This window comes from Vibrio sp. ECSMB14106 (assembly GCF_000972265.1).
Classification (GTDB): domain Bacteria; phylum Pseudomonadota; class Gammaproteobacteria; order Enterobacterales; family Vibrionaceae; genus Vibrio; species Vibrio kanaloae.
In genome coordinates, this window is record NZ_LAUM01000030.1 from 1 (window position 1) to 57671 (window position 57671).

The 57671-nt window shown below is 45.4% G+C and carries 59 protein-coding genes (1 of these 59 running past the window's edge); 23 read left to right on the forward strand and 36 right to left on the reverse strand.

Annotated elements, in window-relative coordinates; genetic code table 11:
- The first annotated feature begins 195 nt into the window (after positions 1 to 195).
- On the forward strand, positions 196 to 741 hold the full coding sequence (locus WR49_RS17170; RefSeq protein ID WP_046224826.1) for a gamma carbonic anhydrase family protein: 546 nt from the start codon (positions 196 to 198) through the stop codon (positions 739 to 741).
- On the opposite strand, the gene WR49_RS17175 is transcribed toward WR49_RS17170, so the two are convergent.
- The 4 genes from WR49_RS17175 to WR49_RS17190 all read right to left on the reverse strand — a co-directional run bounded on the left by WR49_RS17175 (position 738) and on the right by WR49_RS17190 (position 3424).
- Positions 738 to 1007, reverse strand: coding sequence for a DUF1488 domain-containing protein (locus WR49_RS17175; protein WP_046224827.1), 270 nt, complete (start codon positions 1005 to 1007; stop codon positions 738 to 740). The genes WR49_RS17170 and WR49_RS17175 overlap by 4 nt on opposite strands.
- Before the next feature lie 17 nt (positions 1008 to 1024).
- Positions 1025 to 1855 carry a shikimate dehydrogenase gene (aroE, locus tag WR49_RS17180; RefSeq protein WP_046224828.1) on the reverse strand — a complete coding sequence of 277 codons (831 nt, stop codon included), beginning with the start codon at positions 1853 to 1855 and terminating at the stop codon, positions 1025 to 1027.
- A gap of 74 nt (positions 1856 to 1929) precedes the next feature.
- A complete protein-coding gene (gene hemF, locus WR49_RS17185; RefSeq protein WP_046224829.1) occupies positions 1930 to 2847 on the reverse strand; it encodes an oxygen-dependent coproporphyrinogen oxidase in 918 nt (305 codons plus the stop codon).
- A gap of 19 nt (positions 2848 to 2866) precedes the next feature.
- Complete coding sequence (locus tag WR49_RS17190; protein ID WP_046224830.1) at positions 2867 to 3424, reverse strand: L-threonylcarbamoyladenylate synthase; 558 nt, start codon at positions 3422 to 3424, stop codon at positions 2867 to 2869.
- Between the two features lie 197 nt (positions 3425 to 3621).
- On the opposite strand from WR49_RS17190, the gene purE reads away from it, so the two are divergent.
- Both purE and WR49_RS17200 read left to right on the forward strand, forming a co-directional pair.
- Positions 3622 to 4107: a 5-(carboxyamino)imidazole ribonucleotide mutase gene (gene purE / locus WR49_RS17195; protein ID WP_004735777.1), complete on the forward strand. Its 486-nt coding sequence runs from the start codon at positions 3622 to 3624 to the stop codon at positions 4105 to 4107.
- Positions 4108 to 4112: 5 nt separating this feature from the next.
- A complete protein-coding gene (locus WR49_RS17200; RefSeq protein ID WP_046224831.1) occupies positions 4113 to 5243 on the forward strand; it encodes a 5-(carboxyamino)imidazole ribonucleotide synthase in 1131 nt (376 codons plus the stop codon).
- A 104-nt stretch (positions 5244 to 5347) separates the two neighbouring features.
- On the opposite strand, the gene WR49_RS17205 is transcribed toward WR49_RS17200, so the two are convergent.
- From WR49_RS17205 to WR49_RS17220, 4 genes are read right to left on the reverse strand one after another with little or no spacing between them, the layout of a single operon-like run.
- A complete protein-coding gene (locus WR49_RS17205; RefSeq protein ID WP_017080840.1) occupies positions 5348 to 5917 on the reverse strand; it encodes a DNA topoisomerase family protein in 570 nt (189 codons plus the stop codon).
- Positions 5918 to 5929: 12 nt separating this feature from the next.
- Positions 5930 to 6406, reverse strand: a complete 477-nt coding sequence (locus tag WR49_RS17210; protein ID WP_046224832.1) for a DUF494 family protein — start codon at positions 6404 to 6406, stop codon at positions 5930 to 5932.
- Between the two features lie 3 nt (positions 6407 to 6409).
- Entirely contained in the window at positions 6410 to 7522 is a 1113-nt protein-coding gene (dprA, locus tag WR49_RS17215; protein ID WP_046224833.1) for a DNA-processing protein DprA, read from the reverse strand.
- Positions 7519 to 8625 (reverse strand): LysM peptidoglycan-binding domain-containing protein, encoded by a 1107-nt coding sequence (locus WR49_RS17220; protein ID WP_046224834.1) that lies wholly within the window; start codon positions 8623 to 8625, stop codon positions 7519 to 7521. The genes dprA and WR49_RS17220 overlap by 4 nt, the downstream gene beginning before the upstream one ends.
- Before the next feature lie 140 nt (positions 8626 to 8765).
- Between WR49_RS17220 and def the strand changes: the two genes are divergently transcribed.
- The 6 genes from def (at position 8766) to WR49_RS17250 (ending at position 15280) form a co-directional block, all read left to right on the forward strand.
- Positions 8766 to 9278: a peptide deformylase gene (gene def, locus WR49_RS17225; RefSeq protein WP_004735769.1), complete on the forward strand. Its 513-nt coding sequence runs from the start codon at positions 8766 to 8768 to the stop codon at positions 9276 to 9278.
- 37 nt (positions 9279 to 9315) lie between these two features.
- Complete coding sequence (gene fmt / locus WR49_RS17230; RefSeq protein WP_046224835.1) at positions 9316 to 10263, forward strand: methionyl-tRNA formyltransferase; 948 nt, start codon at positions 9316 to 9318, stop codon at positions 10261 to 10263.
- A gap of 92 nt (positions 10264 to 10355) precedes the next feature.
- Entirely contained in the window at positions 10356 to 11636 is a 1281-nt protein-coding gene (rsmB, locus tag WR49_RS17235; RefSeq protein WP_046224836.1) for a 16S rRNA (cytosine(967)-C(5))-methyltransferase RsmB, read from the forward strand.
- A 109-nt stretch (positions 11637 to 11745) separates the two neighbouring features.
- Positions 11746 to 13122: a Trk system potassium transporter TrkA gene (trkA, locus tag WR49_RS17240; protein WP_046224837.1), complete on the forward strand. Its 1377-nt coding sequence runs from the start codon at positions 11746 to 11748 to the stop codon at positions 13120 to 13122.
- A gap of 80 nt (positions 13123 to 13202) precedes the next feature.
- On the forward strand, positions 13203 to 14648 hold the full coding sequence (locus tag WR49_RS17245) for a TrkH family potassium uptake protein (protein ID WP_046224838.1): 1446 nt from the start codon (positions 13203 to 13205) through the stop codon (positions 14646 to 14648).
- Between the two features lie 26 nt (positions 14649 to 14674).
- Positions 14675 to 15280 carry a DUF3157 family protein gene (locus WR49_RS17250; protein ID WP_046224839.1) on the forward strand — a complete coding sequence of 202 codons (606 nt, stop codon included), beginning with the start codon at positions 14675 to 14677 and terminating at the stop codon, positions 15278 to 15280.
- Here the strand turns inward: WR49_RS17250 and trhA are convergent.
- Entirely contained in the window at positions 15277 to 15930 is a 654-nt protein-coding gene (gene trhA / locus WR49_RS17255; RefSeq protein ID WP_046224840.1) for a PAQR family membrane homeostasis protein TrhA, read from the reverse strand. The two genes, WR49_RS17250 and trhA, sit on opposite strands and share 4 nt — an antisense overlap.
- Positions 15931 to 16086: 156 nt before the next feature.
- Positions 16087 to 16878, reverse strand: coding sequence for a sporulation protein (locus WR49_RS17260; RefSeq protein ID WP_046224841.1), 792 nt, complete (start codon positions 16876 to 16878; stop codon positions 16087 to 16089).
- A 283-nt stretch (positions 16879 to 17161) separates the two neighbouring features.
- Between WR49_RS17260 and WR49_RS21530 the strand changes: the two genes are divergently transcribed.
- The 6 genes from WR49_RS21530 to WR49_RS17285 all read left to right on the forward strand — a co-directional run bounded on the left by WR49_RS21530 (position 17162) and on the right by WR49_RS17285 (position 22266).
- Positions 17162 to 17329: a hypothetical protein gene (locus tag WR49_RS21530; RefSeq protein WP_017055434.1), complete on the forward strand. Its 168-nt coding sequence runs from the start codon at positions 17162 to 17164 to the stop codon at positions 17327 to 17329.
- A gap of 131 nt (positions 17330 to 17460) precedes the next feature.
- Complete coding sequence (locus WR49_RS17265) at positions 17461 to 17724, forward strand: YihD family protein (RefSeq protein ID WP_017055435.1); 264 nt, start codon at positions 17461 to 17463, stop codon at positions 17722 to 17724.
- A 328-nt stretch (positions 17725 to 18052) separates the two neighbouring features.
- The gene (ccoG, locus tag WR49_RS17270) at positions 18053 to 19471 is read left to right on the forward strand and encodes a cytochrome c oxidase accessory protein CcoG (RefSeq protein WP_046224842.1); all 1419 of its coding nucleotides are present in this window, start codon (positions 18053 to 18055) and stop codon (positions 19469 to 19471) included.
- 73 nt (positions 19472 to 19544) lie between these two features.
- Positions 19545 to 20531, forward strand: a complete 987-nt coding sequence (locus tag WR49_RS17275) for a serine/threonine protein kinase (protein ID WP_046224843.1) — start codon at positions 19545 to 19547, stop codon at positions 20529 to 20531.
- A gap of 55 nt (positions 20532 to 20586) precedes the next feature.
- Complete coding sequence (locus WR49_RS17280; RefSeq protein ID WP_017055438.1) at positions 20587 to 21186, forward strand: thiol:disulfide interchange protein DsbA/DsbL; 600 nt, start codon at positions 20587 to 20589, stop codon at positions 21184 to 21186.
- Between the two features lie 123 nt (positions 21187 to 21309).
- Positions 21310 to 22266, forward strand: coding sequence for a DUF2860 domain-containing protein (locus WR49_RS17285; RefSeq protein ID WP_046224844.1), 957 nt, complete (start codon positions 21310 to 21312; stop codon positions 22264 to 22266).
- Between the two features lie 69 nt (positions 22267 to 22335).
- Here the strand turns inward: WR49_RS17285 and WR49_RS17290 are convergent, their stop codons facing one another.
- A complete protein-coding gene (locus WR49_RS17290) occupies positions 22336 to 23859 on the reverse strand; it encodes a YifB family Mg chelatase-like AAA ATPase (RefSeq protein WP_046224845.1) in 1524 nt (507 codons plus the stop codon).
- A 471-nt stretch (positions 23860 to 24330) separates the two neighbouring features.
- On the opposite strand from WR49_RS17290, the gene ilvG reads away from it, so the two are divergent.
- From ilvG to ilvA, 5 genes are read left to right on the forward strand one after another with little or no spacing between them, the layout of a single operon-like run.
- The gene (gene ilvG / locus WR49_RS17295) at positions 24331 to 25977 is read left to right on the forward strand and encodes an acetolactate synthase 2 catalytic subunit (protein WP_046224846.1); all 1647 of its coding nucleotides are present in this window, start codon (positions 24331 to 24333) and stop codon (positions 25975 to 25977) included.
- A 1-nt stretch (position 25978) separates the two neighbouring features.
- Positions 25979 to 26263 (forward strand): acetolactate synthase 2 small subunit, encoded by a 285-nt coding sequence (ilvM, locus tag WR49_RS17300; RefSeq protein WP_017055442.1) that lies wholly within the window; start codon positions 25979 to 25981, stop codon positions 26261 to 26263.
- Positions 26264 to 26275: 12 nt separating this feature from the next.
- Positions 26276 to 27244, forward strand: coding sequence for a branched-chain amino acid transaminase (locus WR49_RS17305; RefSeq protein WP_046224847.1), 969 nt, complete (start codon positions 26276 to 26278; stop codon positions 27242 to 27244).
- 33 nt (positions 27245 to 27277) lie between these two features.
- The gene (ilvD, locus tag WR49_RS17310) at positions 27278 to 29119 is read left to right on the forward strand and encodes a dihydroxy-acid dehydratase (RefSeq protein WP_046224848.1); all 1842 of its coding nucleotides are present in this window, start codon (positions 27278 to 27280) and stop codon (positions 29117 to 29119) included.
- A gap of 3 nt (positions 29120 to 29122) precedes the next feature.
- Positions 29123 to 30667 carry a threonine ammonia-lyase, biosynthetic gene (gene ilvA / locus WR49_RS17315; protein ID WP_046224849.1) on the forward strand — a complete coding sequence of 515 codons (1545 nt, stop codon included), beginning with the start codon at positions 29123 to 29125 and terminating at the stop codon, positions 30665 to 30667.
- Positions 30668 to 30767: 100 nt separating this feature from the next.
- Here the strand turns inward: ilvA and punR are convergent, their stop codons facing one another.
- Positions 30768 to 31682: a DNA-binding transcriptional activator PunR gene (gene punR, locus WR49_RS17320; RefSeq protein ID WP_017055446.1), complete on the reverse strand. Its 915-nt coding sequence runs from the start codon at positions 31680 to 31682 to the stop codon at positions 30768 to 30770.
- A gap of 163 nt (positions 31683 to 31845) precedes the next feature.
- Between punR and punC the strand changes: the two genes are divergently transcribed.
- Positions 31846 to 33057, forward strand: a complete 1212-nt coding sequence (gene punC / locus WR49_RS17325) for a purine nucleoside transporter PunC (RefSeq protein ID WP_046224850.1) — start codon at positions 31846 to 31848, stop codon at positions 33055 to 33057.
- Positions 33058 to 33127: 70 nt separating this feature from the next.
- On the opposite strand, the gene WR49_RS17330 is transcribed toward punC, so the two are convergent.
- From WR49_RS17330 to WR49_RS17440, 24 genes are all read right to left on the reverse strand, one after another.
- Entirely contained in the window at positions 33128 to 34762 is a 1635-nt protein-coding gene (locus tag WR49_RS17330) for a sensor domain-containing diguanylate cyclase (protein ID WP_046224851.1), read from the reverse strand.
- A gap of 222 nt (positions 34763 to 34984) precedes the next feature.
- Positions 34985 to 36346, reverse strand: coding sequence for a bifunctional UDP-N-acetylglucosamine diphosphorylase/glucosamine-1-phosphate N-acetyltransferase GlmU (gene glmU / locus WR49_RS17335; RefSeq protein WP_046224852.1), 1362 nt, complete (start codon positions 36344 to 36346; stop codon positions 34985 to 34987).
- Between the two features lie 183 nt (positions 36347 to 36529).
- Positions 36530 to 36952: a F0F1 ATP synthase subunit epsilon gene (locus tag WR49_RS17340; protein ID WP_017055450.1), complete on the reverse strand. Its 423-nt coding sequence runs from the start codon at positions 36950 to 36952 to the stop codon at positions 36530 to 36532.
- An 18-nt stretch (positions 36953 to 36970) separates the two neighbouring features.
- Positions 36971 to 38374 carry a F0F1 ATP synthase subunit beta gene (gene atpD, locus WR49_RS17345; RefSeq protein ID WP_009848119.1) on the reverse strand — a complete coding sequence of 468 codons (1404 nt, stop codon included), beginning with the start codon at positions 38372 to 38374 and terminating at the stop codon, positions 36971 to 36973.
- Between the two features lie 51 nt (positions 38375 to 38425).
- Positions 38426 to 39292, reverse strand: a complete 867-nt coding sequence (gene atpG, locus WR49_RS17350; RefSeq protein ID WP_046224853.1) for a F0F1 ATP synthase subunit gamma — start codon at positions 39290 to 39292, stop codon at positions 38426 to 38428.
- Positions 39293 to 39340: 48 nt separating this feature from the next.
- Complete coding sequence (gene atpA, locus WR49_RS17355; RefSeq protein ID WP_046224854.1) at positions 39341 to 40882, reverse strand: F0F1 ATP synthase subunit alpha; 1542 nt, start codon at positions 40880 to 40882, stop codon at positions 39341 to 39343.
- A 13-nt stretch (positions 40883 to 40895) separates the two neighbouring features.
- Complete coding sequence (atpH, locus tag WR49_RS17360; RefSeq protein WP_046224855.1) at positions 40896 to 41429, reverse strand: F0F1 ATP synthase subunit delta; 534 nt, start codon at positions 41427 to 41429, stop codon at positions 40896 to 40898.
- A gap of 15 nt (positions 41430 to 41444) precedes the next feature.
- Positions 41445 to 41915 carry a F0F1 ATP synthase subunit B gene (gene atpF, locus WR49_RS17365; protein WP_032547868.1) on the reverse strand — a complete coding sequence of 157 codons (471 nt, stop codon included), beginning with the start codon at positions 41913 to 41915 and terminating at the stop codon, positions 41445 to 41447.
- 58 nt (positions 41916 to 41973) lie between these two features.
- Positions 41974 to 42231 (reverse strand): F0F1 ATP synthase subunit C, encoded by a 258-nt coding sequence (atpE, locus tag WR49_RS17370; RefSeq protein WP_004411110.1) that lies wholly within the window; start codon positions 42229 to 42231, stop codon positions 41974 to 41976.
- Between the two features lie 49 nt (positions 42232 to 42280).
- A complete protein-coding gene (gene atpB, locus WR49_RS17375) occupies positions 42281 to 43078 on the reverse strand; it encodes a F0F1 ATP synthase subunit A (RefSeq protein ID WP_009848124.1) in 798 nt (265 codons plus the stop codon).
- 8 nt (positions 43079 to 43086) lie between these two features.
- Positions 43087 to 43476, reverse strand: coding sequence for a F0F1 ATP synthase subunit I (locus WR49_RS17380; protein ID WP_010433210.1), 390 nt, complete (start codon positions 43474 to 43476; stop codon positions 43087 to 43089).
- 192 nt (positions 43477 to 43668) lie between these two features.
- On the reverse strand, positions 43669 to 44550 hold the full coding sequence (locus WR49_RS17385) for a ParB/RepB/Spo0J family partition protein (protein ID WP_017055454.1): 882 nt from the start codon (positions 44548 to 44550) through the stop codon (positions 43669 to 43671).
- A gap of 23 nt (positions 44551 to 44573) precedes the next feature.
- Entirely contained in the window at positions 44574 to 45347 is a 774-nt protein-coding gene (locus WR49_RS17390) for a ParA family protein (protein WP_029626854.1), read from the reverse strand.
- A 14-nt stretch (positions 45348 to 45361) separates the two neighbouring features.
- Positions 45362 to 45994: a 16S rRNA (guanine(527)-N(7))-methyltransferase RsmG gene (rsmG, locus tag WR49_RS17395; protein ID WP_046224856.1), complete on the reverse strand. Its 633-nt coding sequence runs from the start codon at positions 45992 to 45994 to the stop codon at positions 45362 to 45364.
- The gene (gene mnmG, locus WR49_RS17400) at positions 45994 to 47889 is read right to left on the reverse strand and encodes a tRNA uridine-5-carboxymethylaminomethyl(34) synthesis enzyme MnmG (RefSeq protein ID WP_046224857.1); all 1896 of its coding nucleotides are present in this window, start codon (positions 47887 to 47889) and stop codon (positions 45994 to 45996) included. Before mnmG ends, rsmG begins: the two co-directional genes overlap by 1 nt.
- A 482-nt stretch (positions 47890 to 48371) precedes the next feature.
- Positions 48372 to 48806, reverse strand: coding sequence for an FMN-binding protein MioC (gene mioC, locus WR49_RS17405; protein WP_046224858.1), 435 nt, complete (start codon positions 48804 to 48806; stop codon positions 48372 to 48374).
- A 51-nt stretch (positions 48807 to 48857) separates the two neighbouring features.
- Complete coding sequence (mnmE, locus tag WR49_RS17410; protein ID WP_046224859.1) at positions 48858 to 50219, reverse strand: tRNA uridine-5-carboxymethylaminomethyl(34) synthesis GTPase MnmE; 1362 nt, start codon at positions 50217 to 50219, stop codon at positions 48858 to 48860.
- Between the two features lie 130 nt (positions 50220 to 50349).
- The gene (gene yidC / locus WR49_RS17415) at positions 50350 to 51969 is read right to left on the reverse strand and encodes a membrane protein insertase YidC (protein WP_017055477.1); all 1620 of its coding nucleotides are present in this window, start codon (positions 51967 to 51969) and stop codon (positions 50350 to 50352) included.
- A 2-nt stretch (positions 51970 to 51971) separates the two neighbouring features.
- Positions 51972 to 52229 (reverse strand): membrane protein insertion efficiency factor YidD, encoded by a 258-nt coding sequence (gene yidD, locus WR49_RS21165; RefSeq protein ID WP_077681038.1) that lies wholly within the window; start codon positions 52227 to 52229, stop codon positions 51972 to 51974.
- Positions 52196 to 52519, reverse strand: coding sequence for a ribonuclease P protein component (gene rnpA / locus WR49_RS17420; RefSeq protein WP_017055478.1), 324 nt, complete (start codon positions 52517 to 52519; stop codon positions 52196 to 52198). Before rnpA ends, yidD begins: the two co-directional genes overlap by 34 nt.
- 45 nt (positions 52520 to 52564) lie before the next feature.
- Complete coding sequence (gene rpmH, locus WR49_RS17425) at positions 52565 to 52699, reverse strand: 50S ribosomal protein L34 (RefSeq protein WP_004735800.1); 135 nt, start codon at positions 52697 to 52699, stop codon at positions 52565 to 52567.
- A gap of 206 nt (positions 52700 to 52905) precedes the next feature.
- Positions 52906 to 53643 (reverse strand): amino acid ABC transporter ATP-binding protein, encoded by a 738-nt coding sequence (locus WR49_RS17430; RefSeq protein WP_046224860.1) that lies wholly within the window; start codon positions 53641 to 53643, stop codon positions 52906 to 52908.
- Positions 53640 to 54311: an amino acid ABC transporter permease gene (locus WR49_RS17435; protein ID WP_017055480.1), complete on the reverse strand. Its 672-nt coding sequence runs from the start codon at positions 54309 to 54311 to the stop codon at positions 53640 to 53642. The genes WR49_RS17430 and WR49_RS17435 overlap by 4 nt, the downstream gene beginning before the upstream one ends.
- Positions 54312 to 54446: 135 nt before the next feature.
- A complete protein-coding gene (locus tag WR49_RS17440) occupies positions 54447 to 55196 on the reverse strand; it encodes an amino acid ABC transporter substrate-binding protein (protein ID WP_017055481.1) in 750 nt (249 codons plus the stop codon).
- A gap of 308 nt (positions 55197 to 55504) precedes the next feature.
- On the opposite strand from WR49_RS17440, the gene dnaA reads away from it, so the two are divergent.
- The gene (gene dnaA, locus WR49_RS17445) at positions 55505 to 56926 is read left to right on the forward strand and encodes a chromosomal replication initiator protein DnaA (protein WP_046224861.1); all 1422 of its coding nucleotides are present in this window, start codon (positions 55505 to 55507) and stop codon (positions 56924 to 56926) included.
- 81 nt (positions 56927 to 57007) lie between these two features.
- Positions 57008 to 57671 carry the 5' portion of a DNA polymerase III subunit beta gene (gene dnaN / locus WR49_RS17450; RefSeq protein ID WP_046224862.1) on the forward strand. Its footprint extends 437 nt past the window's final position, so 664 of the gene's 1101 nt are visible here — the first part of the coding sequence; its start codon is at positions 57008 to 57010; the stop codon falls past the right edge of the window.

Here is a 57671-nt window from a genome sequence, read left to right on the forward strand (position 1 = left end):
AATTTGCTTTGGTTTCTATTGAAGCCATCCCGTGTCAGCGAGGTGGCATTATAGGGATTTCGATCACACTGGCAAGCCCTTTTTGAAGTTTTTCTTACTTTTTTGATTGTTCGAGCGTTTTTTGTTCAAAACACTCCATTTTCACTAGTATTCCCCTTAATTAAGGGCTTAAGGTGCATATATAAAGGAGGATTTATGAGTTCAATACGCAGTTATAAAGGAATATCCCCTCAGATTGGACAAGGTGTCTATATAGATACAAGTTCGGTACTGGTTGGTGATATCAAAATCGGTAACGACTCTAGCGTGTGGCCTTTGGTTGCTGCTCGAGGGGATGTGAACCACATTCATATTGGAGAGAGAACGAACATCCAAGATGGTAGTATCTTGCACGTCACCCATAAGAATGCAGAAAACCCTGAGGGTTATCCTCTACTAATAGGTAATGATGTCACTATCGGGCATAAAGTAATGCTGCATGGCTGCACCATTGAAGATCGCGTACTTGTTGGTATGGGTGCTATCGTGCTCGATGGCGTGGTTATTAAAGAAGATGTGATGATTGGTGCTGGTAGCTTGGTTCCGCCTAGTAAGGTACTTGAAAGCGGTTATCTCTATGTAGGAAGCCCAGTAAAACAAGCACGCCCATTAAATGATAAAGAGCGTGCCTTTTTACAGAAGTCAGCTGACAACTATGTTCAGAATAAAAACGACTACCTAGACTCTGTATTGCCAGTCTAAAGCACTTTGATCTGAATCCGATTAGAGGAGTCATACTCCTCTTCTTCTATTAACTCTTCAGCTAGCTCTTCAATATCAAAACGTAACTCTGAAAAGATAACTAAAGCTTGATCGCCCTCTTCTATCACTTTACCTGCCAATCGTGATAATTCTTCAATAGATAAGACACATTCGATCAATGCACCCGACTGTTGTGCTGGGAAGGTGATAGATTGACTTGCTTCATCCCAATCTTGGATATCCGGAAATAGAATTGATTGATTCATTTTTTATAATTACCTTGTTACATCTCTAGGTTTTTACGTAGTTCTCTTAAAATCTGTTTTGTTCCCGGACGAAGACCACGCCAAAGCATAAAGCTCTCTGCTGCCTGCCCCACTAACATACCCAGGCCATCATAAGCAGCATGAACACCATTATCTAATGCCCATTGATTAAATACTGTGGTTCCAGATCCGTAAACCATGTCATAAACGGCGCTATTAGAATTGAAAATAGCATCAGACACTTCAGGAATCTGTCCGCTTAGACCAGACGAAGTAGAGTTAATAATGACATCAAAGCCTTCATTAACATCACTTAGCCCCATCCCCTTGATATTGCCATGCGAAGAAAACATCTCAGCCAGAAGTTCAGCCTTGGAGCTGGTTCGATTAGCGACCACCAGCTGTTGTGGCTTTTGGTCGAGAAGAGGTTGAATAACTCCTCTCGCAGCACCACCAGCGCCAAGAAGAAGAACGCGAGTTCCTTTTAACGCAACTTGATGTTGAAGCAGGTCTTGAACTAAACCCTCGCCATCGGTGTTATCACCAATGATTTCTCCATCATCGAGCTTCTTAAGTGTGTTTACGGCACCTGCTAGTTCAGCTCTCTCAGTTAGGCGATTGGCAAACTGATACGCATCTTCTTTAAAAGGTGCTGTGACATTACACCCTCTACCACCTTCGCTGAAAAAGGCTTTGGCAGCAGTGATAAATTCACCATGATCTGGTTGTAATGCTGTATAGGTAAGTTGTTGGCTGGTTTGGCGAGCAAATAATGTGTGAATGAATGGCGATTTGCTTTGCCCAATAGGGTTACCGAAAACGGCATAACGATCTACTTGCTGTGTCATATCCTTACCTAACAGAAATAAAAAAGGTCATCTATATAGATGACCCTATCACTATCCCTATAAGGAAGGAAGAACTACCAAACTCGAGGCTTTAGGTAGCCGCTATAAAGCAGAGCTTCTGGTGAACCCGCTTGAGGTTCGTAGCGATATTCCCAACGAGCCAATGGCGGCATCGACATTAATATTGATTCTGTGCGACCACCACTTTGCAGGCCAAATAAGGTGCCACGGTCATACACAAGGTTAAATTCAACATAGCGACCACGACGATAAAGCTGGAAGTCACGCTCACGTTCACCATAAGGTGTCTCTTTGCGTCGTTCTACAATTGGTAAATACGCGGCTGCAAAACCTTCACCGACCGCCTGCATATAAGCGAAGCTCTTTTCAAAGCCCCACTCGTTAAGATCATCAAAGAACAGCCCACCCACACCACGTGTTTCGTCTCGGTGAGGCAGATAGAAGTACTTATCACACCATTCTTTGTGCTCTTGATAAACATCATCACCAAATGGCGCACAAAGATCTTTAGCGGTTTGATGCCAAGATTGGCAATCTTCATCGACAGGATAAAATGGCGTTAAGTCAAAACCACCACCAAACCACCAAATCGGTTCTTCCCCTTCTTTTTCCGCAATAAAGAATCGAACGTTGGCGTGTGAGGTTGGGATGTATGGGTTTTTAGGGTGGATAACTAATGAGACACCCATCGCCTCAAACTTACGTCCAGCTAATTCAGGGCGGTGAGCTGTGGCTGAGGCAGGCATCGCCTTACCCGCTACGTGAGAGAAGTTAACCCCACCTTGCTCAAATACCGCACCGTTGGTCATCACACGAGTTCGCCCACCGCCACCAAGGCGTTCGCCAGGTTCACGCTGCCATGCATCTTCTTCAAACAGTGCAGTACCATCAGCTTGCTCAAGCTGCTGGCAAATAGAATCTTGTAGGCTCAGTAAAAACTGCTTTACTGCTTCTTTATCAATTGCTGACATCTTTCTTCCTCTGCAGGGTTTAACCCTGTCTTAATATTGTCGACGTTTTTGCATCTCTAATTTCGCTTGGCTTGTCACGACCACCCGTTTGACCTTCGAGAATAGCCACCAAATGTTGACCCAGTTGCTGTTGAACTTCTTCAGTCGTCATACAAGGCGGTTCACCTGTCAGGTTAGCACTGGTCGAGGTTAACGGCTTACCGAATTCATTACACATTCTTTGAACTAAAGGGTGATCAGTTACTCGCACCGCGATGGATTCAAATTGGCCACTGACCCAGTCCGTTACTTTACTGCTGGTTGGCATTATCCAAGTCACAGGTCCTGGCCATGTTGCTTTTACGGTCGCTAACTGCGCTTCCGTCAACTGGCTTTCGTCAATATAGGGCAGCAACTGCTCGTAACTCGCAGCAATTAGGATCAACCCTTTCTCCATCGGCCGCTGTTTTAAATCGAGCAATTTCTTAATGGCTTGTGGATTATCGGGATCACAACCGACCCCAAAAACGCCTTCGGTCGGGTAAGCAATGACTTCACCTTGTTGTAATGCCTGCAAAGTATGTTGAAAGTTATCCAAGGGTTGCCTCATTAATTCTGTTATCGAACTCGCTAAGTGTACAAATTATCATTCACTGTGACTAAAGCTATTTGTTTATAAAATGTATCAATTAACAACTTAGACTTACGCAAACGTTTTCCTTAAGCAATTTTCCCCGTATAATGCGCGCAAAATATCTAATCACTAATATTAAATCGTACCTGAAGGAGTTTGAGATGACTGTCGGTATTATCATGGGTTCTAAATCTGATTGGCCAACAATGAAGTTAGCTGCAGAAATGTTGGATCAGTTTGGCGTGGCGTACGAAACAAAAGTGGTTTCTGCTCACCGCACACCTCAGTTGCTTGCAGACTACGCAACCAGTGCGAAAGAGCGCGGTATTAAAGTGATTATTGCAGGTGCTGGCGGCGCTGCACACCTTCCAGGTATGGCTGCTGCTTTCACAAGCGTACCTGTTTTGGGTGTTCCCGTTCAGTCTAAAGCACTGAAGGGCATGGACTCGCTGCTTTCTATCGTGCAGATGCCAAAAGGTATCGCAGTAGGTACTTTGGCTATCGGTGAAGCTGGCGCTGCCAATGCAGGTATACTAGCAGCTCAAATCATTGGTACACACAATGAAGAAGTGATGGCGAAAGTCGAAGCGTTCCGCTCTGAGCAAACAGAAACGGTTCTGGCTAATCCAAACCCTGCAGAGGACTAATTCCCATGCATGTTCTTGTGTTAGGCGCGGGCCAACTTGCTCGCATGATGTCCCTAGCGGGGGCACCGCTGAATATTGAAATTTCTGCTTTTGATGTTGGCAGCAAAAATATTGTTCACCCATTAACGCAAGCGATTCTAGGCAACGGCTTAGACACCGCGATTGAGCGTGCGGACGTCATTACTGCAGAATTCGAACATATCCCTCACGATGTACTTGAGGTGTGTGAGCGCAGTGGTAAGTTCTTACCGACAACAGAAGCAATCAAAGCTGGCGGTGATCGTCGCCTTGAAAAAGCACTGTTAGACGAAGCAAATGTGAAAAATGCCAAATACTACGTGATTAACTCTCGCGAAGACTTTGACGCTGCGATTGCTCACGTAGGCTTGCCAATGGTCTTGAAGAGCACACTTGGCGGCTACGATGGCAAAGGTCAATGGCGCTTAAAGACATTAGACAATGTTGACGCGACTTGGACAGAAATGGCCGAGTGCATTGCCGCAACCAACAACCAAGCCATTGTGGCTGAAGAGTTTGTTCCGTTTGACCGCGAAGTATCACTGGTTGGTGCTCGTGGTACCAATGGCGAGATTCAAGTATATCCACTGGCTGAGAATGTTCACACCGATGGCGTGTTGAGCTTATCAACAGCCATTGATGACATTGAACTGCAAGAGCAAGCGAAAACCATGTTCACCGCAGTTGCAGAACGTTTGGACTACATTGGCGTGCTTGCACTTGAGTTCTTTGATGTTCAAGGTTCACTGCTGGTTAATGAGATTGCACCACGTGTTCATAACTCTGGCCACTGGACGCAACAAGGCGCAGAGACTTGTCAGTTTGAGAACCACCTACGTGCCGTATGTGGTATGCCACTAGGCAGCACCAAACTGATTCGCCCAACCGCAATGATCAACATTCTTGGTGAAGATACCCTACCTGAAGCTATTCTGGCTCAAGATGGCTGTCATGTTCATTGGTATGGCAAAGAGAAGCGTGCGGGTCGAAAGATGGGCCACATTAACGTGAGCGCTGACTACAACGCAGAGCTGCAAAGAGCGTTGTGCTCACTGGCAGACATTCTTGATAAGCAAGCTTACCCTGCCGTGCATGAGTTTGCTGAGCAGATGAAATAAGCCTACATTGGCTTATTGATATAAAAAGTTCATTGGATGTAGAAACGGCGCTCATTGAGCGCCGTTTTTTATTTCTGATCATTCACTTACTGTGATTAGCATTACTACTGAGATTGAATGTGATGACACTTGCGATCAGCACATTGCTTCTTAGTGCCACTGGCCGTTTTCTTCTCCAGTAACAGCGGGAACTGGCACTGTTCACAACGACCTATAACAGGTGGCTGATTAACGGCAAACTTACACTTAGGGTAGTTATCGCACGCATAGAAGGTTTTGCCGTAGCGAGATTTACGCTCAACCAAATGGCCTCGACCACACTCAGGGCAGGCTACAAGTGGCTGCTCTTCAGGTTGTTCTTTTGGTTGGTCCAAAGATTCGATGTGATTACACGTTGGGTAACTACTACAACCAATGAACATCCCAAAGCGACCTTGCCTTAATACCAATTCGTTTTGGCATTTAGGACACGGCACGCCCAGCTCTTTCACCACATGACCATCATTTTGATGAAGAGGCTTGATGTAATCACAGCTCGGATACTGCTTACAGCCTAAAAATGGGCCGTGCTTACCATGGCGAAGCTGAAGCTCCCCACCACACTGTGGACATGGTTCATGCTCTAACGCATGTTCATGTGCTGAAAAAAGCTGATTATCAATCTTACTACTCATGACAAGCCTGTATTAATGCAAGATACCTTGCTCTTTGGTGTACAACAGCTCTTCCATTTGCGTGTAAGCACTTTCATTACCCGGCACATTAAATAGCACCATTAAGATAATCCATTTCAGATCATCCAATTCAAATTCGTTGGTCTCAAGCCCCATCACACGATCAATCACCATTTCACGAATTTCTGTCGTGAGCACGTTGATCTGTTCAAGGAACAGTAAGAAACCTCGACACTCCATATTAATACGTGAAATCTCTCGACTGGTATAAATACGCATCGAGGTATTGGAGCACACACTAATCGCCGATTGGTTCTCGGTATCTTGCAATGCCGCAAGATCTTCTAACCAATGGAGGGCCTTATAAATATCATCTTGGCGAAACCCTGCTCGAATAAGCTCATCTTCCAGCTCATCTTGATCCACCTGCAATTCAGAATCGCTATGGATGTAGGTTTCAAACAAGTACATCAGTATGTCCATCATCATAGCTTAGCCTCTCCCCTTTCGAATATAGCCACCGGAAACTGCAACAACATGCCCTGAGAGCTCAAGCTCCAAAAGCTGCATCATGACCTCATGCACAGGTATATGGGTTCTCTGTGCCAAAATATCAACGGGTGTCGCTTCTAACCCTACGTTAGCTAACAGCTGTGGAAATGGCAATTGTTCATTTTCATCCTCATTCGGCGTAGGTTCGAATAAGCTGGGCTGCTGCTCTATAGACCAGTCTAACAGACTCTTTATTTCAATCAGAACATCTTGAGCGCTCTGTACCAAACATGCGCCAGTTTTGATTAAGCTATTGCCTCCGCGGCTGGTTGGGCTATGAATTGAGCCAGGAAGCGCAAACACTTCTCGGCCTTGCTCCATAGCATAGCGAGCTGTAATCAAAGAACCGCTTTTCTCAGCAGCCTCAACAACGAGAGTCCCCAAAGACAACCCACTTATAATACGGTTACGCCGAGGGAAATGTTCAGGTCGAGGTTTAGCGCTTGGGCGGAATTCTGAGATCAGCGCGCCATTCTCACAAATTCTATCCGCTAGATTTTGGTGACGTGCAGGGTAAATGGAGCCCAAGCCTGAGCCCAACACAGCAAAAGTTTCCCCTCCTTTATCTAAAGCACCATCATGAGCATAACCATCAATACCAAGCGCTAAGCCACTGGTAACAATCAAACCATTTTGCACAAACTCTTTAGCAAAGGACTTCGCGGTTTGCAGCCCTTCGATGCTGGCATTGCGACTGCCGACCATAGCGATTTGAGGCTCAATCAGTTTTTCAACGTGACCTTTAACGAAAAGCACGCTTGGCGCAGAGGCGGTCTCATTCAGCAGTTTAGGATAATGAGGGCAATTTGGGGTAATGATGTGATGATTAGGCTGCCTTGCTTGCCATACTAAGCAAGCCTCCACTTCTCTTGGGGCTTGCTCTCTTAAATAGGAGGTTTGCTTAGCTGACAACCCAATAGCTTGTAGCTGCTGATTTGAGTAGCCAACAATATTGGAAGGAGAGTCAATACTCAGCAGGCGAGAAAGGCGCTTGCCTCCCAGTTGCGGAACAAAACTCAGAGTTAGCCAAGCGCTCAGTTGTTGCTCATTCACTCGGCAATATTAACCTCTTGAGAATAACCCTCTTCAGCCACAGCAAGATCCAAAGGGGATACCGCTAGAATCTCATTGCTAACTGGTTTAGTGCTCTGAGTGATCAAGGCTAGACTAAAATACTCATAAGGGCGAATGACCATCAAATTACCGAGCGAGGTACTTGGCAACTGCACTTTGTTACTTGCAACAGACTCCTTATAGCTGTATTCACCTTGCTTACCAAACACCATAGCTCCGCTTTCGCTGAGGGTAAACATAGTTCCCTGACGAAGGTTATCCTTTGAGCCTTTATTAATAACGACAACCTGATTCTTAGCGCTGTATTGATTACCCTCTAACGAGCCTAAAATATTGGCAAACTGACCCGCAGAACTAGGCGCAGGATAAAACGTAGTTGAAAGCTTCATTTGATCAACACCAAGCTCAGGCAGAACAAGATCATTAAGCAACACCTCTTGTAGCTGCGTCTCTATCTGCAAGCTACTATATTCAGCATCCACCTCTTTCAAACGCGCCGTGGCGACCAAACGCAAAGAGGTCATACTCGCTTGAGGTTTTTGTCGTTGGTACGTTTCGACAGAACGGTAGATACCCCATTTTTGATGTTGCTGGTTCCCCGAGATGAACAACCTATCTTCGCCAGACAGGAATCGCTTGCCATCACTGGTCCCTAGAACTCGTTGAGCCGATTCGATATCTTGCTGATCTACCAAGCGATCAGACTGTAAATACGGCAGAACCAGTCCCTCATTGACGGTAGGCACCGCTTTCTTCTCAGAGACGCGAATCTTAGGACTCAACTTGATAACAGGTTTAAGACTCAATACCGGTTCACCATTAATCCAAACCAAAGACAATTTATCTCCTGGATAAATAAGGTGAGGGTTTTCTATTTCAGGGTTTACCTGCCATAGCCTTGGCCACAACCAAGGGCTATCGAGATACATCGCGGAGATATCCCATAAGGTATCCCCCTTAACCACCACATACGCCTCGGGTGCGCCTTGTTTAATGGTTAAAGGTCGCTCACTATTTTCAGCCGTAGCGGCGAACGAAAACGAAGCACAAATAAGAGAAAAAGTGGGTAAAAAATGACGCATGACCTAGGTTCCTCGGTCTCAATATATGACATCTGACTAGAGAATTACCTTCAGGATGCTGTCATTTGGCCTCTAAAATGTCTAGAATTGAGCCAACAAGGTTTAAGCTGTTTCGGCACAGTTCAATATTTCGAGTGTATATGTCTGTATTACAAGTATTAACATTACCAGATGATCGTCTACGTACCGTGGCGAAACCGGTAAAAGAAGTTACCCCAGAGATTCAAAAGTTCGTTGATGACATGATTGAAACCATGTACGACGAAGAAGGTATCGGCCTTGCTGCAACGCAAGTAGATTTCCACCAGCGCATCGTTGTTATCGATATTTCAGAAACACGTGACGAGCCTATGGTTCTGATCAACCCTGAAATTACCGACAAACGTGGCGAAGACGGCATCGAAGAAGGCTGCCTATCTGTACCTGGCGCTCGAGCTCTAGTACCTCGCGCAGCAGAAGTAACAGTTAAAGCATTAGACCGTGAAGGCAACGAATTCACATTCGACGCTGATGACCTTCTGGCTATTTGTGTTCAACACGAGCTTGACCACCTAGAAGGCAAGTTGTTTGTTGATTACCTATCGCCACTAAAGCGTAAACGTATCCAAGATAAGCTAGCGAAAATTAAGCGTTTCAACGAGAAACAAGGTTAATAACCGCTGCTATTACTAAATTAGAAGGAAGCCTACCTTGAGTCAGTCTTTAAGAATTGTCTTTGCAGGTACTCCGGATTTCGCCGCCCGTCACTTGGCGGCGTTGTTGTCTTCGGAGCATGAAGTTGTTGCTGTTTACACACAGCCAGATCGCCCAGCAGGCCGCGGTAAAAAACTCACTGCGAGCCCAGTAAAAAACATCGCACTTGAAAATAACATTCCGGTTTACCAACCAGAAAACTTCAAGTCAGATGAGGCTAAGCAAGAGCTAGCTGAATTGAACGCTGACATCATGGTTGTTGTCGCTTACGGCTTATTGCTTCCGCAGGTTGTATTAGATACGCCTCGCTTAGGTTGTATCAACGTACATGGCTCTATCCTACCGCGCTGGCGTGGTGCTGCTCCGATTCAACGCTCTATTTGGGCGGGTGATAAAGAGACAGGCGTGACGATCATGCAGATGGATATCGGCCTAGATACTGGCGACATGCTAAGTATCGCGACGCTGCCTATCGAAGCGACAGATACCAGCGCATCAATGTACGAGAAGTTAGCGGGTCTTGGCCCTGACGCTCTTGTTAAGTGTTTAGCTGACATCGCTTCTAGCAAAGCGGTTGCAGAGAAGCAAGACGATGAGCTTGCTAACTACGCGAAGAAGCTAAGCAAAGAAGAAGCTCGTATCAACTGGAGTGATGAAGCTGCGCATATTGAGCGCTGCGTTCGTGCCTTCAACCCATGGCCAATGAGCCACTTTGAAGCTGCTGAGAACAGCATTAAAGTATGGCAAAGCCGTGTGGCAGAGCAAACTTCTGATAAGCCTGCAGGTACCATTCTGCAAGCGGATAAAACTGGTATCTATGTAGCGACAGGGCAAGGCGTACTTGTTCTTGAACAACTGCAAGTTCCAGGTAAAAAAGCCATGTCAGTTCAGGATATCTTGAACTCACGTGCAAGCTGGTTTGAAGTTGGTACACAACTTTCTTAATCCGCTTTTAAAGCTGTTAATTACGCAGCTTAGAAAACCTTTACGAGGGCAGAGATGTCCTCATGTATTCAAATAAATATTCGGTACCCCCCATGAATGTTCGCGCTGCTGCTGCAAATGTCCTATTCCAAGTTGTCGATAAAGGCCACTCTCTTTCACACGCTCTCCCTGCGGCTCAAAAAACGATCCGTCCACGAGACCATGCTCTACTGCAAGAGATTTGCTACGGCGCACTTCGTTACCTGCCTCGTTTAGAGTCAATCGCTAACGAACTGATGGAAAACTCGCTTAAAGGTAAAAAGCGCGTATTCCACCACCTGATCTTAGTAGGCATTTACCAGTTGAGCTTTATGCGCATTCCTTCGCATGCTGCCGTTGCTGAAACAGTTGAAGCAACCAAAACACTGCGCGGCCCAAGCCTCAGTGGTTTGATCAACGCAGTGCTTCGCAGCTACCAACGCGATCAAGAAGAGCTAGATGAGAAAGCCGTTAGCCACAATGCGGGCAAATACAGCCATCCAAGCTGGATCCTAAAAATGCTTCAAGAAAGCTACCCAGATCAGTGGGAGCAATTAGTTGAAGCAAACAACAGCAAGGCACCAATGTGGCTGCGCGTAAACCGCCAACACCACACTCGTGACGAGTATGTTGAACTGCTTAAAAACGAAAACATTGAATACACACTGCACCCTGAAGCGGCTGATGCCATAAAATTAGCGTCACCTTGTGATGTTACTTTGCTTCCTGGTTTCGACCGAGGCTGGGTATCAGTACAAGATGCTGCAGCTCAACTTTCTGTTGATTACCTAACACCAAAAGATGGTGAGCTAATCCTTGATTGCTGTGCTGCTCCTGGCGGTAAAACTGCACACATTCTTGAACATACTCAAGACACTGAAGTGGTTGCGATTGACAGTGATATTAAACGCCTAGACCGTGTTTACGATAACCTTGAACGCCTACAACTGCGTGCCGACGTGATCTGTGGTGATGCTCGCTATCCTGAAGAGTGGTGGACAGGCAGCCAGTTCGACCGCATCCTACTTGATGCTCCATGTTCAGCGACGGGTGTAATCCGCCGTCACCCTGACATCAAGTGGCTACGTCGTGCATCTGATATTGATGCGCTAGCGGAACTGCAAAGTGAGATTTTGGATGCAATGTGGCGCCAGCTAAAAGAAGGCGGCACCATGGTTTATGCGACATGTTCTATCACGCCGCAAGAAAACGTGCTGCAAGTGAAAGCATTCCTAGCACGTACTGAGAACGCAACGCTGGTTGGGTCTGATATCGAAAATCCGGGTCGTCAAATACTACCTGGAGAAGAAGATATGGATGGCTTCTACTACGCAGTTCTAGTAAAACAGGCATAACAACTAACAGCGGCTAAGAATTTATTTCTTAGCCGCTGTTTCTTTCTAGTGCATTATCAAAACAAAGTTAGATAACTAGAATTACCACGGTAAAGAAAAGAGAAAGGCTATGAAGATCATTATCCTAGGTGCTGGACAAGTTGGCGGTACCCTTGCTGAAAACCTGGTTGGTGAAAACAACGACATCACCATTGTCGACCGTAATGCTGACCGACTTCGTGAACTTCAGGATAAATACGACCTTCGGGTTGTAAACGGTTATGCCAGCCACCCAAGAACATTACGTGAAGCGGGTGCGCAAGATGCCGACATGTTGGTTGCGGTAACCAACATGGATGAAACCAACATGGCGGCATGTCAGGTTGCCTTCTCTCTGTTTAATACGCCAAACCGAATTGCCCGTATCCGTTCTCCTCAATATCTAGAAGAGAAAGAAGCACTCTTCAAATCAGGAGCGATTCCGGTCGATCATTTGATTGCACCAGAAGAACTCGTCACCAGTTACATCGAGCGCCTGATTCAATATCCAGGTGCATTGCAGGTTGTGAGCTTTGCTGAACAGAAAGTTAGCCTAGTCGCAGTAAAAGCCTACTACGGTGGTCCACTGGTTGGTAACGCACTGTCTGCTTTGCGTGAGCACATGCCGCACATTGATACCCGTGTTGCCGCTATTTTCCGTCAAGGTCGCCCTATTCGTCCACAAGGCACCACCATCATCGAAGCCGATGATGAGGTTTTCTTCGTCGCGGCAAGTAATCATATTCGCTCAGTAATGAGTGAACTACAGCGCCTAGAAAAGCCTTACCGCCGCATCATGATTGTCGGTGGTGGTAACATTGGCGCAAGTTTGGCAAAACGCCTTGAGCAAAGCTACAGCATCAAGCTGATAGAACGCAGTCCCACACGAGCGGAGAAGCTATCTGAAGAGTTAGAAAACACCATTGTATTCTGTGGCGATGCAGCAGACCAAGAGCTGCTAACAGAAGAGAACATCGATCAGGTGGACGTGTTCATTGCCCTAACCAATGAAGATGAAACCAACATCATGTCAGCAATGCTGGCTAAGCGAATGGGTGCCAAGAAAGTAATGGTACTGATTCAGCGTGGTGCTTACGTAGACCTTGTTCAGGGTGGTGTGATTGATATTGCTATCTCTCCACAACAAGCGACCATTTCTGCGCTGCTTACTCACGTTCGTCGTGCTGATATTGTCAACGTATCCTCTCTACGTCGCGGCGCTGCTGAAGCGATCGAAGCCATTGCTCACGGCGACGAAACCACATCTAAAGTGGTTGGCCGAGCGATTGGCGACATTAAACTACCACCGGGCACCACTATTGGTGCGATTGTTCGCGGAGAAGAAGTACTTATCGCGCACGATAGAACCGTAATCGAACAGGATGACCACGTAGTGATGTTCCTAGTGGACAAGAAATACGTACCAGATGTTGAGTCTCTATTCCAACCGAGCCCGTTCTTCTTATAGCCTTGTTCTCGTAAGCTTGTTCTCGCAACTTTCTTCTTGTGAGAACGACGCTCCGGCTCAAAGCGATGGTCTATTAAGCTATGGTCAACTTTCGTCCGATATTATTAGTGATAGGGTTAGTGTTATCAAAACTCGCCCTTTTCATGTACATCCCTACATTGGTTGCCTTTTTCACAGGCACCGGTGGCTTCCTCGAATTTGGTCAGTCGGTAGTGATCACGCACATAGTCGCGTTCATCTGCTTGAGTTTGGGCCGTTCAGCTAAGTTCCGACTTGGGGTGCGGGACATGTTTTTGATCACCTCTATGGTATGGACGATAGCCAGTGCCTTTGCTGCACTGCCGTTTGTCTTCATCAACCACATCAGCTTCACTGACGCCTACTTCGAAACCATGTCGGGTATCACCACGACAGGCTCAACCGTATTAAGCGGCTTAGACAGCATGGCACCAAGCATTCTGTTGTGGCGTTCTATACTGCAATGGTTAGGTGGTATCGGCTTCATCGTTATGGCGGTAGCGGTTCTACCAATGCTCAACGTCGGTGGTATGCGCCTGTTCCAAACCGAATCATCCGATTGGTCAGATAAAAGTAGCCCACGAGCAAAAACGGTCGCGAAGAACATCGTGGCGGTTTATCTGGTACTGACAGGCTTGTGCTTAGTGAGTTACTTGTTTGCTGGCATGAGCGTCTTTGATGCCATCAATCACGCATTCACAACACTCTCGACTGGCGGTTACTCGACTTCCGATGGCTCAATGAACCACTTCTCTAACAGCGCCCATTGGGTAGGAACGGCGTTCATGTTCCTGGGTGGTCTGCCTTTCCTACTCTTTGTCAGTGCGCTGCGCGGTAGAAAACTCGCACCGATCTATAAAGATGCTCAAGTAAGAGGTTTCGCTTACCTATTCTTGGTTGCCAGTACCGTAATCTCCACATGGTTGGTCATGAGAGATGGCTACACGGTATTGGATGCAATGCGTGTCTCAATGTTCAATATTGTATCAGTCGTCACCACAACCGGTTTTGGCTTAGAGGACTTCACTGCTTGGGGGGCACTGCCAACCACACTGTTTGCCTTCCTAATGATGGCGGGAGCCTGCTCGGGATCGACCTCAGGTGGTATTAAAATCTTCCGCTTCCAGATCGCGATGACTATGCTTCACAAACAAATGATGAAGCTGATCCACCCATCGGGGGTATTTGTTCAACGCTACAACCAACGCCCAGTCAGTGACGACATCGTTCGTTCTTTAGTGGCATTTGGTTTGATGTTCTTTATTACAATTATCTTAATCGCTGGTGGTTTGAGTGCGATGGGATTAGACCCAATAACAAGCATCTCGGGTGCTATTACAGCCGTAGCCAACGTTGGCCCAGGCATGGGCAGCGTGATCGGTCCAACCGGGAACTTTGCTCCGCTGCCCGACGCCGCTAAATGGTTGCTAAGCTTAGGAATGCTAATGGGACGACTTGAGATACTGACACTCATTGTTCTATTTTTCCCAGCCTTTTGGCGACGTTAACCAAGCACAAAATCAAGGAAACACAGATGAAATCATACGTACTTCTCGCTGGCGCATTGTTCGCAAACTCAGTATTCATAAGTTCTGCCTTTGCTGAGCAAATGGTCACACTGCCAGATGGCAAACAAGTGTTACTCAAAGATGATTTTACTTGGCAATACGTGACACCACAGAAAACGGAAGCAGCAGCGTCAACATCAGAGATCGCAGTGCCTGTTTCAGCAGCGCCTATTACAGCAACCCCTGTCGTAGCCGTACCTGTTGCAACGAACACGCGTGGCACTACGATTGTGGTTAATAGTAAGAAGCCAAGCTTACAGCTGTCTCAATCCGGAGTGGATGTTGTACTGGGTGCCAGTCGCTATGAAGATGGTGAGCTTATCATTCCGACAGCCATCACTAACCAAGGTACTCAAGCGGTCATTTTGGTATCACTTAACATCAGCGTGTTTACTGCAGAAGGTGAGTTATTGGCAGAAGAAGAAGTTGCAGTGTGGAAATCAATCAAACGAATGGCCGACACATACCTGCGACCAAAGACGGGGGAAGAAGGTAAGCTAATCAAGCTCGACCTAGAACAACACCCTGAATATCAGATCAAAGCTGAGATTACCGAGGTACTGGCTCGCTAAACCGGAGTCACGTACAGATAGATAGCGAAGAAATGGCAAGCGCAGCCCGCCAAAACAAACAAGTGCCAGATGGCGTGGTTGTAAGGGATGCGTTTGGCCACATAGAAAATAACACCCAACGAGTAGATCACGCCGCCGAGCGCCAATAACACCAAACCACCCATCTCGATATTCATCGCCAGTTGATAGACCACAACCAACGACAACCAACCCATCGCTAAGTAAATGAACAGCGATAGACGCTTAAATCGGTAGACGAAAGCAATCTTCATGATGATACCCACCAGCGCAATTCCCCAGATAACCGCCATCAAGCCCATCGCTAATGGGGTTCTTAAGCCAACCAATAAAAACGGGGTGTAACTACCTGCGATGAGTAAGTAAATTGCACAGTGATCGAGGGTTTTTAATAAACGCTTGGTTTTTTCTGTGGTGATCGAGTGATAAAGCGTGGAAGCAAGAAATAGCAGGATAATGCTGCTGCCATAGATTGCCATACTGGCAACCGTCAACATGTCGGCTTGGTAATCAAACGCACGAATCAGGAGCAAGATCAGACCAACCACGCCAAGCACAACCCCCAGACCATGAGTTATTGCATTGGCACGTTCTTCGATGTCACAGTATTCGCTCACCGATGATGCAGACATGACTATCCTACTAGAGTAAATGTTCGATTTGCCTAGTATTGCACATTAAGCTTACACGTGTAAGCTTAAATTTTTATGACATCTTTTATGACATTAATAACGCCTAAACTGTGTGATGAGGGTTGGCTCTCTATAGCTAAAGAACCAAAGAGCTGACTAAGAGGCGCTATCTAAATACTCAAGCACCATCTTGCCGGCTTCTTCCGGTGAGGTATCCAATGGCACACTCAATTGACGCTGTAGCTGGCCCACTCCTAATAAACTCGCCAGCATGCCTTTGGCACCGTCGCGATTGCGGTCTATCTCAAACCACAACTTAAGCTCAGTTTCATCACGATGGGCAACAACCTCAAGTTCACGCCAGCGACCATGATAAGGCCCCGTCGTCGGAACAAACTCGAACTCTTGTACAAACGGCAATTCAAAGCCTTCTACCGCTTCACACTCCACTTGGCGAATGCGCAGCCCATGAGCTTCAAGTTCGTTAAAAATGCCATCAAGGAGTGCATCTGGGCGAACCGTTAAGGTGTCTTTATCCGATGGGTCAATTGCCATCGCAATATCGAGCCCGGTTTCCAGCCACACCTTTGAATCACCAATCGTGACCGGTGTATTAAGCGGTACATCAAACTCACATTCAAAGTCACGGGTTTCACCCGGCTGAATAACAAAGGCATACGGCAGGCTCCATTTGGCCAACGAGTACGTCTGGTGCATTCGGCGTTTATGACCACCTTCTTGCTTTTGCGAGTTCATGGTGACCTCTTTAACGTAACGGCAGCATAAGCTAAGATCAATATTGTCTATCTCCTGTGGCTGCGCGCCACCATACACATGCACAATAATGCTCGCCTTTTGCCCTGGATAAAGCACTTCCTGCTGCAATACAGAATCCACCTTGGCAGACCCAATACCAAAACTTGCTAACGTTTTCTTTAAGAACGACATATGCACCTCCTTTAAAACATCATCTTAAGCCTGAAAGAGGTTCAAACTCAAATATACTGCTCACACTATTTTAGCTCTAATATTGTCTATTTATCACACAGGCGTCGATCGATAACTTAGATAGTGATAGTCTAGGCTCTGATATGCATGCATATCATTATCCTGATTTATTATTCGGATTGGCGAAAGCCAGACGAGTGACTCTTCAAGCAATTGAGGCGGATCTCATGGTAAATCAGGCCATTAGATTGGCAATGGATATGCCTGACCGTTAGGTAACTTAATGCGCCCAACAGCTGTCAGGTTCTCGCAGACCAACCGCAGTGCGATGCGTCGTCGTAGTGGCTTTGCTGCTGCTCCAACGGCAAAAAAAATGGCTCCAACAATGACTCTAGTTGAGAAGACTGCTTTATTAGCACCGACTACAACAAAAGTGATTAAAGCCGCTTAACAAAAAGCGCAGTTTTTACTGCGCTTTTTTATTATCCAGTCCCATCTTGAAATGTGTTTACACATTGGTATTCCCGATTCAATTTGATACTTTACCCATAAATCATTATAAAATTTGTGGAGAAATAAAGTATGAAGTGTCACCGCATTGAAGAACTGCTTGAACTGATGGAGCCTGAGTGGCAGAAAGATCAAGAGCTTAACCTATTAGAGTTCATCATTAAGCTATCAAAAGAAGCGGGCTATCAAGGCAAGCTTGAAGAACTGACTGACGATGTTCTTATCTACCATCTAAAAATGCGCAACAGCGGAAAAGATGAAATGATCCCAGGCCTAAAAAAAGACCAAGAAGATGATTTCAAAACCGCCATTCTAAAAGCACGCGGCCTCCTTTAATTATCTCTATTGCTTTAGTGTTATAACTACCTTACAGATAAAAAACTCAATGAAAAAAGCGATCACTTGGCCGCTTTTTTATTTCTGTTCGCTATTTTTTCGTCACAACTGTTATGACTTTTGTTGTTAAAGGTTGATAGCGTTAAAGAAATGAGAACAAGATTGTCGCTATAATCGCCCCCATAAGAATCTTCTAAAATAATAAGAGTGAGTGTGATAACAACAAATGCACCAAACTCAATTTCTACAGGTTCTCTAAACCATACTTTAAAGTAATGTCGTCAATACCCTATTTAACCGGGTATACATGCCACAAAAAGGATATTCCATGAGTCAGGATAAAATCGATATCAAAGATGTGACTCCTAAAACCTTTAATCCAAAAACACATAAAGGTAATGGAGATCGATTTAACCCAAGTAACCGAATCTATGTGCGAGAAAGCAAAGGTAAATTCCAACAGTTGCGTCGTTACGGCGGTTGGTTCTTACTTTTACTTTTTACGCTTATCCCATGGATTTCATTTGGTGAGCGACAAGCGATCTTGCTCGATATCGGCAGCCAACAGTTCAACTTCTTTGGCACCACGCTATACCCACAAGATCTCACCCTGCTGGCGATCCTCTTCATGATTGCTGCATTTGGTCTGTTCTTTATCACCACCTTTTTAGGCCGGGTTTGGTGTGGCTACCTTTGCCCTCAAACCGTCTGGACCTTTATGTATATCTGGTTTGAAGAGAAACTGGAAGGTGCTGCCAATAAGCGGAGAAAACAAGACTCGGGTAAACTGACGAGCAACTTAATCCTCAGAAAAACCCTCAAACACATTGCATGGTGGGCGATTGCCATTGCGACGGGCTTAACCTTTGTTGGTTACTTCATCCCAATCAAAGAGCTAGTGGTTGGCTTCTTTACCTTTAACTCGTCTTTCTGGCCGGTGTTTTGGGTACTGTTCTTTGCTGGGTGTACTTATGCCAATGCAGGTTGGATGCGTTCAATTGTTTGTCTGCACATGTGTCCTTACGCGCGTTTCCAATCGGCAATGTTCGATAAAGACACCTTCATCGTTGGTTACAACACCGAGCGCGGTGAAAGCCGTGGCCCTCGCTCTCGTAAAGCCGATCCAAAAGAGCTTGGTCTAGGCGACTGTATTGACTGTAACCTGTGTGTTCAAGTGTGCCCGACGGGTATCGATATCCGTGATGGCCTGCAATACGAATGTATTAACTGCGGCGCGTGTATTGATGCCTGTGACAACACCATGGAGCGTATGGGTTACGAGAAAGGCCTGATCAGCTACACCACAGAACACAGGTTGGAAGGACACTCAACCAAAGTCATGCGTCCTAAGCTGCTAGGCTACGGAGCCATATTGATACTTATGCTGGGTTTGTTCTTTGCACAGATAGCGAGTGTTGACCCTGCAGGCTTAAGCGTTCTGCGAGATAGAAACCAGCTATTTAAAATCAATAGCCAAGGGCTTGTCGAAAATACTTACAACTTGAAAGTAATCAACAAAACTCAGCAAAAGCAAGAATACAAGCTCGATGTTAGTGGGCTACCAGACTCTATCTGGTACGGTAAACAAACCATTACCGTAGAGCCAGGTGAAGTTTTAAACCTTCCTATCAGCTTAGGCGTCGATCCAGAAAAACTGAGCTCACCAGTTTCGACAATTCAGTTTATACTCTCGGATAATGAAGAGTTTACGATGGAAGTCGAAAGCCGCTTTATCAAGAAGCTCTGATACCAGCCACCTAGTGCTTGGTATAACACCCCAATAAATGGAAAAAGGCTCAGTAATGAGCCTTTTTTATTCTATGACGATGCAAGCCTTTAACTTTGATAACCTGACTCCTGACTTCATGTGGTACGCACTGGAGAGCATCGGAGTTCGCACTGAATCCGGGCTTCTCGCTCTCAACAGTTACGAAAACCGGGTATATCAATTCATCGATGAAGACCGTAAACGCTACGTGGTTAAATTTTATCGCCCGCAGCGCTGGAACACAGCGCAGATCCAAGAAGAGCACGATTTCGCGTTAGAGCTGATCGAACAAGAGTTACCGGTTGCTCCACCTATGCGAATCAACGGCGCAACCTTACATGAATATCAAGGCTATCTATTCGCACTATTTGAAAGTGTCGGTGGCAGACAGTATGAAGTCGACAATCTAGATCAATTAGAAGGCGTAGGACGTTTTCTTGGTCGTATTCATAAAGCGAGTGCCGGAAGAGCATTCCAGCATCGTCCGACCATCAGCTTAGATGAGTATCTTTATCAGCCTCGTAAGATTCTAGAGAACTCTCAGTTTATCCCGACACACCTGGAGAACGCGTTCTTCAATGACGTCGATCTTCTAATTAAAGAGTTGGAGAGCCAATGGCCGAGCAATATTGAGAATATCCGCCTACATGGTGACTGCCACCCAGGTAATATTCTGTGGCGTGACGGGCCAATGTTCGTCGATCTTGATGACGCACGAAACGGCCCTGCGATACAAGATCTGTGGATGCTGCTTAATGGTGAACGCCAAGATAAGCTAATGCAACTGGATATTCTGCTAGAGAGTTATCAAGAATTTTGCGATTTTAATACCGCGCAACTGAAACTAATCGAACCACTACGTGGTCTACGTATGGTGCATTACATGGCATGGTTGGCAAAACGATGGCACGATCCGGCGTTTCCTCTGGCCTTCCCGTGGTTTAATGACCCGAAATATTGGGAGCAACAAGTACTTGCTTGTAAAGAGCAAATTGCTACCCTGCAAGAGCCACCACTTTCGTTAATGCCTCAGTGGTAACCGCAATCGCAACATACAACTAGATAAAAATTCAAACATAATGGAGATTGGATAAATGAAAAAGCTATTCGCATTTTTCTCATTGATCATGTTGAGCCTTTCCGCTCACGCGGCGAAATTTAACGAAGGTGAACACTACAAAGTTCTCGATCTAGAAGCATCAAAAAAACCAATGGTGACAGAGTTCTTCTCTTTTTACTGCCCACACTGTAATAGCTTTGAGCCTATCATCCAGCAGCTAAAACAACAGCTACCTGCAAACGCTAAACTGCAGAAGAACCATGTTTCATTCATGGGTGGCAACATGGGTATGCCAATGAGTAAAGCTTACGCGACGATGATTGCACTGAAAGTGGAAGACAAAATGGTACCCGTGATGTTTAACCGCATCCACAACATGAACAAGCCACCACGCGATGAAGCGGAACTGCGTCAAATCTTTTTAGATGAAGGTATCAACGCGAAGAAATTTGACGCGGCGTACAACGGCTTTGCAGTTGATTCAATGGTTCGCCGTTTCGATAAAGCATTCAAAGATAGCGGCCTTTCAGGCGTACCAGCAGTCGTGGTTAACAACCGTTACCTAATAGACGCTCAAGGTATCAGTTCTCTCGATGAGTACTTCGAGCTGGTGAACTTCTTATTGAAGAAATAAGGTTTAATAAAGGAAGCTTCGGCTTCCTTTTTTTGCTTGTTCAAAAATCATCATTGATAAATAATTAACCTGGAAATTTAAAGCTATACTGCTATTAAGAACCGGTTGGCAAGGAGCCCTTGAATGAAAATAAAAATAACTCTCTTGGCATTGAGTATTGCGGCTTCTCCCGCTTTTGCCAAGCTTGCAGACCAACAAGGTTTCAGTGGTGAAATCTCTATCAATACCGGGGTTGCCTCTTCCACCTCAAACTTTAATACCGATGCTGATAGCAATCTTTCATCCATAGATCAGAAGGCTTCTTCGGAAAGCTCATTTCTGATTGCTCCTTTAGGTAACCTTGCTTACACCTTTGGTGAAAAGTTGAACCATCAAGTTTACACGGGTACGGCACGTGATGACGTAGCAACAGGTACCGTGGTGCTTGAAGTGGGTTATAAATACCAACTTGAATCTGGCATGGTGATCGATGCTTCTATTCTGCCAACCATTATGTCTGATGAGACTTGGGCTAACCCATACAAAGTTGGAGAAGCTCGTGGCAAAACAGACGAAACCGGTAATGCGTTCCGTCTAAAGCTGGATAGTATTGCTGGCTCTGCGTTCTCTGTCGATATGGCTTTCGGGACCAGAGATGTGGATAACGACCTAGTTGAATACGAAGAACTAAAGCGTGATGCAGATACCTTCTACCTAAAAGGTCAGTACCGCCAACCGATTAACCGCACCATGATGCTGGTTCCGTCTTTGATTTATCAATCAACAGACGCTGAAGGCGGTGCAGACTCATTCGAGCAATTCGGGGGAGAAGTCAGTTTATTTGGTGGCACGGGCCGTCACCAGTACGCGCTAACAGCGGGTTACAGCCAACGCTCTTACGATGCAAGCAACCCGATCTACGACAAGAAGCGTAACGACGACAACATCAATCTATTCGCCACGTATGAATATGAACAGTTCATGGACTGGGAAAACTGGTCGTTTGTTGCTCTTGCAGGTTACGGTACTAGCGACTCGAACATTACCTTCTACGATGAGTCACAATACATCGCTTCAGTTGGTTTGAACTACAAGTTCTAATCACTGCTAACTCATAGCAACCAGCCTGAATAACCAAAGCCTGCACACAAGCAGGCTTTCTATTTACTACTACACAGCTTGAGCCGTGAGTTGCTTCAACAATCGGTCCATCGCTCGATAGCCCAGCGCCTCAGATAAATGCTTCTTTTCGATCTGCTCGTTACCGTCAAGGTCGGCAATGGTTCGTGCCACCTTAATGATTCGGTGATAAGCACGAATCGATAAACCCAACCGATGCAGCGCGGTTTCCAGAAACTCCGCATCTTCACGTCGCAGTGGGCAATACTTTTCAATTTCTCGACTGCCGAGCAAAGCATTCGATTTATGATTTCTAGATAGCATCAACTGACGAGCTTGTTTAACTCGGAGTTTAACCACTTGGGTCGTTTCTCCACGCTCCCCTCCTTCAGCAAGCATTCCTTTAGGTAACAAAGGGATCTCTAATGACATATCAAATCGATCAAGTAATGGTCCCGACAAGCGATTGAGATAACGCAGGATGAGCTGTGGGTTAGCCCGCGCTTGATTTCCCTCGTAGTAACCCGTAGGGCTTGGGTTGAGTGCACCGACTAATTGAAAGCGCGCAGGAAAACGAGTCTTACCCGCCGCGCGCGAAATGATTATCTCGCCCGACTCTAGTGGCTCTCGCAATGAATCAAGCACTTTGCGCTCAAACTCCGGCATCTCATCCAAGAACAATAAACCGTTATGCGCCAAAGAAATCTCTCCGGGGCGAGGCACTGAGCCACCACCCACCAATGCCGCCATTGAGCTTGAATGGTGAGGAGATCGAAAAGGTCGTTGCTTCCAGTTGTATTGATTAATCTCTTGTTGCGTTAACGAGGCCACCGAAGCGGTTTCCATTGCCTCGTCATCACTCATTTCAGGTAGCAAGTCACGCAGTCGAGAAGCGAGCATGGTTTTCCCCGTCCCAGGAGGACCAAGGAAAAGCAAGTTATGGTTTCCAGCTGCTGCTATCTCTAAGGCGCGCTTGCCTTGTTGTTGGCCAATAATATCTTGTAAATCACGATTATCAGACACGTCAACGTGATGATGCTCCGTTCGATACAAGCCAAGCTGAGCCTGCCCACACATATCGGCACAAACCTCCAATAACGTTTGTGCCGATTTATGTGCCCCTTTTCCAACCAAGGCCGCCTGGTCACCGTTGTGGTGTGGAACCACCAAACATCGCTCAACACTGTCGGCCGCCAATGTGGCTGGCAACACTCCTTTGACTGAACGTAACTCTCCAGACAACGCCAACTCACCGATAAATTCATGTTGCGCTATTTTTGACGTAGGCAGCTGATCGGACGCCACTAAGATACCGAGCGCGATTGGCAGGTCGAAACGGCCCCCTTCTTTAGGTAAATCGGCGGGAGCGAGGTTGACCGTGATTCTTTTTGATGGGAATTCAAAACGAGAATTGATGATGGCGCTTCTGACTCGGTCTTTGGATTCCTTGACCGTTGTTTCAGGCAGACCCACCAACGTAAAACCGGGCATTCCATTGCTTATATGGACCTCAACGGTCACCTCTGGCGCTTCTACACCCACACTAGCTCGGCTATGAATTATCGCGAGTCCCATAACTTTCCTTTGTCTTTGATTTAAAAGTATTCGCTCTGGATATTCGTTGTACACCAAAGCTATCAAGTTGTTATATAGCTTGGTGGAATGGTGTTTTAATGTGAAAAAAGAATGACATTTTCCTTGTCATACAACAGATTTGTGTGATAACACTAGAGATGTAGACATTTACTGAAGACAATAAACGAGAAAACTCGAATTTTATGATTTTTAACGCTCGCATTTACGCACTGATTAACCTGATTATCGTAGTCATTATTGAGACTGCGCGGGGGCGAGTGGGAAAAAAGTAACCACGAATTAGAAAAAACCCCCGCACTGAAAAGTTCGGGGGTTTTTTCTAATTTAACGGCTCAATTTTTATAATTTTATTATTTTCGGCTTTGCCGATTTACAGGAAGAATGGGAGCACAAGATGTGCAGAGACAATGGAAACAGTTACCAAAATAAAGGTAATACGGAGGAACTACGATGAAAGGCGCAGAACTAGTCGTATCCGCACTCAAGCAACAAGGCATTGAGACCGTATTTGGTTACCCAGGTGGTGCCATCATGCCAATCTACGATGCACTCTATGACGGCGGGGTTGAACATATCCTATGTCGCCATGAGCAAGGCGCTGCTATGGCCGCGATCGGCATGGCTCGAGCAACACAAGACGTCGCGGTTTGCATGGCAACCTCAGGCCCAGGCGCAACTAACTTAGTTACTGGCCTTGCTGACGCCTTTATGGATTCCATCCCACTCGTTGCTATCACAGGCCAAGTTGCTAGCTCCCACATAGGCACCGATGCATTCCAAGAAATGGATGTGATTGGTATGTCTTTGTCATGCACTAAACACAGCTACCTCGTTACCGACATTGAAGATCTTGCGCCAACATTAACTGAAGCATTCATCGTTGCAAAAGCAGGACGTCCCGGTCCGGTTATTGTCGATATCGCTAAAGATGTTCAATTGGCAGAAGCACCTGTTAACACTCTCCCTGAATTTACTCCACCAGCCATTCCTGTTGCGACAACCGATGCCATTGAGCAGGCACAATACTTTTTGTCTCAAGCGACCCGTCCTGTTTTATATGTAGGTGGTGGTGTTCAACTGGCTAAAGCGACGGACTCTGTTCGTGAGTTCTTACGCCTTAACCCAATGCCAGCAGTAAGCACACTGAAAGGCTTGGGTACCATCGAACGTGACGACCCACACTATCTTGGTATGCTAGGTATGCACGGCACCAAAGCTGCTAACCTAGTGGTTCAAGAGAGCGATCTGCTGATTGTTGTTGGCGCTCGTTTCGATGATCGGGTAACCGGAAAACTTGATACCTTTGCACCGCACGCGAAGGTTATTCATATCGATATCGATGCGGCAGAGTTCAGTAAACTGCGTCTGGCCGATGCACCAATTCGTGGTGACATCAACAAAATCATGCCTCAGTTGGAACTAAGCCAAGACATCTCATCTTGGGTCCACCACTCTGAAGGGCTACGCAGTTCATTCAAGTGGCGCTACGATCACCCAGGCGATCTGATATTTGCTCCACTACTGTTAAAACAACTGTCAGACATGATGCCAGCAAGCTCTATCGTTTCAACCGATGTGGGCCAACACCAAATGTGGGCAGCTCAACACATTCAGCCTCGCGATCCACAAAACTTCATCACCTCTGCCGGTTTAGGCACCATGGGCTTTGGCTTGCCCGCTGCAATGGGTGCATCGGTTGGCCGTCCTGATGACCAATCAATTCTTATCTCTGGTGATGGCTCGTTCATGATGAACGTGCAAGAGCTTGGCACGCTGAAACGCCGTCAGATCCCAGTAAAGATGGTGCTTCTAAATAACTCTCGCTTGGGCATGGTTCGCCAATGGCAATCACTGTTCTTTGATGGCCGCCACAGTGAAACCATCTTGGATGACAACCCAGATTTCGTAATGCTCGCAAAAGCATTCGATATCCCAGGCAAAACCATCACGCGTAAAGAAGAAGTAGGGCCAGCACTGAAAGAGATGCTAGAGAGCAAAACCGCTTACCTACTTCATGTTCTTATCGATGAAGAAGAAAACGTATGGCCACTAGTACCGCCAGGTGCTTCGAACAGTGAGATGTTGGAGAACACATAACATGAAAAGATACCTATTAGACATCAAAGCCGATGATAAGCCTGTACTACTAGAGCGTGTTCTTCGTGTTATCCGCCACCGTGGCTTTATAGTTAAGCAAGTCGCGGGCACTCAAAACCACGAAAGCAAAGTGGCAAGTGTTGAGATCATTGTCGACAGTGACCGTCCGATATCTTTCTTAGTCAATCAAATCGAAAAGCTGTGGGATGTGCGTACCGTTGACGTTATCTCAATCAGCCGTAATGAATTGCCAAACAACAACTTACAACAAAAGATAAACGCATAAGGAACCGCAAACATGACAGCTAAAACGGCAGACTATATTTGGTTTAACGGTGAAATGGTTCCTTGGGCAGAGGCGAACGTTCACGTCCTGACTCACGCAATGCACTACGGTACTTCTGTGTTTGAAGGTGTTCGTTGTTACAACACGCCAAAGGGGCCGGTTATCTTCCGTCACCCAGAGCATGCAAGACGACTAAAAGACTCAGCGAAAATCTACCGCTTCCCTATTCCTTTTACTGAGGAAGAAATTATGGAAGCGACTCGCGAAACGCTACGTCAAAATAAACTAGAGTCAGCGTACATCCGCCCTCTCGGTTTTGTCGGTAACGTGGGCTTGGGCGTATGCCCACCAGAAAACACTGAGATGGAACTGATCATCGCTGCTTTCCCTTGGGGTTCTTATCTAGGCGAAGAAGCGCTAGAAAATGGCGTTGATGCGATGATTTCTAGCTGGAACCGTGCAGCGCCAAACACCATCCCAACCGCAGCAAAAGCCGGTGGTAACTACCTATCTTCACTACTGGTTGGTGGTGAAGCGCGTCGTCATGGTTACGATGAAGGTATCGCGCTAAGTGTCGATGGTTATCTTTCTGAAGGCGCAGGTGAGAATATCTTTGTGGTACGTAACGGCGTGCTATCAACGCCACCAGCAACCAGCGCGATTCTACCAGGTATCACTCGTGACTCTATCATGACGCTAGCAAAAGACATGGGGTATGAAATCCGTGAAGAGAACATTGCTCGTGAAGCGCTATACCTTGCCGATGAAGTATTCATGACAGGTACAGCAGCAGAAATCGTTCCGGTTCGCAGCGTAGACAAAATTACAGTAGGTGAAGGCAAACGCGGTCCTATCACTGAAAAAGTTCAAGCGGCTTACTTTGGTCTATTCAATGGAACCACTGAAGATAAGTGGGGCTGGTTAGATTATGTTTACCCAGCAGACCACACTTCAGAAAACCAAACGCAAACAGCTAAGTAAGCAACAGCCAAATATTTTATAAGGATTTAAGCAATGCCAATCTATCGTTCAGCAACGACTACCCACGGACGCAACATGGCTGGTGCGCGCGCTTTATGGCGTGCAACTGGCGTTAAAGATGATGACTTCGGTAAGCCAATCATCGCAGTTGTAAACTCTTTCACTCAATTTGTACCAGGCCACGTTCACCTTAAAGACATGGGTCAACTGGTTGCGGGTGAAATCGAAAAAGCAGGCGGTATCGCTAAAGAATTCAACACCATCGCAGTTGATGATGGTATCGCAATGGGCCATGGCGGCATGCTGTACTCACTACCATCACGTGAGCTTATCGCGGATTCAGTAGAGTACATGGTCAATGCACACTGTGCAGATGCGATGGTGTGTATCTCGAACTGTGACAAAATTACTCCGGGAATGATGATGGCCGCAATGCGTCTTAACATCCCAGTGATCTTTGTATCTGGCGGCCCAATGGAAGCAGGTAAAACCAAGCTTTCAGATCAAATCATCAAGCTAGACCTTGTGGATGCCATGATTCAAGGTGCCGATCCAACGATTTCAGATGAGCAAAGTGAACAAGTAGAACGCTCTGCGTGTCCAACCTGTGGCTCTTGTTCAGGCATGTTCACGGCAAACTCAATGAACTGTCTAACCGAAGCACTTGGCCTATCTCAACCTGGTAACGGTTCTATGCTAGCAACGCACGCCGATCGTGAAGCGCTATTCATCAATGCAGGTAAGCGCATAGTTGAGCTAACTAAGCGTTATTACGAGCAAGATGACGAATCAGCACTGCCGCGCAATATTGCTAACCGCGCAGCATTTGAAAACGCGATGGCACTGGATATCGCAATGGGCGGTTCTAGTAACACCGTTCTTCACCTATTGGCTTCAGCTCAAGAAGGTGAGATTGATTTTGATATGGGTGATATCGACGAGATGTCTCGCCGCGTTCCACACCTATGTAAGGTTGCGCCTTCAACACCTAAATACCACATGGAAGACGTTCACCGTGCTGGTGGCGTAATGGCTATCTTAGGTGAGCTTGATCGTGCCGGTCTATTGAACAACCAAACTCGCACCGTTCTTGGTCTAAGCATGCAAGAGCAACTTGCTCAATACGACATCATGCAGACAGAAGACGAAGCCGTGCTTAAGTTCTTCCGCGCTGGCCCTGCTGGTATCCGTACTACCAAGGCATTCTCACAAGATTGCCGTTGGGATCGCCTTGATGATGACCGCGTCGATGGTTGTATTCGTACCAAAGAGAACGCATTCAGCCAAGAAGGTGGTCTAGCGGTACTTTCAGGTAACATCGCCGTTGATGGTTGTATCATTAAAACTGCGGGTGTTGATGAAGAAAACCTTAAATTCCAAGGCCCTGCTATCGTATTTGAAAGCCAAGACAGTGCCGTTGATGGCATCTTAGGCGGCAAAGTAAAAGCGGGCGAAGTGGTTGTTATTCGTTACGAAGGTCCTAAAGGTGGTCCGGGCATGCAAGAAATGCTTTACCCAACCACTTACCTAAAATCGATGGGCCTAGGCAAGTCTTGTGCACTGCTAACAGATGGTCGTTTCTCTGGTGGTACATCGGGTCTGTCTATCGGTCACGCTTCTCCAGAAGCAGCCAGTGGCGGTGTAATTGGCCTAGTGAATACTGGCGACATCATCACTATCGACATCCCAAGCCGTTCAATCACACTTGATGTACCTGAAGCTGAACTTGAAGCGCGTCGTGTTAAACAAGACGAACTAGGCTGGAAACCAGAAAACCGTCAGCGTGAAGTGTCTTTCGCACTGAAGGCTTACGCAAGCATGGCGACCAGTGCTGACAAAGGCGCTGTTCGTGATAAGTCTAAGCTTGAGGGCTAATCTATGAGTGATGACTCGGTCAGCCCCCAACAACAAACTGGCGCAGATTACCTGCGTCAGATCTTGAGAGCCCCCGTTTACGAAGCGGCAATCGTAACACCTCTACAAGATATGCCACGTCTAAGCGCTCGTATCGGTAATCAGGTTCAGCTAAAGCGAGAAGACCGTCAACCAGTCCACTCGTTCAAGCTGCGTGGTGCCTACAACATGGTATCAAGTCTTTCAGATCAACAAAAAGCTGCTGGAGTAATTGCTGCATCAGCGGGTAATCACGCTCAAGGTATGGCGCTGTCTGGTTCTAAACTGGGCATTCAGACCACGATTGTGATGCCAAAAACCACGCCAGATATCAAGGTTGATGCGGTACGTGGCTTTGGCGGTAACGTGGTTCTGCACGGCAGCAACTTTGATGAAGCCAAGGCAGAAGCCGAGCGTCTTTCTGCTGAACATGGCTTTACCTTTGTACCTCCTTTCGATCACCCGCTGGTGATTGCAGGCCAAGGCACCATGGGCATGGAAATGCTTCAACAGAATGGTCACATGGATTACATCTTTGTGCCGGTTGGTGGTGGTGGCTTAGCTGCGGGTGTTGCTGTATTGGTAAAACAGCTAATGCCAGAGATTAAAGTCATTGCAGTAGAACCAGAAGATTCGGCTTGCTTGAAAGCGGCTCTCGATGCTGGTGAACCTGTAGTACTGGATCAGGTCAGCATGTTTGCCGATGGCGTTGCGGTTAAACGCATTGGTGAAGAGACCTTCCGCCTATGTCAGCAGTACATCGATGGCCACATTGCCGTCTCTAGTGATGAGATCTGCTCTGCGGTGAAAGATATCTTTGAAGACACGCGTGCGATTGCTGAACCTTCAGGAGCGCTTGCTCTGGCTGGCTTGAAGAAGTTTGCTGAGCAGAACCAACTGCAAGACAAGCAATTGGCAACGGTACTGTCTGGTGCTAACACCAACTTCCACGGTCTGCGTTATGTCTCTGAACGTTGTGAGCTGGGTGAGAAGCGAGAAGGTCTACTTGCTGTGACGATTCCAGAGCGACAAGGGGCATTCCTAGAGTTCTGTAATATTATTGGTGGTCGAGCGGTGACTGAGTTTAACTACCGCCACAACGACGAAAGCCTCGCGAATATCTTCGTTGGTGTACGTCTGCAAGGTGGCCAAGAAGAACTCGAACACATCATCAATGACCTACGAGAAGGTGGCTACCCAGTTGTCGATCTATCTGATGATGAGATGGCAAAACTGCACATTCGTTATATGATTGGCGGTAAACCATCAAAACCATTGAAAGAGCGCCTATACAGTTTTGAGTTCCCGGAATACCCAGGTGCCTTAATTAAGTTCCTTGATACCTTAGGTACCCACTGGAACATCAGCTTGTTCAACTATCGTAACCACGGTGCCGATTACGGTCGTGTATTGTGTGGCTTTGAACTAGGTGATAATGATTTAGCTCAGTTCTCGACACACCTCCGAGAGCTTGGTTATCAGTGTAAAGATGAAACCGATAACCCTTCCTACAAGTTCTTCTTGTCTTAAGAGTTAACGACCGAATCAAAAAAGAGCGAGTATTTACTCGCTCTTTTTATTGGTGCTGACTCAGCTCAAGCTTGAAAAGGATCTTCTTGTAAACAGATCATTAGATCGCCTTACGATGATCCAACCAATCTTGGTGAAGCTGTTCACTTGATCCTAGATATTTGACCATCCATTCGATCAATTTATGGTTGTCGTCTTTTCGCCAAACCAAACAGCAATGGCTCTGTGGGCTTGGTTCTGGCAAGATCTTCTCCACCAGCAAACCCTGCTCAATAATAGGCGCAGCGATATGTCTTGGCATGTAGCCCACTCCAACACCGTTCTTAAGACACTCAATCGCACTGTACCAATTAGGTAATAGAAGACGTCTCTGACTCGCATAGTGCCCGGTGTGTCGCTTAGGTAACACACTAGAGGTATCATCCAAACATATTGCTGGATACTGGCTAACGAATTCTTCATTGAGGTTTTGCTCTCTGACACACGGGTGACTTGGTGACATCACAAATGCCCAGTCTAATCTCCCCATATCTTTGACCTCAAAGTCACCACCGACAGGAATCGCGGAAGTGGCACCAATCACGATATCTGCCCTGCCCTGTGCTATCGCTTCCCAAGAGCCATTGAATACCTCCATGTTGATCTGAAGTTCGGCAAACTCAAACGTTTGATAAAACGCTTCAATCATCGGCTTCATTTTGTCGAGCTTAACCACATTATCAAGCGTTAGGCGCAGGGTCTTCTTCCAGCCACGAGCAGCTCGTCGAGTTTGAGCACTAATCTCTTCCATCTGCCTCAGCAACGCACGAGCCTCTTCAATGAACAGTTCACCAGCAGGCGTCAGTTCAACCTTTCTCGGTAAGCGTCTGAAAAGTAAAACATCCAATTCTTGTTCGACCTGTCTAACCCCATAACTGATCGCTGATGGCACTTTGTGCAGTTGCTGTGCCGCAGCAGTAAAACTGCCTAAGCGGGCAACCGTATCGAGCATTTCTAAAGAGGATTTAGAGAACATAAGCCTTCAAATTTTTTGATTGATAACTACATATTTTAGCGTTTTATTTTATCAGTTTTGAAAAATAGAATGTAATGATTAATAAACAGGGGCTTTCAGTCCTTTATATCAAACAATTTTTTTGATGATAAAAACACCACTACTTTTAGTTTAATGGCATTTTATGAATATTTCTAAATTTCAATTGGTCTACCTTGCAGTTCTCTCAATGCTTGGTTTTATTGCGACCGATATGTACCTTCCTGCATTTAAGGCGATGGAGATCGATTTCGCAACAGGCCCCGAACAAATCGCATTGTCGTTAACCGTGTTTCTTGGCGGTATGGCAATGGGTCAGCTTCTTTGGGGACTCGCGAGTGACAAGTACGGTCACCGCAATACGTTAGCCGTTGGCTTAATGCTATTCACTATTGCCTCATTCGGCTTAGCGTTCAGTACTGAGGTCTGGCACTTACTGACACTGCGCTTCATTCAAGCGATCGGGGTGTGCGCTCCCGCTGTAATTTGGCAAGCAATGGTTATCAAGCGCTACTCCCAGAGCAGTAGCCAACAAATTTTTGCGACCATCATGCCTTTAGTGGCGCTATCTCCAGCATTAGCACCTCAATTAGGTGTATTACTCGCGAACAACTTTGGTTGGCACAGTATCTTCATCACATTAACCTTGATGGGTGCATTGTTAGCAGTAACGACAATGGCTCAACCAAAAGAAGCACCTGAGGTCAAACAAACATCGATCAAAACAGACATCAAGATGTTGCTTAAATCAAAGCCTTACATGGGTAATGTGCTGATGTTTGCTTCGGCTTCGGCGGCGTTCTTCGCTTATCTAACTGGTATGCCAGAGATCATGGCTCAACTAGGTTATGAAGCAAAAGACATCGGTCTTAGCTTTATTCCACAGACAATCGCATTCATGGCGGGTGGTTATTTCGGCAAACAAGCTGTGAAGAAATACGGCGATGGTTTGGTACTAAGAAACCTTATTGGCTTGTTCAGTGTTGCTGCGATGCTAATCTTTATCGCATCACAGTGGGAACTGACATCAATCTGGCCTCTATTAGCACCTTTCTGTTTGATTGCTGTAGCGAATGGTGCACTTTACCCAATCGTAGTAAACCGTGCGCTATCAAGTGCTAAGCAAAGCCCGGCAACAGCGGCAGGTCTACAAAACAGCCTGCAAATTACAATTAGTGGCCTCTCAAGCGCACTAGTTGCAGCAATGGCTAGCCAAGCGTTAAGCGCAACAGGTATCGCAGTTGTGATCTGTTTGGGTGCACTGTGGATTGGCTATATTGTTTCGAACAAAGAGCTATCAGAACACTTTGCAACGCCGGATAACTCTCGCGTCGTCACAGAAGAGAAGCAAGACTAGCTTCTAGCTTAATAAAAACCAAAAAGAGCGAGATGACTCGCTCTTTTTTATACCTACACTTAATATCAACTTACTGTTTTGGTAACGACGTCGAAACCTCTTCACCATCGGCAACTTCTAGTGCTGGCGCTTTATGACGACTGTATTCATCATAGTTAACCACTCGGCTACGTCCCATATCTTTCGCCATGTAGAGCGCTTTATCTGCCATCTTCACCAAAGACTCGGTATTAGATGCAGGCTTAGGGTACATAGCGACACCAATTGAAACACCTAACTGACCTAGTGAAAGCCCTTTATGTTCAAGGTGCATAGAACGCACGGCATCACACAGTGTCTGACCAAATTCCGTCGCTTGTTGCATTGAATAGTGCGGAAGCAATACTGCGAGCTCCTCACCCCCCAACCTGCAGGCTATCTCATCGTCACTCACACTTTGTTTGAGCAGCGTGCTGATCTCTTTTAAGACGAAATCACCCGCATCATGACCAAAATTATCATTGAAACGTTTGAAGTGATCTAAATCGAGCATCAATAGCGACAAAGGTTGATCGCTGGTGGCTGAATTCATTGAGTGCTCTTCTAACTTCTGATCAAAGAAACGACGATTGAATAAGCCGGTTAATGGGTCGCTTAAGGCTTGTGAACGCAACTTCTCTTGCAGGCTCAGATTAGCCAACGCTAAACCGAGATGTTCTGAAACACTAAAAGCTAACTGTTCGGTAATCGGGTCAATTTTGATGTCGCCCTGACCAAAGTAAAGATGCATTATACCAATAGTATTACCGTGTGCAGTCAACGGGATACAGAGGGTTTGGTTGTTGTCCATTTCATGCATATGGCCACAGCTCAATGAGTGGAAATCATTATTAGACAAGTGAGCCCGTCCTTTACGTAACGACCAGCATTCTTCAGGGGCAAAGCTTGCGCTTCCTGGCCATATATCTCCCCAATCAAGTTGCGTAATCAGTTGATTTCGAGATGCCCTCATCAAAGAAACACTGCCGTTCACGTTACCTAAAATTCTCGGCAAAATATCAGAGACAATCTGCTGGGCTTCCACCATGTTATTACACGCTGCAAGCATATTCGCTAGACGGTGCATCAGTTCGATTTCATAGGTTCTTTGGCGAATACGCTCGTCTTGTTTCTTTTGCTCTTCTTCCACTTTATGAACGATTTGACAGTTGCTCACATAAGACGTACCAATCAAAAAACTCAAGCTCAGCAATACCATACCAATTAGAATTCCCATTAATTGGAAATTCATCTGCTTAAGTTGGTGCATTGGCAAAGAAATTATCACAACGAAATCTTGCCCGTTAACGCTCTCTTTCATTGAATAATAAATTCGGTCTACTGAGGTTACGGTACTAAAGCGCACATCACTGCCCGTGCCTTGTTGAAGTGCTTGCTTGAATTCAGGACGGTTACCATGATTTTCAACTCTAGCCAATGCATGGTCAGACAGATCCGTATCACCAATCACGACACCATCAAGATTAATAACCTGAATTCTTAATCGTGTATTGGCTTGAGTCAGGTTGCCAATGTAATCATCGACATCCATATCAGACGTAAATAGCTCGCTGTCTTCGCGAATTTCATAAATAACATCTGACATTAAAGAAACCAAATGGTCACGCTCATTCTCAACCACCAGCTTTTCCAAGGTTATATAAAAACCATACAGGCCTATTAACATTGAAAAAGATAAAATAATTATCGGCAACGTTTGCCATTTCTTTTCAACCAGCCTCACAAAAAACCAACCTTAAACACACCGAGTAATATTCGAAGATTAACAACCAGTTTAAAAAACACAATCATCAAATAGATTGTTTCATTAACTATGAGTACCTAGTACAAAAAAGCCAGTAGCTAAGCTACTGGCTCTCATTACTTCACTAATAACAAAACTGAGCGACTATTTTTTCTTAACCGGACGCTGCCAGTTAGCTATCTTACGTTCTTTAGCGCGGCTGATAACAAGTTCATTTTCAGAAACATCACGTGTTACCGTCGAGCCTGCACCAACAGTGGCGCCGTTTCCAATAATCACAGGTGCGATCAACTGACTATCAGAACCAACAAACACGTCATCGCCAATGATGGTCTTAAACTTATTTGCACCATCATAATTACAAGTGATAGCGCCCGCACCAACATTGACACGTTGACCGATTTCCGCATCACCTAGGTAAGTAAGGTGATTAGCTTTAGAACCCTCACCAAGACGAGTGTTCTTCACTTCAACAAAGTTACCTACATGCGAATCGTTACGCATGTCAGCACCAGGACGCAGACGAGTGAAAGGACCAACTGTGCAGTCTTCACCAACGGTCGCACCTTCAATTACGCTGTATGGACGAATTACGGTGTTGTCATCAATTTCACAGTCTTTCAATACACAGCCCGTACCAATAATCACGTTGTCGCCAATGCTTACGCTGCCTTCAATAATAACGTTGGTGTCGATCTCAACATCCATACCGCACTGCAGTTCACCACGTAGGTCAAAGCGGCTTGGATCGCGTAACATAACACCTTGTTTCAATAGTTTATCAGCCTGATCAGCTTGATAAGCTCGCTCTAGACGAGCCAATTGAGAACGGTCGTTAACGCCTTCAACTTCAATTGGACTTATCGGATGCACGGCTTCAACCGCACGACCTTCATCGTGAGCTGCTGCGATAACGTCAGTCAGGTAGTATTCACCTTGGGCGTTGTCGTTGCTTAGGCCAGACAACCAACGCTTCAGGTCACCACCAGTCGCCACCATAACGCCAGTGTTGATCTCTTTGATAAGCTTCTGCTCATCGGTTGCGTCTTTTTGTTCAACGATAGCGACAACAGGGCCATTACGACGAATAATGCGACCGTAGCCCATTGGGTTGTCTAACACGACCGTAAGTAGCGCGATGCCACCGTTTGGTTGAGCGTCTAATAGGTTTTCAATAGTTTCAGGCGAGATGAGTGGCACATCTCCGTACAGCACTAGTACCTTTTCATCATCAGCAAAGTGCGCAGATGCTTGATCCACCGCGTGACCTGTACCCAACTGATCGGCTTGCAGAGCCCAATTCACAGACTCTTCAGCTAGAGTCGCTTGCATCTGCTCACCACCATGACCGTAGACCAAATGGATGTTTTGAGCACCTAAACCATTACAGGTATCGATAACATGTTTCACCATTGGCTTGCCCGCAAGTGTATGCAGAACCTTTGGTGTATTTGAATACATGCGAGTACCTTTGCCCGCTGCGAGAATGACTGCGCTAAACTTCATTGTAAACCTATCCAACATTTTTTTTATTAAGCCGATATTGTAACCGTTTTTGGCTTACGAATTAAATCGCAATAGCAATTTAACCAGTACTTATACGTAAACGGAGCATTTTTGATATATCCAAAATACAAAAAGGCGACCCTTAGGTCGCCTTTATCTCAGAATCGATAATCTTATAAAAGATTAACGACGCCTTTTTGTCAGTTCGATAACTCGTAACTGAGCAATGGCTTTAGCCAGTTCACCGGCCGCTTGTGCGAAGTCTATGTCGCCATGCTGATTTTGGATATTCTCCACAGCCTTGCGTTTAGCTTCTTCCGCCTTTGCTGCGTCTAGCTCTTCACCACGGATAGCTGTATCAGCTAGTACAGTCGCTGTACCAGGCTGAACTTCTACCATACCACCAGAAACATAAATAATTTCTTCGTGGCCGTGTTGCTTAACAATACGCACCATACCAGGCTTGATAGCGGTCAGCAGTGGAGTATGACCATGGAAAATACCAAGTTCACCCTCACTACCGGTCACCTGAAACGTCTCAACAAGACCAGAGAAAATTTGCTTCTCGGCACTTACAACGTCTAGGTGAAAGGTTATTGCTGCCATATCGCCTCCTAGTTAGCCTTATAGCTTCTTAGCATTCTCGATAGCTTCGTCAATTGCACCACAGTACATGAACGCTTGCTCTGGAATGTCATCGTATTCACCAGATAGAAGACCTTGGAAGCCACGTAGAGTCTCTTTAAGAGGTACGTAAACACCTGGGTCACCTGTAAATACTTCCGCTACGTGGTAAGGCTGAGTTAGGAACTTCTCAATCTTACGAGCACGAGATACAACTTGCTTATCTTCTTCAGATAGCTCATCCATACCTAGGATAGCAATGATATCTTTCAGCTCTTTGTAGCGCTGAAGAGTAGACTGAACGCCACGAGCGATGTCGTAGTGTTCTTGTCCAACTACCAATGGATCCAGTTGACGTGAAGTAGAATCTAGCGGGTCGATCGCTGGGTAGAGACCCATAGATGCGATGTTACGGTTAAGTACAACCGTTGCATCCAAGTGAGCGAACGTTGTTGCTGGAGACGGGTCAGTCAAGTCATCCGCAGGTACATATACCGCCTGTACAGACGTGATAGAACCAGCTTTAGTTGACGTGATACGCTCTTGTAGAACACCCATTTCTTCAGCTAGTGTAGGTTGGTAACCTACCGCAGAAGGCATACGGCCTAGAAGTGCTGATACTTCAGTACCTGCTAGTGTATAACGGTAGATGTTATCAACGAACAGTAGAACGTCACGACCTTCGTCACGGAAGCGCTCAGCCATTGTTAGACCAGTCAGTGCAACACGTAGACGGTTACCTGGTGGCTCGTTCATCTGACCGTAAACCATCGCTACTTTTGACTCTTCAGGTTTTTCGATGTTTACAACACCGGCTTCCTGCATTTCAAAGTAGAAATCGTTACCTTCACGAGTACGCTCACCTACACCTGCAAATACAGATAGGCCTGAGTGTTGAAGTGCGATGTTGTTGATAAGTTCCATCATGTTAACGGTCTTACCTACACCAGCACCACCGAATAGACCGATTTTACCACCCTTAGCGAATGGACAAATCAAGTCGATTACTTTAACACCAGTTTCTAGAAGAGCTGTCTCGTTAGACTGCTCTTCGTAGCTTGGAGCTTCACGGTGAATGGCGTAATGCTCTTCAGCACCAATTTCACCACACTCATCAATCGCGTCCCCTAGGACATTCATGATACGACCCAATGTCTTAGTACCTACTGGTACTGAGATTGGAGCGCCAGTATTTTCAACTGTCAAACCACGACGTAAACCATCAGAGCTACCCATTACGATTGCGCGAACTACGCCACCGCCAAGTTGTTGCTGAACTTCAAGAACTAGACGCTCTTTCACTTCATTAACATTCAGAGCATCGTATACACGAGGTACTTCGCCCTGTGGGAACTCTACGTCGACTACCGCACCGATGATCTGTACGATCTTACCTGTAGCCATCGTTAATCCTCTAACTATTTAGTTTTACCTAAGCTTAAACCGAATAAGCGATTAAACTGCTGATGCGCCTGAAACGATCTCAGAAAGTTCTTGTGTGATTGCCGCTTGACGCGCTTTGTTATACACAAGTTCTAAGTCATCAATAATGTCACCAGCGTTATCTGTTGCTGATTTCATTGCAATCATTCGAGCCGCTTGCTCACAAGCAAGATTCTCTACCACACCTTGATACACTTGAGATTCGACATAGCGAACTAATAATGCATCTAGTAGTGGTTTTGGCTCAGGCTCATAAATATAGTCCCAAGCATGATCGCGTTTCATTTCTTCGCTATTTGATTTAGGCAAAGGAAGTAATTGATCGATCGTTGGTTCTTGTACCATAGTGTTTTCAAACTTATTGAACACTACGAACAGGCGGTCTAACTCGCCTTCATCATATTTCTTCAGCATAACGCTTACAGAGCCAATCAAATCTTCAAGGCTTGGGCGATCACCCAGACCAGAAACTTGAGCTGCTACTTTCGCGCCGCTGTTATTGAAAAATGCTGTCGCTTTTGAACCTACAATTGCAAGCTCAACGTCAGCACCTTTCTCAGACCAATTTTTCATGTCATTCATGGCTTTCTTGAACAAGTTAATGTTCAAACCACCACAAAGACCACGGTCTGTAGAAACGATGATGTAACCAACACGTTTGGCTTCACGTTCCTCAAGATAAGGATGCTTATACTCGAGGCTACCATTAGCCAAATGACCGATCACTTTACGCATTGTTTCTGCATATGGACGAGTAGCTTCCATTGCGTCTTGAGAACGACGCATTTTTGAAGCTGCTACCATTTCCATTGCTTTCGTAATCTTCTGTGTGCTTTTAACACTACCGATTTTATTACGTATCTCTTTTGCGCCGGCCATCGTTACTCTCCGTTAATGGTATGAGGTGGCCCTAAGACCACCCACCAATTACCAGGTCTGGGTTGCCTTGAAATCGTCAACAAGCTTCTTCAGCTCAGCTTCGATTTCTTTATTGAAAGCACCCGTTGTGTCGATCTGAGTTGCTAGATCGGCATATTGACCACGAGCAAACGACAGTAAAGCAGCTTCAAAGTCTAGAACTTTAGAAAGTTCTACATCTTCAAGGTATCCACGCTCTGCAGCGAAGATTACTAAAGCTTGGTCGAATACAGACATAGGAGCGTATTGCATCTGCTTCATCAGTTCTGTAACTTTTTGACCATGGTCTAGCTGCTTCTTAGTCGCTTCATCAAGATCCGATGAGAACTGTGCAAATGCAGCAAGTTCACGGTATTGAGCTAGAGCTGTACGAATACCGCCAGATAGCTTCTTGATGATTTTAGTCTGCGCCGAACCACCTACACGTGAAACTGAGATACCAGGGTCAACAGCTGGACGTACGCCGGCGTTGAATAGCTCAGTTTGTAGGAAGATCTGACCGTCGGTAATCGAGATTACGTTCGTTGGTACGAATGCAGATACGTCACCAGCTTGCGTTTCGATGATAGGAAGAGCAGTTAAAGAACCAGTCTTGCCTTTCACTTCGCCGTTAGTGAACTTTTCTACGTATGCTTCGCTTACACGAGCAGCACGCTCTAGTAGACGAGAGTGAAGGTAGAAAACATCACCTGGGAACGCTTCACGACCTGGTGGACGCTTAAGTAGTAGCGAGATTTGACGGTAAGCTACCGCTTGCTTAGATAGATCATCATAAACAATCAGTGCATCTTCGCCGCGATCACGGAAGTATTCACCCATCGCACAACCAGCATACGGTGCAAGGTATTGCAGCGCTGCAGATTCAGAAGCCGATGCAACAACAACAACAGTGTTTGCTAGTGCGCCGTGCTCTTCTAGTTTGCGAACTACGTTAGCAATAGTCGACGCTTTTTGGCCGATAGCTACGTAGATAGAGAAAATACCAGAGTTTTTCTGGTTGATAATCGCATCGATCGCCATGGCTGTTTTACCAGTCTGACGGTCACCGATTACGAGTTCACGTTGACCACGACCGATAGGGATCATTGAGTCAACTGACTTGTAACCAGTTTGAACAGGTTGATCTACCGATTTACGGTCGATTACACCTGGTGCGATAATTTCTACAGGCGAAGTTAATTTCGCTTCGATAGGACCTTTACCATCAATTGGCTCACCTAGCGTGTTTACAACACGACCAAGCATTTCAGGACCTACTGGTACTTCAAGAATACGACCAGTACCTGTAACTTTCATGCCTTCCTGTAGGTCAGCATACGGGCCCATTACAACAGCACCAACCGAATCACGGTTCAAGTTTAGTGCTAGCGCGTAACGGCCACCCGGTAGTTCGATCATTTCACCTTGCATCACGTCCGCTAGGCCGTGAATGCTAAGGATGCCATCGCTTACAGAAACGATAGTACCTTCATTGCGAGCTTCACTAACAACGTCGAAAGATTCAATACGTTGTTTAATTAGATCGCTAATTTCAGTGGAATTAAGTTGCATGCTCCAATCCCCATTAAGACTGCAATGCATCGCTCAGGCGGTCAAGACGACTGCGCGCTGAGTTATCGATGACTAGGTCTCCGGCTCGAATAATAACTCCACTAAGTAGAGTCTCATCTATACTGCAATTCAGCTGAACTTTGCGCGCTAGGCGCTGTTCCAATTTGCTGCTGATATCTGCACGTTGTTCTTTAGAAAGCTCAACCGCTGAAGTTACTTCAACGTCGATCTCTTTTTCATGCTCTTGTTTGAGCAATAAGAACTGTTTACACACATCAGGAAAGGCCATTAAACGACCATTTTCAGCCATCACTTTAATCAAGTTTTGACCGAATTCATCAAATTGTTCGCCACAAATTACAATGAATATTTCAGCTAATTTTTCAGCAGTCATAGAGCTGCTTAATAAATTATGAACATCATCATTTTGTGCCACTTCGGCAGCAAAAGTAAGCATCTGACCCCATTGGTCTAGCTCACCTTTATCTACCGCAAAGTCAAACGCTGCTTTAGCATAGGGGCGTGCGATTGTAGTCAAATCAGACATATACAGCCCCTTGCTTTAAAGTTTTGCAGTAATGTTGTTAAGAAGATCATCGTGTACATCTTTATCGATTGTACGTTCAAGGATTTTCTCAGCACCAGCTATAGCCAGAGTTGCGACTTGTTTGCGCAGGTCATCACGGGCACGTGTGCGTTCAGCTTCAAGTTCTGCTTCAGCGTGCGCTAAGATTTTCTGGCGTTCTGCCTGAGCCTCTTCGCGAGCTTCATCAATAATTTGAGCTTTACGTTTATTTGCCTGTTCAATAACCTCAGTTGCAGTGCGCTTCGCTTCCTTCATTTGCTCAGAAGCGTTGGCTTGTGCCAGGTTCAAGTCTTTAGCAGCGCGCTCAGCGGCTACAAGACCGTCAGCAATTTTCTTCTGACGTTCTTCAATTGCTTGCATGATTGGCGGCCATACATATTTCATGCAGAACCAAACAAACAGTGTAAAAGCAATTGCTTGACCCAGCAGAGTTGCGTTCATATTCACAACAGCTACCCCTCGTTAAGAATCAACTACAAAAATTTAATTAACTATTAAAAGCTAATTAGCCTGCTAGTTGACCAACAAATGGGTTAGCAAACGTGAATAGTAGTGCGATTACGATACCGATCATTGGAACAGCATCCAGTAGACCAGCGATGATGAACATCTTAACTTGTAGCATTGGAGCCATTTCAGGTTGACGCGCAGCGCCCTCTAGGAATTTACCACCAAGAATAGCAAAACCAATTGCAGTACCTACGGCACAAAGACCAACAATAATAGCAACAGCGATTGCTGAAAAACTTAGTACAGTTTCCATTTACGTTCTCCGATTAACATTAATAGTTAGAATAAAGCTTAAAAATTTTTTAGTGATCACTATCTTCATGAGCCATTGATAAGTAAACGATTGTCAACATCATGAAAACAAACGCTTGAATCAAAATAACTAAGATATGGAAGATAGCCCAAGGTAGTGCACCTACCCATTGTAAGTACCACGGTAGCATTGCCGCGATAAGAATAAACACCACCTCACCCGCAAACATATTACCAAATAAACGCATACCTAGAGATAGTGGCTTCGCTAATAACGAAATTACCTCAAGTACCAAGTTAAATGGGATCATGATTGGGTGATTAAATGGATGCAGTGCCAATTCTTTAGCAAATCCGCCTAGGCCTTTCACTTTGATGCTGTAGTAGATCATCAGAGCAAAAACACCCAAAGCCATTGCCATAGTTATATTTACATCAGCTGTAGGAACCACTTTCAAGTAAGGGATACCTAACCAATGCTCTGCTGGATATGGTAAGAAATCGATTGGCACTAAGTCCATCAAGTTCATAATAATAATCCAGCAGAATATAGTCAGTGCGAGTGGGGCAATCAGAGGGTTGCGACCATGGAAAGTTTCTTTAACGTTGTCGCCAACGAATTCCACTACCATTTCGACAAAACACTGAAGCTTACCAGGTACACCTACTGTTGCTTTCTTAGCGACTGAGCGAAAAACCCAAAGGAATAACATCCCTGTCAACACCGAAAAAAACAGACTGTCTATATGTACGTTCCAGAAACTTGTTTCCTCTACAAGACCAAACTTAGCTAAAGAGAGGTTTTGTAAATGGTGTTCAATGTATCCGGATGCTGTTGGCGCAGCCATAACTCATCCTATTTTTTATTGTTAATGAAAAGCACTGGCGCAAAGATATTAATACCTAGAACCAGTAAATAGGTCAGTTTGAGGGGAATTAATTCCACCTGCATATACATGTAGACAATAGAGAATAGTAGAACTGTGATTAAGATTTTTAGAGCTTCGCCTGCATAGAACGACGCCGCAACTAACTTAGTTGCGCGAGCTCCACAAAATAGGAAAGCACACACACAAAAAACCACATTAGCAATGACAAAAATACCGCCACCGACCAATGCAGCAAAACCCCAATCAGGATTAACAGCTAAACCTAACCCTATTGCCACTAATATAACCGCGCTAAGCTCGATCAATAACATTTGCTTTGCAAGCACTCGTCCTGGTCTTGCTAACGCCGCTACCATGTATTCGTTCCTCTTTTAAGCCCACTAAATCACTCGCTTAAAAGCGTGCTGAGAAATTGGCAAAAATTATACGTTCAGCCAAATCGATTGCAATAACAATGCAGCAATCATTTACATTTTTGTATACAAACCTACAACTTTTGTACAAAATTACTTATTTATTACATAATTGACCTAAATCAATTATCTCATTTAGTACTCTAGTTTAGCAATAAGTTGCTCTAATTTGTGAGGCTCATCAAGAGTAATCGTCACTTTTGACTTACCACTAACAGAACGAGTAACTGAAACGTTTGCTTGCAATTTTTCCGTAAGTCTTCGTGAAAGTTCGATAGCTTCTGTGTCTTCAGGCTTCGATTCTGTCTCAACCTCTGGTTTTAAGCATTTTTTAACAAGCTGCTCAATTTGACGCACGGTCATTTTCTTGTTTACCGCAGTATTTGCCGCTTCAACCTGGATATCACCTTCAAGGGCAAGCAGTGCTCGAGCGTGCCCCATTTCAAGTTGCTTTGATACAACTAAAGCCTTCACAGGTTCAGCCAACTGATTCAAGCGCAGTAAGTTACTGACCGTCGCACGTGACTTACCAATCACCTCAGCAACCTTTTGGTGCGTCAGTTCAAATTCGTTCTGTAAGCGCTCTAGCGCTTGTGCTTCTTCGATAACATTCAAGTCTTCACGTTGAATATTCTCGATCAATGCCATTGCAATAGCAGCCTTGTCTTCCACTCTCTTTATCAAACACGGCACTTGTTTCAAACCAGCTTGACGAGCCGCTCTCCAACGACGCTCACCAGCGATAATCTCAAACTGGTCGTGCGCTAAAGGGCGTACTACGATTGGCTGAATAATGCCTTGAGACTGGATTGAAGCTGCTAGTTCTTCTAGTGCTTCAGGCGCAATATCCTTACGCGGTTGATAAACACCTGGCTTTAAGCAACCAACAGCCAGCTCTGTCAATTCCCCATCAGCCGACAAAGCCTGACTATGAGAAGCAACGTGCTGTTTTTCACGAGCCAACGAGCTAGTTGCAAGCAATGCATCTAGCCCCTTTCCTAAACCACGCTTAGACATTGAGCGAATTCCTTTGGTTAGACCTATACTGGGACTTCTTCACGACGCAACATTTCACCAGCAAGAGCTAGGTATGCCTTCGCGCCTGCAGAATATTTGTCGTAGTACATTGCTGGCTTGCCATGACTCGGCGCTTCTGCCAAACGTACATTTCTAGGGATGACAGTTCGATAAACTTTATTACCGAAATGTTTTTTAAGCTGATCAGATACTTCATTAGATAAGCGATTACGAGGATCGTACATAGTACGCAGAAGACCTTCGATCTTCAGGTTCTCGTTTACGACCGCTGCAAGCTTACTGATGGTATCCATCAACGCCGTTAAACCTTCTAGAGCAAAATATTCACATTGCATCGGAACCAATACGGAATCAGCTGCCGCCATTGCATTAATTGTAAGAAGGTTTAGAGAAGGTGGGCAATCAATAAAGATGAAATCATAGTTATCACGAACTGATGCCAGTGCGCTCTTAAGGCGAACTTCACGGGCAAACACTTCCATTAACTTAATTTCTGCCGCCGTAACATCACCGTTGGCAGCAATGAGATCGTAATTGCCCGATGTACTTCGACAAACTACCTCATCAAATGAGGTGTCTTCAACTAACAAATCGTAAGCAGTTGCTTCAACTTGATATTTATCGACACCACTTGCCATAGTGGCATTACCTTGAGGATCGAGGTCAACAACCAAGACCTTGCGTTTTGTTGCCGCCATTGATGCTGCTAAGTTAATGCAAGTTGTTGTTTTTCCTACGCCGCCCTTCTGGTTGGCAATTGCTACAATTCTACCCACTATGGCCTCGCTGATTATCCCTGACGCGATAAAGTAACTAGATGACGCTCTCCATTAAGCTCTGGCACTTGCAAAGCTTTAATGTCTGTCACTGAACACCATTCAGGTAACAGGTCGATTTCGTCTTTAGGATGTTGTCCCTTAAGAGCCAAAAATACACCGGATTGCTCTTTAGGTAAATGGTGACACCACTCTACCATGTCTGTCATTGACGCAAATGCGCGACTGAGCACGACATCAAACTTTTCTTCAGGTTGAAATTCTTCAACACGGCTTTGAATCGGTACTACGTTATCGATACCCAATTCATGAACGACCTGCTTAATAAAACGAATACGCTTACCTAAGCTATCCAGCAAGTAAAACTCACCGTCTGGGTTCATGATTGAGAGAGGAATCCCTGGCAATCCAGGCCCCGTACCTATATCAATAAAACGTTTTCCTTGTAAGTGGGTACTAACAATGATGCTATCTAAGATATGTTTCACCATCATTTCTAACGGGTCACGCACCGATGTTAAGTTATAAGCTTTGTTCCATTTGTTGAGTAATTCAACATAACTAACCAACTGGCCACGTTGTTTTTCAGAGACTTCAAGTTCCGTCTGACCAATCAGGTGATCCAGTTTTTCGCGTAATGCGCTCATTATGCCTCCTCACCTTTTTTTAACAGGCCATGCTTTTTCAGATAAACCAAAAGAATTGAGATTGCCGCAGGCGTAATCCCTGAAATACGAGAAGCAAGACCTATCGAGTCTGGCTTAGTGGTTGTGAGCTTGAGAACCACCTCGTTAGAAAGTCCTTTAATTTGGCTGTAGTCGATATCAGCAGGCAATTTGGTATTTTCATGACGAAGTGATTTTGCAATTTCGTCTTGTTGGCGTTGGATATAGCCTTCGTACTTCACTTGGATCTCAACTTGCTCAGATGCTTGTTGATCTTCCAATGCTGGAGCAAAACGATCCAATTCAGTTAACTGTGAATAAGTCATCTCAGGGCGACGAAGAAGATCTTCACCACTTGCCTCTCGAGACATTGGTGTTTTTAGGATCTGATTAAGCGCACCGATATCTTCAGATTTTGGATTCATCCATGTTTCTTTTAAACGTTGACGCTCTTTCTCAATATTTTCCACTTTCTCGTTGAATCGAGCCCAACGAGCATCGCCCACTAAGCCAAGCTCGCGAGACTTCTCAGTCAATCGAATATCAGCGTTATCTTCACGAAGCAACAGACGGTATTCCGCACGAGACGTAAACATACGGTAAGGTTCTTTAGTGCCCATGGTTGATAGGTCATCAATAAGAACGCCCATGTAAGCTTGGTCTCGACGTGGGCTCCAGGCTTCTTTGCCTTGCGTAAATAAACTCGCGTTAAGACCTGCCATCAAGCCTTGCGCAGCTGCTTCTTCATAACCGGTCGTACCGTTAATCTGCCCCGCAAAAAACAGCCCCTTAATAAACTTAGTTTCGTAACTCAGCTTTAGGTCGCGAGGGTCAAAGAAGTCGTACTCAATCGCATAGCCAGGACGAACAATATGGGCATTTTCAAACCCCTTCATTGAATGAACGATTTTAACTTGAACGTCAAACGGCAGACTGGTTGAGATACCATTAGGGTATAGCTCGTGTGTCGTAAGACCTTCAGGCTCAATGAAAATTTGATGGCTGTTCTTGTCAGCAAAACGCATCACTTTATCTTCAATCGAAGGACAGTAGCGAGGGCCAATGCCTTCAATCACCCCTGCATACATTGGGCTTCGGTCTAGGTTAGCACGAATAACATCATGCGTATTTTCATTAGTATGTGTGATGTAACATGGAATTTGGCGAGGCTGTTGAGCTCGATTTCCCATGAACGAGAAAACAGGGGTCGGGTTATCACCATGTTGAACCTCAAGCTCAGAAAAATCGACACTGCGTGCATCGATACGAGGAGGGGTACCTGTTTTCAGGCGATCAACTCTAAATGGAAGATCACGAAGTCGGTCAGCAAGAGCGATCGATGGTGGATCCCCCGCACGACCACCCGATGAACTTTCCATCCCAATATGGATCTTTCCACCCAAGAATGTGCCGACCGTCAGTACCACTGCGTTAGCACGGAATTTAAGGCCCATCTGTGTCACCACGCCCACCACTTGATCCTGTTCCACGATCAAGTCATCAACCGATTGTTGGAACAACGTCAGATTCGGTGTGTTTTCTAGCACATTACGAACAAAGGATTTGTAAAGTATGCGGTCAGCTTGTGCACGAGTTGCACGAACTGCTGGACCTTTTGATGCGTTTAATGTTCTGAACTGAATACCTGCATGATCAATAGCTTGCGCCATTAATCCACCCATAGCATCGACCTCTTTTACCAAGTGGCCTTTACCGATCCCGCCGATAGCTGGGTTACAAGACATTTGTCCTAATGTATCGATATTATGAGTGAGTAATAACGTACTTTGACCAGTACGTGCAGATGCGAGTGCGGCTTCCGTTCCAGCATGGCCACCACCAACAACGATGACGTCAAATTTTTCGTGATAAAGCATGAACCGACCTCAGGTATTCAAACGTTTTCTAAACAGATAAAAAGGAGCGATATACTACCTGTTTTCCTTGCTTGAGAAAACGTTTTTGGAGTTTTTCAAAAAAGCTGTTTTTAATTAATATAGATAAGATCTTTAAAGAGATCTTTTATTAGATCTATTATTAGGATCGAGGATGTCTGTGGATAAGTCAAAAATGATCAACAAGATCATGGATCTTTTTTGGATCAAATGATGTGATCTAACTTTGATCAGGTTGAGGATTAGCTGGGATCAAAATGGCTACTTATTCACAGGGGGAAATTATCCTAAAACTTGTTATTTGGATAACTATAGGTTAATCACCGTATATGTATGATCTTATCCACAGAGAAAATAGAAAATAAATCGTCGATTTTCCATTTTTTTGAAAAAAAGTTATTCACAATCACGATATTCGGAGGTAAAAAAAGCGGCATAAGCCGCTTTTTGGAAGAAAGAAGCGGTTAAAACTGGTCAATATGATCGTTAAACCAGGCTTCAGCTGCATCTTCAGGGACTGGGGTTTCCAATACATCGATGCTAAAACAGTCTGAAATAGACTGTGCTCCGAGGTTTTCCAGTTGGCTGTGGACTGATTTTCCCGCTAAACAAAAGGTATCGTAGCTTGAATCTCCTAGTGCCACGACAGCAAAGCGAACCTGGCTTAAGTCTGGAGAATGCTGGGTTAATGCGTCGATAAACGGCTTAATATTGTCTGGGAACTCACCGGCACCGTGAGTTGAAGTCACCAATAGCCAAAAGCCTTGTTGTGCAATATCATCGTAATCTGGCTGATTATGCAGGGTTATTTCATGTCCTTGTTCTTCAAGAAGATCATTAAGGTGATCGCCAACGTATTCAGCACCGCCCAAGGTGCTGCCTGTAATAATATGGATCATTAAGCTGTCCTTACTAAAGAAAAAAAGCCAGCATAAGCCGGCTTTTAAAGGTTATTTACCAATACAGAATGAAGAGAATATACGACCTAAAAGATCATCTGAGCTGAACTCACCAGTAATCTCATTAAGATGCTGTTGGGTGATACGTAGCTCTTCCGCCAAGATCTCTCCTGCCATGTAACCTTCAAGCTGTTGTTTGCCGATATCTAGGTGATCCGATGCTCTTTCTAAGGCGTCCAAGTGACGGCGACGTGCCATGAAGCCACCTTCATGGCCACCAGCAAAGCCCATGCATTCTTTTAGATGGCTACGTAGTGCATCGATACCTTCGCCTGTTTTAGCTGATAAGCGAATCAAGGTCGGATCGTTAACGTGACAAATTCCTAGCTCTTCACTGGTTTGGTCCGCTTTATTGCGAATCACCGTCATGCCTATGTTATTTGGTAAACGATCAACGAAATCTGGCCAAATATCTTTTGGCTCAGTGGCACCTGTAGTCGTTCCATCCACCATAAATAAAACACGGTCTGCCTGAGAAATTTCTTCCCAAGCGCGTTCTATACCGATTCTTTCTACTTCATCGGAAGCATCACGTAGGCCTGCGGTATCGATAATATGCAATGGCATGCCATCGATATGGATATGTTCACGAAGCACATCTCGTGTGGTACCGGCAATATCGGTCACAATCGCAGACTCTTTGCCTGATAGTGCGTTCAATAGACTGGATTTCCCAGCGTTTGGACGGCCTGCTATCACCACCTTCATACCTTCACGCATGATTGCGCCTTGGTTGGCTTCTTGGCGTACGGATTCGAGGTTGTCGATGATAGCCTGTAAGTCAGCACTTACTTTGCCGTCAGCAAGGAAATCGATTTCTTCTTCAGGGAAGTCGATCGCTGCTTCAACATAGATTCGCAGATGAATCAGTGAATCGACCAGCGTGTTAATACGCTTAGAGAACTCACCTTGTAGTGATTGAAGCGCCGATTTTGCTGCTTCTTCTGAACTTGCATCAATTAAGTCAGCAATCGCTTCGGCTTGCGTTAAGTCCATTTTGTCGTTCAAGAAGGCACGCTCAGAGAACTCACCTGGACGCGCGGCACGTACGCCTGAGATAGTTAGGATGCGTTTGATTAGCATGTCCATAACCACTGGGCCACCGTGGCCTTGCAGCTCTAACACGTCTTCGCCAGTGAACGAATGTGGGTTAGGGAAGTAAAGCGCGATACCTTGGTCGAGCTCGATGCCATCGGCAGATTTGAAAGGCAAGTACTCAGCGTAGCGAGGCTTAAGTGTTTTTCCTGTTAGTTCTAGGGCAACCTGAGTCGCCAATGGGCCGGAAACGCGGATAATACCGACGCCACCACGTCCGGGCGCGGTCGCTTGAGCAACAATCGTATCTGTAGTCATAGGTGTGCCTGCTAGCATGTGAAGGCCAAAAAGGGGCGTTCTCGATTAATCAATTAGCTGAATTGTAATCAGCTAAAAACAAAAAGGCGACCTTTTGGTCGCCTTTCTTTATCTCTTTCTATTCTTGAACTTACTTAGAATGTAAGCCTTTCTTTTCCAGCGCGCGGTAGATAAGCGTTTGCTGAATCAGAGTTACGATGTTCGATACTAGCCAGTAAAGAACCAGACCTGAAGGGAAGAACAGGAAGAAGAATGTGAACATAACCGGCATAAAGGTCATGATCTTCTGCTGCATTGGATCCGTTACCGTTGTCGGGCTCATCTTCTGGATTAGGAACATTGAAGCACCCATCAGAAGTGGCAAGATGTAGTATGGGTCTTGCGCTGAAAGGTCAGTAATCCAACCGAAAAACGGTGAGTGACGCAGTTCTACAGACTCCATTAATGCCCAGTATAGCGAAATAAATATAGGCATTTGTAAGATGATAGGTAAACAGCCACCTAGTGGGTTTACTTTCTCTTTCTTGTACAACTCCATCATTTCTTGGCTCATGCGTTGACGGTCGTCGCCAATACGCTCACGCATTGCAGTCAGCTTAGGCTGAAGCATGCGCATTTTCGCCATAGATGTGTACTGGGCTTTCGTTAGTGGGTACATAGCACCACGAACGATAAATGTTAGACAGATGATTGCCAGACCCCAGTTCACAACGATGCCTTGAATGAACGAAAGCAGAGTATGAAGTGGTTTAGCAATGAACCACAACCAACCGTAGTCAACTACTAGGTCTAGGCTTGGTGCAACAGCAGCCATTTGATCTTGAAGTTTAGGACCAACCCAAAGTGTTGCTTTGAAGCTCGCTTCGTCGCCAGTCGCGATGGTCTTGTTCGGCATGCGCACACCGATGTCACCAAGGTTTCCGATTACACGAGTGTAAAGGTTGCTGCCTGCTTCGTCGCGTGGGATCCATGCACTTGCAAAGTAGTGTTGAATCATCGCAGCCCAACCCTGACCATTTGCTAGGTTAAGAGACAGGTTGCGATCTTGCATGTCGTCGAAGCTGTATTTTTTGTAACGCGTATCTTCCGTAGAGTAAGCACCACCACGGTACGTTGGCATGGTTAGGCTACCGCCGTCATCCATAACGTTTTGACGTAGGTGAGCGTACATGCCGAATGTCGCGTTGTTACCAGAATTGTTGATTACATCGTATTCAACGTCAATCGCGTAGCTGCCGCGCTTAAGTACGAATGTTTTTGTGTAATCAAGGCCGTTCGCTTGGTAAGTCATTGGGATGCGTAGTTCATCTTGACCTTCAGCTAGAGTAAAGCTGTCTGCTGAAACCGTATAGCTAGGGCGGTTCGTGCTGCTTAAATCGATACCTTGAGGACCCACTAGACCGCTTTGAGCGATAAATTGGTGACCAGGTTCGTTTTTAAGAAGAACAAAAGTGTCTTCAGAATCGAACTCAGCAGAGTAATCATTAAGGTTCGCTTTAACGACATCACCACCAACCGTATCAATTGACAGCGTCAGTACATCAGTTGTTACTGTGATAGCTTTTGCAGCAGCAACTTGACCTGGAGCTGGGTCTAGATCATCTGCATAAGATGGTGCTGGTAGTGTGCTGCCAGATTGTGCCTGCTCAACCGCTTGTGGAGCTGGGTTCTTCGCTACGTTCCATTGTTGGAAAAGTAGGAAAGAAACCAAAGCCAATGCGATTAACAGGATATTACGTTGAGAATCCATCGTTATTTATCTCTGTCTTGTTTTGGGACTGGTGGAACGGGGTCAAAGCCACCTTCATTCAAAGGATGGCATTTTAATAGACGTTTGCCTGATAACCAACACCCTTTTACAAAACCGTGAGCTTTCAACGCTTCTATCGCATATAAAGAGCAGGTTGGAGTAAATCGGCAGCGTGGGCCGATGAGTGGACTAATAAACCATCTATAAAAATAGATGGGTATTAGCGCTATCCACGCGAAGGGCGAGACAGGCGAAGCCATAATTTGTCGAGTAGCTTGAACATTTCTTCATTGCTTAAATCTTGCGCGCTCTTTTTAGCGATTACAACAAAATCTTTGTTAGGGAGTTTGTGTTGAGTGTTACGAAAGCTTTCACGAGTAAGACGCTTGAATCGATTACGACCCACGGCGGTTTTAATCTGCTTTTTCGGAACGGCTAATCCAAGACGAGGATTTGAAAGAGAGTTATTTCGAGCAATGATGGTGAAATGAGGGGAGCCAGCTCGATGAGCTTGCTTGAAGACATTTTGATAATGTTCGGGAGTTAACAAGCGTAACTCCCGACCGAAGGCTAGCTTATTCAAAATAATCAAAGATTACTTAGAAAGACGCTTACGGCCTTTTGCACGACGTGCATTGATTGTTGCGCGACCGTTCTTAGTAGCCATGCGAGCACGGAAACCGTGTGTACGCTTACGCTTTAGAACTGTAGGTTGAAAAGTGCGTTTCATTGTAATTACCTTACTGATCAGTAGTTTTAGGTTTTTGTTAAACCCGGCGTGGGTATTTTTTCTCTTCTTTATATAAGAAAGGAAAACCGACGCCTCTCAACAAAGAGGCGGAATTGTAATCACTGTCACAAAAAGTGTCAATGATTGGGTTAACTAAAATTCCGGTCGGGGGATTATACGTAGAATAACTAAAATCACAAGGATCCTTAGTCGATCCCAACCTTGTTTAAGAATTTCTTTAATTTAGGATCCTGTGGATTACCAAAAATATCCTGTGGAGATCCCTGTTCGACAATGTGGCCATCAGCCATGAAGATCACTCTATCTGCGACCTCTCTCGCGAACTGCATTTCATGGGTAACCACCAGCATGGTTTGATGCTGATTTGCTAATTTTTTCATTAGGTTAAGTACTTCGCCAACCCACTCAGGATCAAGCGCTGATGTAGGTTCATCAAACAACAAAAGTTCTGGCTGAAGTGCCATCGCTCGGCCAATACCAACCCGTTGCTGCTGGCCGCCAGAGAGCGCTGCTGGGTAACTGTCCGATCTGTCACCTAAACCAATGTCATCGAGTATTTGTTGCGCTTTTTCATGGGCTTGTTTACTTTTCCAACCTCGAACAGTAATCAAACCTTCAGCAATGTTCTGCCTCGCGGTTTGGTGAGCAAATAGCGCATAATTTTGGAACACAAACCCCGTCTTACGACGCAGTGCAAGCACCTCTGATTTGGTATATTTCTGAACATCCACCTTGATATCATCGATCGAAATCGTACCTTGATCGGCTTGCTCTAGAAAATTAACACAACGCAGTAAGGTAGATTTACCAGTACCACTTGAACCTATGATGACAATGATCTCGCCTTGCTTGATTTCTAGGTCGATCCCTTTCAATACTTCAGTGTCACCAAATTGTTTGTGGATATTTTGTAATTTGATCATCGTACGTACGCCTTATTCAGTTTCACTTCGGCCCAAATTTGAATACGAGTAAGGATAACCACCACGCCCCAATAAATCAGCGCTACCGCTAAGAAAGCTTCGAAGAAGCGAAAACTTGAAGAGGCTTCCATCTGAGCTTTAGCCATGATTTCAGCGACACCTAAAGTGAAAGCAAGCGAAGTCGACTTAATCATGTCAATGAAGTAGTTCATCAATGACGGCAATGCGACGCGGGTTGCTTGAGGTAAGATGATTCGACGCATCGCTTGACTGGTTGTCATGCCCACAGATAGGCTGGCTTCCATTTGACTACGGTCAATACCGATAATCGCGGCACGAATACTTTCTGCCATGTAGGCGGCAAAGTGCAGAGTTAAGCCTATGACGGCTGCGCTGAAGGCATCTAGACCAACCATCCACGGGAACACTTGTGGTAAGCCGTAATAAAGAAGAAATAACTGTACTAGCAGTGGGGTGCCGCGAAAGAAGCTGATGTACAGTTGGCTCAACTGATCGAGTACTGGGATTTTGAATACACGAATGTTTGCCAGTATCAAAGAGAGAATCAGAGCAAAGAACAAACCCCAAGTTGCCATCTCCATGGTCGTGCCAAGATACTTCAGCAGTATTGGCAGCAGCTCTAGCATGTAATTAAAATCAAATCCCATAATCTATCTCATATTTTTATTGGAAGTGTTGTTCTATTTGGAAATACTGTTATATCAGGCTTTTAATCAGTAATACAAAAACAAAAAGCCCACCGCTGTATAAAGCAGTGGGCCTTAAATGGAACGAGTGAGTTATTACTTTTGGGTAATATCCGCCCCAAACCATTTCTGAGAGATACCTTCTAGCGTGCCATCGGCGCGCATTGTTGCTAATGCTTGGTTTACTTCAGCTTGCAGTTTTTTACCCTTGTCGTTGTCAACGAAAGGCCAAGCGTTTTCAATGGTTTCGAATGGCTGACCTGCTAGCTGCAATGGTAGACCTGTCTTCTTAATAAGCTCTAGTGCTGAAAGGCGATCCATTACGAATGCATCGGCACGGCCGAGTGCTACATCATGTTCAATACCTGTATCGTAGGTTTTTACATTGATTTTGCCATCTTTGTCATAGCTACGAAGCAGTTGTTCGAAGTTTGAACCCAGGTTTACCGCAACCGTCTTGCCATGTAAGTCTTCGATGCCTTTGATGCTGTCGTTACCTTTACGAACGGTAATCTGTGCGCCATCTACTACGTATGGGTCTGCGAATAGATATTTCGCTTTACGTGCATCCGTCATTGTAATTTGGTTTGAGATCGTATCAATTCGACCTGTTTCAAGAAGACCGAACAGACCTGAAAAGTTTGCAGTCACGTATTCGATCTTGTAGTCGTTACGTTTACCAATCTCATCCCATAAATCCACTTCAAAACCTTGTAGCTGGTCTTGTTTAACGAAAGTGAACGGGAAGTAGCGACCAGACATGCCGACTTTAACTTCAGTCGCAGCTTGAACAGTAGCAGCAGAGAGTGCGATAGCCGCAATTGCAGCCTTAACCCAGTTATTCATTTGGTAACTCCTTATATTTATGGGATTGGATGTTACTGTGAAATGGCTCAATAGAATAAATAACCAGATGTTATTAACCATAACTATATCGTATTCTAATTTGGGGATAACTCGCAAGGATCCGGGCATAAGTAGATCATTGTGTGAGTAAATTAGGGGCAAGGTGTGTGGATCTAACTCTTTTTACCCAATTTACTGTGAATAACTTGGATCTTATTCACTGAATTTGTGATCAATCACTGGCGATCTTACTTATCAACAGGTAAAATCAACGGTCATTTCACATAACTTAAATAGAGTGGGGCACCGTGTCATCTTCGCTTTGGTTGCAGTGTTTGCAACAGCTTCAAGAAGAGTTACCAGCTACAGAATTCAGTATGTGGGTTCGTCCGCTACAAGCGGAGCTCAATGACAATACTCTAACTCTATTTGCACCGAACCGGTTTGTACTTGATTGGGTTCGCGATAAGTATCTAAATAGCATTACCCGTTTGCTGCGAGAACATTGCGGTCATGATATTCCGCATCTTCATTTTGAGATTGGAAGTAAACGAGCCACTGCTTCAAAACCTGAGACTATCGCCCCTGCTAGGACGCGTACAGCTGCTGATGTAGCTGCTGAATCGTCAGCACCTGCGCAGTTACAAGCTCGTAAGCCTGTCCATAATATCTGGCGTGATGAAGAGCCTGTCGCGGTTGACTTGAATCACCGTTCAAACGTAAACCCAAAACATATGTTCAATAACTTTGTTGAGGGTAAATCAAACCAATTGGGTTTAGCGGCGGCACGTCAGGTTTCAGATAATCCAGGAACGGCCTATAACCCATTGTTTTTATATGGTGGTACTGGTTTAGGTAAAACGCACTTGTTGCATGCTGTAGGTAACGCCATTGTTGATAACAAACCAAACGCTAAAGTGGTGTACATGCACTCTGAGCGCTTTGTTCAGGACATGGTAAAGGCGCTACAAAATAACGCGATTGAAGAATTTAAGCGCTACTACCGCAGTGTTGATGCGCTGCTTATCGATGATATCCAATTCTTCGCCAATAAAGAGCGCTCTCAAGAAGAGTTCTTCCATACTTTTAATGCGCTGCTTGAAGGTAACCAACAGATCATCCTAACGTCTGACCGTTATCCAAAAGAGATCAACGGGGTTGAGGATCGTCTAAAATCTCGCTTCGGTTGGGGTTTGACGGTTGCGATTGAGCCACCAGAGCTTGAGACTCGTGTTGCGATCTTGATGAAGAAAGCAGAAGACCACCAAATTCACCTTGCGGATGAAGTGGCATTCTTTATTGCTAAGCGTTTACGCTCTAACGTTCGTGAGCTAGAAGGCGCATTGAACCGTGTTATTGCGAATGCAAACTTCACTGGCCGCCCGATCACGATCGATTTCGTGCGTGAAGCACTGCGTGACCTACTTGCACTGCAAGAAAAGCTGGTCACTATTGATAACATTCAAAAGACAGTAGCCGAGTACTACAAAATCAAAGTCGCTGATCTATTGTCTAAGCGTCGTTCTCGTTCTGTTGCTCGTCCACGTCAATTGGCGATGGCACTGGCTAAAGAGCTGACTAACCACAGTTTGCCTGAGATTGGCGATGCATTCGGTGGTCGTGACCACACGACGGTACTGCATGCTTGTCGTAAGATTGCTCAGCTGCGTGAAGAGAGCCACGACATTAAAGAAGATTATTCGAACTTGATTCGTACCCTTTCTTCTTAATACACAGTATTCTTAACCTTAATAAGCCGAATCTTGGCCACGTACTATTACGCAGTGCCATTTAGACCGTAAGAGCAAGATATGAAATTTACCATTGAACGTAGTCATCTGATTAAGCCATTACAACAAGTATCTGGCGCACTCGGTGGCAGGCCAACGCTTCCAATTCTAGGGAACCTACTGATTAAAGTAGAAGATAACGTGTTGTCGATGACAGCGACGGATCTAGAAGTTGAACTGATCAGCCGTGTAACGCTTGAAGGTGATTTCGAAGCGGGCAGCATTACCGTACCTTCACGTAAATTCCTAGATATCTGCCGTGGATTGCCAGACAGCTCAGTGATCACTGTGGTATTGGATGGTGACCGTATTCAGGTTCGCTCTGGTCGTAGCCGCTTCTCATTAGCAACATTACCTGCGGCAGACTTCCCAAACATAGAAGACTGGAGCAGTGAAGTTGAAGTGTCTGTGACACAAGCTGAATTGCGCGGTCTTATCGAGAAAACACAATTCTCAATGGCGAACCAAGACGTTCGTTACTACCTCAACGGTATGTTGTTCGAGATTGAAGGTTCGATCCTGCGCAGTGTGGCGACTGATGGTCACCGTATGGCGGTATCTCAAGCACAATTGGGTGCCGATTTTGCTCAGAAGCAGATCATTGTTCCACGTAAAGGTGTTCAAGAGCTAGTCAAGCTGTTGGATGCACCTGAACAGCCTGTAACGCTGCAAATTGGTAACTCTA

Excerpts from the sequence above, each read along its gene's own strand:
- WR49_RS17170 (WP_046224826.1), top strand. The coding sequence starts at position 196 with ATGAGTTCAATACGCAGTTATAAAGGAATATCCCCTCAGATTGGACAA.
- WR49_RS17175 (WP_046224827.1), bottom strand. The coding sequence starts at position 1,007 with ATGAATCAATCAATTCTATTTCCGGATATCCAAGATTGGGATGAAGCA.
- aroE (WP_046224828.1), bottom strand. The coding sequence starts at position 1,855 with ATGACACAGCAAGTAGATCGTTATGCCGTTTTCGGTAACCCTATTGGG.
- hemF (WP_046224829.1), bottom strand. The coding sequence starts at position 2,847 with ATGTCAGCAATTGATAAAGAAGCAGTAAAGCAGTTTTTACTGAGCCTA.
- purE (WP_004735777.1), top strand. The coding sequence starts at position 3,622 with ATGACTGTCGGTATTATCATGGGTTCTAAATCTGATTGGCCAACAATG.
- WR49_RS17200 (WP_046224831.1), top strand. The coding sequence starts at position 4,113 with ATGCATGTTCTTGTGTTAGGCGCGGGCCAACTTGCTCGCATGATGTCC.
- WR49_RS17205 (WP_017080840.1), bottom strand. The coding sequence starts at position 5,917 with ATGAGTAGTAAGATTGATAATCAGCTTTTTTCAGCACATGAACATGCG.
- WR49_RS17210 (WP_046224832.1), bottom strand. The coding sequence starts at position 6,406 with ATGATGATGGACATACTGATGTACTTGTTTGAAACCTACATCCATAGC.
- WR49_RS17220 (WP_046224834.1), bottom strand. The coding sequence starts at position 8,625 with ATGCGTCATTTTTTACCCACTTTTTCTCTTATTTGTGCTTCGTTTTCG.
- def (WP_004735769.1), top strand. The coding sequence starts at position 8,766 with ATGTCTGTATTACAAGTATTAACATTACCAGATGATCGTCTACGTACC.
- rsmB (WP_046224836.1), top strand. The coding sequence starts at position 10,356 with ATGAATGTTCGCGCTGCTGCTGCAAATGTCCTATTCCAAGTTGTCGAT.
- trkA (WP_046224837.1), top strand. The coding sequence starts at position 11,746 with ATGAAGATCATTATCCTAGGTGCTGGACAAGTTGGCGGTACCCTTGCT.
- WR49_RS17245 (WP_046224838.1), top strand. The coding sequence starts at position 13,203 with ATGGTCAACTTTCGTCCGATATTATTAGTGATAGGGTTAGTGTTATCA.
- WR49_RS17250 (WP_046224839.1), top strand. The coding sequence starts at position 14,675 with ATGAAATCATACGTACTTCTCGCTGGCGCATTGTTCGCAAACTCAGTA.
- trhA (WP_046224840.1), bottom strand. The coding sequence starts at position 15,930 with ATGTCTGCATCATCGGTGAGCGAATACTGTGACATCGAAGAACGTGCC.
- WR49_RS17260 (WP_046224841.1), bottom strand. The coding sequence starts at position 16,878 with ATGTCGTTCTTAAAGAAAACGTTAGCAAGTTTTGGTATTGGGTCTGCC.
- WR49_RS21530 (WP_017055434.1), top strand. The coding sequence starts at position 17,162 with ATGCGCCCAACAGCTGTCAGGTTCTCGCAGACCAACCGCAGTGCGATG.
- WR49_RS17265 (WP_017055435.1), top strand. The coding sequence starts at position 17,461 with ATGAAGTGTCACCGCATTGAAGAACTGCTTGAACTGATGGAGCCTGAG.
- ccoG (WP_046224842.1), top strand. The coding sequence starts at position 18,053 with ATGAGTCAGGATAAAATCGATATCAAAGATGTGACTCCTAAAACCTTT.
- WR49_RS17275 (WP_046224843.1), top strand. The coding sequence starts at position 19,545 with ATGACGATGCAAGCCTTTAACTTTGATAACCTGACTCCTGACTTCATG.
- WR49_RS17280 (WP_017055438.1), top strand. The coding sequence starts at position 20,587 with ATGAAAAAGCTATTCGCATTTTTCTCATTGATCATGTTGAGCCTTTCC.
- WR49_RS17285 (WP_046224844.1), top strand. The coding sequence starts at position 21,310 with ATGAAAATAAAAATAACTCTCTTGGCATTGAGTATTGCGGCTTCTCCC.
- WR49_RS17290 (WP_046224845.1), bottom strand. The coding sequence starts at position 23,859 with ATGGGACTCGCGATAATTCATAGCCGAGCTAGTGTGGGTGTAGAAGCG.
- ilvG (WP_046224846.1), top strand. The coding sequence starts at position 24,331 with ATGAAAGGCGCAGAACTAGTCGTATCCGCACTCAAGCAACAAGGCATT.
- ilvM (WP_017055442.1), top strand. The coding sequence starts at position 25,979 with ATGAAAAGATACCTATTAGACATCAAAGCCGATGATAAGCCTGTACTA.
- WR49_RS17305 (WP_046224847.1), top strand. The coding sequence starts at position 26,276 with ATGACAGCTAAAACGGCAGACTATATTTGGTTTAACGGTGAAATGGTT.
- ilvD (WP_046224848.1), top strand. The coding sequence starts at position 27,278 with ATGCCAATCTATCGTTCAGCAACGACTACCCACGGACGCAACATGGCT.
- ilvA (WP_046224849.1), top strand. The coding sequence starts at position 29,123 with ATGAGTGATGACTCGGTCAGCCCCCAACAACAAACTGGCGCAGATTAC.
- punR (WP_017055446.1), bottom strand. The coding sequence starts at position 31,682 with ATGTTCTCTAAATCCTCTTTAGAAATGCTCGATACGGTTGCCCGCTTA.
- punC (WP_046224850.1), top strand. The coding sequence starts at position 31,846 with ATGAATATTTCTAAATTTCAATTGGTCTACCTTGCAGTTCTCTCAATG.
- WR49_RS17330 (WP_046224851.1), bottom strand. The coding sequence starts at position 34,762 with ATGTTAATAGGCCTGTATGGTTTTTATATAACCTTGGAAAAGCTGGTG.
- glmU (WP_046224852.1), bottom strand. The coding sequence starts at position 36,346 with ATGAAGTTTAGCGCAGTCATTCTCGCAGCGGGCAAAGGTACTCGCATG.
- WR49_RS17340 (WP_017055450.1), bottom strand. The coding sequence starts at position 36,952 with ATGGCAGCAATAACCTTTCACCTAGACGTTGTAAGTGCCGAGAAGCAA.
- atpD (WP_009848119.1), bottom strand. The coding sequence starts at position 38,374 with ATGGCTACAGGTAAGATCGTACAGATCATCGGTGCGGTAGTCGACGTA.
- atpG (WP_046224853.1), bottom strand. The coding sequence starts at position 39,292 with ATGGCCGGCGCAAAAGAGATACGTAATAAAATCGGTAGTGTTAAAAGC.
- atpA (WP_046224854.1), bottom strand. The coding sequence starts at position 40,882 with ATGCAACTTAATTCCACTGAAATTAGCGATCTAATTAAACAACGTATT.
- atpH (WP_046224855.1), bottom strand. The coding sequence starts at position 41,429 with ATGTCTGATTTGACTACAATCGCACGCCCCTATGCTAAAGCAGCGTTT.
- atpE (WP_004411110.1), bottom strand. The coding sequence starts at position 42,231 with ATGGAAACTGTACTAAGTTTTTCAGCAATCGCTGTTGCTATTATTGTT.
- atpB (WP_009848124.1), bottom strand. The coding sequence starts at position 43,078 with ATGGCTGCGCCAACAGCATCCGGATACATTGAACACCATTTACAAAAC.
- WR49_RS17380 (WP_010433210.1), bottom strand. The coding sequence starts at position 43,476 with ATGGTAGCGGCGTTAGCAAGACCAGGACGAGTGCTTGCAAAGCAAATG.
- WR49_RS17385 (WP_017055454.1), bottom strand. The coding sequence starts at position 44,550 with ATGTCTAAGCGTGGTTTAGGAAAGGGGCTAGATGCATTGCTTGCAACT.
- rsmG (WP_046224856.1), bottom strand. The coding sequence starts at position 45,994 with ATGAGCGCATTACGCGAAAAACTGGATCACCTGATTGGTCAGACGGAA.
- mnmG (WP_046224857.1), bottom strand. The coding sequence starts at position 47,889 with ATGCTTTATCACGAAAAATTTGACGTCATCGTTGTTGGTGGTGGCCAT.
- mioC (WP_046224858.1), bottom strand. The coding sequence starts at position 48,806 with ATGATCCATATTATTACAGGCAGCACCTTGGGCGGTGCTGAATACGTT.
- mnmE (WP_046224859.1), bottom strand. The coding sequence starts at position 50,219 with ATGACTACAGATACGATTGTTGCTCAAGCGACCGCGCCCGGACGTGGT.
- yidC (WP_017055477.1), bottom strand. The coding sequence starts at position 51,969 with ATGGATTCTCAACGTAATATCCTGTTAATCGCATTGGCTTTGGTTTCT.
- yidD (WP_077681038.1), bottom strand. The coding sequence starts at position 52,229 with ATGGCTTCGCCTGTCTCGCCCTTCGCGTGGATAGCGCTAATACCCATC.
- rpmH (WP_004735800.1), bottom strand. The coding sequence starts at position 52,699 with ATGAAACGCACTTTTCAACCTACAGTTCTAAAGCGTAAGCGTACACAC.
- WR49_RS17430 (WP_046224860.1), bottom strand. The coding sequence starts at position 53,643 with ATGATCAAATTACAAAATATCCACAAACAATTTGGTGACACTGAAGTA.
- WR49_RS17435 (WP_017055480.1), bottom strand. The coding sequence starts at position 54,311 with ATGGGATTTGATTTTAATTACATGCTAGAGCTGCTGCCAATACTGCTG.
- WR49_RS17440 (WP_017055481.1), bottom strand. The coding sequence starts at position 55,196 with ATGAATAACTGGGTTAAGGCTGCAATTGCGGCTATCGCACTCTCTGCT.